Here is a 57,671-nt window from a genome sequence, read left to right on the forward strand (position 1 = left end):
CTACACCGGCACAGTGGATGGTGATGGCAACTTCAGTATCGACGTAGCAGGCGCTGATCTTGCGGCTGACACCAGTATTGCCGCTAGCGTCACGGCAACAGATGACGTCGGCAATGAAACTACTGCCACTGACACCGAAGGCTATGGTGTTGATACTACGCTCCCCACAGCAAATTCCGACACAGATGCTTCTATCACCACAGTTGCTCTGGGCTCATCCATGCAAACAAGCTGGAGGTCGGCAATTAGCGAGGGTATTGTCAGCGTGGAATCTGGGATTGATGGCTTGTCTGCCACGCCTTATTTCAGCGGCGCCTCATTGGGAGTTCAAACTGAAGGCGATAGCTATGGCAATAGTGGGAACGAAGGCCAGCTACAGCATCGAAGCTCAAACTTTGATGATGACAGTGAGGCAAATACGTCTGAGGCAATTGTCATTAAACTGGACGGGCTAACAACTGAGGCCAATTTCAGTTTTCTCCGATTGTATCCTCAAGATGATAACCAAAACTATGTCGAAACCGGCAAGTGGATTGCATTACGCGATGGCAAGGTTGTCGCAGAAGATACCTTCACAAGCGACAGGCATTATGGTTCTGAAACCATTGATACCAATGGCATTCTGTTTGATGAAGTTAGGTTTGAAGCGGCAGACTACTCCAATCGCCTGCTGGCCGATGGCTCTGACTCTTCCGATTATTACCTGCAACGCTTTGAGGCTGATGTCTACAAAGGAACCTTAGTGACGGGTGAAAATGATGTCCTAACTATTGATTCGGACTCGTTACTTGCCAATGACACGGATCCTGATGGAGATAACCTTTCGATCGTATCTGTAGAAGCGACCAGCAGCAGCGGTGCGACTCAAGGTAGTGTTTCGTTTGATCCTGCCACAGGCCAAGTCAGTTATGACCCGGCTGATGCCTTCGATGACCTCGACGCCGGGGAAACCGCAACAGATACGTTTACCTATACCATTACTGATGGCAACGGTAATGAGCACTCTGCTGAAGTGACCGTGACCATCGTTGGCCAAACTGGTGTTGAACCTCAGGTTAGAGCATCGTTGTTCAATGAGTTGTTAGAACAGCCCAATGAGTTGGATGATCTGCTACCTGCTGGAGATTCAAGTCCGGCTGGTGGTGCTGGAGACGGAGCGCCACAAGGTGAAATAAAGCAGCCAGAAGAAATTAAAGTAGACCTAGAACTGTAATTGATTTTTTGGGAATTTTTGGAGTTTTCAATGAAACTTGCCCGTTGTAGCGCGGTAGGTACGCTGCTAGTTGCAGCCCTGAGCCAAACAGTTGTGGCGCAAACATTGCCACAAGCAGTGCGCATTGCGGTAGAGACTCATCCGCAAATTGTCCAAAGTGAGCGTAAGGTTCGCGAAGGAGAGCAAACAGTCCGCCAAGCTGAAGGTGGCTATTTACCATCGGTGGATGTCACCGCAGACTGGGGATTTCAAGTTGTTGACAATCCGTCAACCCGGGCAAACGGCACTGATGATGAAACTTGGAACAATGGCCGCGTTGGTTTCGAAGCACGGCAAATGATATTTGATGGTTTCGCAACCACCAATGATATTGATCGAACCGAAGCATTTACTCTGGCTCGAGAACACGAGCTTAATGCCGTATCCGAGTCAATTGCATTGGCTGCGACCCGAGTCTATTTGGATGTGCAGCGCTACCGAACCCAGTATCAACTGGCTTTGGAGAATCTCGATAACCACAAACGTATCTATAAACAAATCAGTAGTCGGGTTGATCGTGGCGTCGGCACTATTGCTGATAAATCGCAAATCGAGAGCCGTCTGAATAATGCTGAATCCAATGTCATTGCAGCACAGAACAACTTGCTCGATGCGGAATCTGCATACATTCAAGTCATTGGTGAAAGTGCCAAGCAAGACTTGCAGCCTTTCAAGTTCCAAGAAAACTGGCTGCCACAGACTAAAGCAGAAGCTCAAGCTTTGGTTGGTAAGCACAACCCTGTGTTACTCGCTGCAAAGGCGGATATCGAAGAAGCTGAAAGCCGCTATCAGTACAGCAAGTCCACTAACTATCCAGAACTAGATTTGGTGTTGTTTGGCGACTATGGAGAAGAATTAGAAGGCACCGATGGCTCTGATACTAACTATGGTGCCATGTTGCAAGTTCGCTGGAACCTGTTCCGAGGCGGCTCCGATAAAGCCAATCAAAAAGCATCGGCTTACGTCGTAGAGCAAGCTCGTGCAATCAATATGAATGCCCACAGAGAGGCTAACCAACGGGTTAGTTTAGCTTGGGCTGCTTATGAGATGTTAGCTAAGCAGCAAGTGTTTCTGCAGCGCTATGTCACGGCCTCTGAGAAGACTCGAGATGCTTACAAGAAAGAGTTCAATCTCGGCAAGAGAACGCTATTGGATTTACTCGATTCTGAAAATGAACTATTCGGAGCACGCAATCAATTTGTCGATGCTCAAACTGAATATGAACAAGCGAAAGCCCGAGTATTGGAAGTGATTGGTAGCCTCAATCAATCTTTGCGCTAACAAAAAATAAAGGACTGACACAACATGAGCAAACCAGCCAAGCTACTAAGCTTTGTGGCCTTGTCGATTTCGGCTGTTTTAAATTCAACCTCTGCTCAAGCCGAAGAGGGTTACAAATACTATGTCGGCGGCCAAATCGGTCATGCCGAGATGGACTCTGGACATAAGCATTCTTCGGGAGCAGCGGTGCAACGAGGCCCCATGTTTGGTGGCCAGTTTGGTATTCAGCCATTCTCCAATGACCACTGGGAACTGCGTTTTCGAGCGGATTACTCTGAGCTGGATGTAGAAGATATCAGCGACGATGAATCCGCTTGGTGGTATGCACTGGATGCCTTGTACTTCTTTAATGGGGATTACAACTACATTTTTGCTGGTCCTCACTACGAGGACTTCGATAGTGACGAGCAAGCAGGGGCTCATATTGGTCTGGGTGCTCGTTATCACTTTAATGAAAATTGGGCATTAACAGGTGAAGTGCAAGGTTTGTACGGTTTTGAAGAAAGCACTACAGATTTTGTCGCTAGTATCGGTTTGTTGTATTTCTTTGGCCAACAAGCTGCGGCCGCAACGGTTGCCGATGATGACCGTGATGGCGTAAGCAACAATCTGGATAAGTGTCCTGACACGCCGCTTGGCCACAGTGTTGACGCAGAAGGTTGTACCCGCTTTTACGAGCAAGCCATTGTTAAACAAGTAACCATTCTTTTTGCTCATGACGATGCCACTGTGCCTGCTCGCTCCTATAACAACGTTGCTGAGATCGCAGATTTTATGGCTGCTCATCCACAATTAGATATTGTCATTGAAGGACATACCTCACTGGTGGGATCGGCAACCTATAATCAGAAGCTATCGGAACGTCGTGCCGATGCGGTCAAGCAGTTGCTTATTGAACGCTATCAAGTTGCTGAGCAGCGCATCAGCGCGCTGGGCTATGGTGAAACTCGCCCTGCTGTGGAGCCTGAGCAGACCGCTGATGATGCCGCCGCCAATCGTCGAATCATGGTTGAAATGAATGCCAGCAAACGCACTGCGATTACCAACGACGGTCAGTAAGGACCTCAAATGACAGCTAAGACAACGGGTTGGGGGTTGTTCTGATGCGAGCCTGGTGGGGCTGGCTCGGAGTGGCCTTGATGTCTTGGTTGCTGTGGGCCTCGCCTCAGCTTGATTTTAATAAGATGATCCAAGCGCTTCAGGCGCGCTATGGTGATGAAGCTGCTGAACGTGGCAAACAATGGCAGGCTTTAGTTGTTGCCCATGTCAATGCTGATGAGTTGACCCAGCTCAAGCAAGTTAATGACTACTTCAATGGTTTTTTGTTCGCCAACGATGATGTGGTGTGGAAGCAAGAAGACTATTGGGCAACGCCTGTTGAGTTTATTGGCAGAGCCGCAGGTGATTGCGAAGACTTCACCATTGCTAAATATTACACCTTGCTGGAAATGGGCTTTGATGCCAGTAAATTGCGCCTGATGTACGTCAAAGCCGTCGCATACAATCAGCACCATATGGTACTGACCTATTACAGCAAACGTGGTGCAATTCCACTCGTTCTGGACAATATCGACCCTGCGATTAAGCCCGCCACTGAGCGTGGCGATCTAATCCCTATTTACAGTTTCAATGCTGACTACTTGTGGCTAGCCAAAGCTCGAGGTGATGGCAAGTTAGTAGGCGAGTCGAGTCGTTTGAGCCTCTGGCGCGATCTGCGCGAACGTCAATCCGAATTTCAACATCAGCCCGAATCGAAGGATTTACCATGACCCTATATCGCCAAGTCTTATTGCTTCTATTGCTGTTGACTGTGGTTTCACTCTCGGCAGTGCTGATGCTGAACATTAAAAACAGCTCTGAATCGCTCAGGCTACAACAGCAAGTCTCGACGGAGAGTGCATTGACGTCATTGGGAATGCGACTAGCGCCGGTATTACAGCCTTATGATCGCGCGTTTGCTGAGTCGACTATCTTAGCGGCTTTCGATGGATCATTTTTTCGCAGTATCGAAGTCACGGTGTTCGCTAACGACGAAATAATTCGTAAAGACAATCAAGCACAACCTGCTGGTGTCCCTGCTTGGTTTACCAATCTATTTGAGATTGAACCTGTGGTTGCTGAAGCGCCGATCACTAATGGCTGGACCGAGGTAGCACTCGTGCGTGTCGAGGGGCACCCGGGGTTCGTTCAAGCTCAACTTTGGCGTTTGAGTACTGACTTGCTGACATTTTACGGTTCGTTGTTTGCGTTTTTTAGTCTATTGATGATGCTGGCATTGCGGATTGTCGTTAAGCGGCCACTTGAACAGATAGAAAACCAAGTCAATGCAATCGAGCAGCGAGAGTTTGGTTACCGAATTCCACTGCCCAGAACGAGAGAGCTACGCCAAGTTGTAAAAGCTCTCAATCATCTAACTGGAATCTTGAGCGAGCAATTCAAAGCTAATGCGTCGCAATTGCTCACTATGAAAACGCGATTACAACAAGATCCAGAAACGCAGGTCGCCAATCGACGTCACCTTATCAACGAGTTGCAATCACGCATGTCAGATCAGCAACCGCAGGCTGTAGTCATGTTATCTCTGCATGATCGCGATAAGATCCGCAAGCACTATGGCTACAAACAATGGTTGGATTTGATGCAGCAATCGGTTGAATCATTACGTCAGGTGTTCTCCGATCAACAAGTGATGATCGGCCGCCTGTCGGAAACCGATTTTGCTGTATTGATCCCGGTGTTGCCGGAACAAGATTTATCCGAGCCACTCGCTAAAGTCGCTGAGCACATGGATCAGTTGCATCAACAAGGCATTGCTCCGCTGCCTTCGTCTTGTGCGTTGGCTGGTGTCCCTATCGCCTCAGATGACAGTGTGACCGACGTGTTTACTCGTCTCGATCAAGCGTTACGCGACGCCGAGCAGCAAGGTCAAAATCCTTGGTTGTGGCGCAGCAACACCGAAGAACAGCCTCTGCGGTCGGGACAAGAGTGGGTCAATTTGCTGCGACAACGTATTGCCCGGCAAGAGCTACAGATTCGAACACAGCCGCTAGTTGCAGAGCTCGGTGGTCAGCCGGTTCATCAGGAAATTTATGCAGGTATTAAAGATGAAAATGGTACGCCATTAAATGCCGCCATATTTGTACCTGTACTTGAGCAATTTGATCTTGGTTGTGATTTAGACCGCGCGGTGTTGGCAATGCTGCAACAACAAGCACCGTTTGAAACACCACAAGTGGTCAACGTCTCATTGTCATCGATCCGAGATACTCAGTTTCTTCAAGCGCTGGCCGAAGTACCGGCCGCTGAGCGTAGCAATTTAGTTATTGAGTTGGCTGAGGTGTACCTGAGCCGGGATTATTCAGCGGTTCAAAGCTTTGTTGCTGTGCTTCGCTCTCTTGGTTATCACTTCGGAGTTGATAATTTGGGGGTTGGAACTGGCTTCGATGCAACCGACTTGAAGTATCTAAAAGAAATTCGTCCGGATTACCTAAAACTTGCTGCTGCTTTGTGTCGGCAAGTAGATGAGCAAAACTTAACTTTGGTTGCTGGCGTGGTCAATACCGCACGTAACTTAGATATTCCCGTCTATGCCACCGCAGTAGAACAGCAAGAGCAGCTAAAAGCGCTTCAAGAGTGTGGTATTCAAGGGTTCCAAGGTTACATTAATAACAGCCAGCAAGGTGGTTAAATCAGCGGGTCGTCTTCCGAGTTGGCGATGAGTGTGCTATCAGTACTCAGATCGCTTAGCCGCGTTCGGATTTCTTTTCGCTCTAACAGTTTTTGTTGAGCTGCTGTAGGTAGCTCGGTGAATTGAATCATGTTTTTCTTAATCAACAATTGGATTAAGTCTTCCAGAACCCGAATCAGCGGGGTATCCGAGCTTTGCAATAATGAAAGGATATCGGCGTCTTCGCCATGCTGTTTGAGGAACGTCAGCAGCTCGGGATTATCAGTCGTAATGGCTTCGGAAAATTGCTCATTCTGTTCACGAGCTATGGCGACAATATCACCGGAGGTGTTGCGACTCACAAAAAACATGTCTGCAAAGCTTTCATTCTGTTCACATTTTGTAAATCATAATGACGGTTACTGAAGGCGTCGGCAACTGCTAATTGGTTTTACAACCAATTCTAGTCTTCAGCTTGTGAAACTATTCAAAGGAATAATCATGTCAGACCCAGATCAACAGGGTTGGAAAATTAAAGATCAGGAAAAAGCATTTCTCGATCCCTTGCTTGATGCACTGACTTATTTGAGTAAGTGGCACGGCAACCCTATTGCCCGAGATGAGCTGGTTGCTGGCTTACCGCTGCCTGACAATAAACTAACGCCAGAGTTGTTTATTCGTGCCGCTAAGCGGGCCAATTTATCGGCTCGGTTGTTAAAAATGTCACTGACTGATATTCAACCTCAGTTGTTGCCAGCGGTGTTAATGCTGGAGCAAGGAAAAGCGGCCATATTAAGCAACATCAGCGGTAATGATGCGGCTTTAGTGATGCTGGAAAGTGGCGAAGGTGAAGTGGTTATGCCGATCGCTGAATTGGCTGAGCAGTTCACTGGCTATGTCCTGTTCGTCAAGCCTCAAGTTAAGTTTGATGAGCGCACACCGCAGTCCTTGGAGCACCAAGCCGAGCATTGGTTTTGGGGGACCCTGAAAGACAACTGGCGAATCTATCGCGATGTCTTGGTGGCATCTTTTCTGATTAGTTTATTTGCCCTCGCCAGCCCCTTGTTTGTCATGAATGTGTATGACCGAGTAGTACCCAATCATGCCGTCGACACCCTATGGGTACTAGCGATGGGTGTTTGCTTGGTATTTGTCTTCGACTTTGTCTTACGCCTGATGCGATCGCACTTTATCGATGTCGCTGGTAAGAAGTCAGAAATACTCATCTCTGCGCGTATTCTTGAACGCGTGATGGGAGTGAAGCTTGCCCAGCGACCCGCGTCCGTCGGTGCTTTTGCGCGTCACTTGCAGGAATTCGATTCAATTCGTGATTTTGTCACGTCGGCCACTATTACTGCTGTGATCGATGTGCCATTCACTTTGCTGTTTTTTGTCATCGTTGCCTACCTTGGCGGCTGGATGGTAGCCGTACCTTTGGTGATGGCTCTGGTAATCGTTGGTTATAGCAGTTGGATTCAAAAGCCAATGCGTCAAGCTGTTGATGAATCTGGTCGAATGTCGAGTCTAAAGAATGCCACCTTAGTTGAAGCTTTATCGGGCCTAGAGACAATTAAACTGACAGGCGCCGAAGGCCAAATGCAGCATCGCTGGGAGCAGGCCAATGGCCATATTGCCCAGTGGAGTGCAGAAAGTCGTCGTCATGCTGCTTCGGTATCGGGCGTTGCTACTTTGTCTGTGCAGTTGACCACGGTGTTTTTGATTATTGCTGGGGTGTACAAAATCACCCTTGGGGATTTATCCATGGGCGGTCTCATTGCCTGTGTCATGCTATCTGGCAGAGCGTTGCAGCCAATGGCTCAAGTGGCTCAGCTCGCCACGCGATACAATCAGAGTCGTGCGGCCTTTACCATGTTGAATGAGATCATGTCGTTGCCGGTTGAACGTCCCGACGATAAGCGCTTTCTCTATCGCGAAACTCTAGCTGGCAACATCGACTTAAAAGATGTCCGCTTTGCTTATCCTGAACAACAGAATCCAGCATTAACCGATGTTAATTTGTCCATTAAAGCCGGCGAGAAGGTCGGTATTATTGGCCGCATCGGCTCTGGCAAGTCGACCCTAGGTAAGCTCATTACCGCCATGTATGAACCACAGCATGGCAGCCTATTGCTTGATGATGTTGATAGTCGCCAGCTGAGCCCGAACCATATCCGTCATGTGATGGGCGTAGTGCCGCAAGATGTCACCATGTTTTATGGCACCCTGCGGGAAAACTTAACCTTGGGCGTCCCTTGGATCTCTGATGAGCAAGTTTTACGGGCCGCTGAATTGTCTGGCGTTGATGAGTTTGCTGCCCGTCATCCTCAGGGTTTAGATATGCGTATCGCCGAGCGGGGTAGCAACCTTTCGGGGGGCCAACGTCAGGCCGTCAGCCTCGCCCGGGCGTTGTTGCTCGATCCGCCGATCTTAGTGCTTGATGAGCCGACGGCTTCAATGGACAACACCAGCGAAGTGCGACTCAAAGCGAAACTACAACAATTGTTGGCCGACAAGACCTTGATTTTGATTACCCATAAAGCCTCAATGCTGGCTTTGGTTGATCGCTTAATTGTCATTGATCAGGGCCGTATAGTTGCCGATGGACCGAAACAAGCGGTGCAGGAAGCGCTTCGCTCTGGTCGACTGCAAGTGGATAGAGAATCATGAGTAAGCAGCCAGTTTGTTCCGAATCACTCAATATGATGCCTGATCGCGCCGCTGCTGCTTTACTGGCGACGCCTACCGGGGCGCGGCAAATGCTTTGGGCAATTGCAGCTTTTGTTGTTGTTGCAATTATTTGGGCGGCTCTCGCTGAGATTGATGAAGTTGCGGTTGGTACCGGCAAAGTCATTCCATCTCAACATTTGCAAGTGATTCAAAACCTCGAAGGGGGGATCGTCGCCGAAATTTTTATTACTGAAGGGCAGGCTGTCAGTGCTGGTGAACCTTTATTGCGACTCGATGACACTCAGTTTCGGGCCAACTTTCGAGAAAAGAACCAAGCCTATGACGACAACCGTGTAGTCATTGCGCGATTAAAAGATGAAATCGCATCGGCTGCGGTGATCGCTGATGGCTCTCTCGGTACCAGCGCGGCGACGCCGCTGACCGATCAACATCTCACTGAGTTAGCAACCGAGCTACCCGAGCTTGTCGAGCGGGAAAAAATTGTATTGGCGGGGCGCCTCAACGGCATGGTCAGTGCGCTAGAGGTGCTTGATGAGCAGTATGCGCAGTCTGAAAGTGACTTGTTGGCCCTAGAAGGCAAACTCGAGAGCCTCAAACTCAGCTATGAGTTGTCCCAGCAGGAAGTGGCGTTGATGCGACCATTGGTGGAAGAAGGGGTGGTGTCGCAAATCGAATTTCTGCAAAAACTGCGTGAAGAGAACAACCTCAAAGGCGACATGGATGCTGCCCGATTAGCTATTCCAAAGGCTCAAAAAGCGATGAACGAATCGCTAGAGAAGCGTCAGGAACTGGCATCGAAATTCCGTTCAGAATCGCTTCGAGAGTTAAGCAAAATTGAAGCCGAATTGCGCCAACTGCAGGAAAGTCGAGTGGGTTTGCAAGATAAAGTGGTCAGAACTCTGGTGCGTTCACCAGTTAACGGCACGATTCAAACACTCAACATTAATACTGTCGGTGGTGTTGTTCAGCCTGGTATGAACTTAGTTGAAATCGTACCGATGGATGGTCGTTTGTTGGTTGAGGCGCGAATTAAGCCTGAGGATATTGCTTTTATTCGCAATGGTTTAGATGCCATGGTCAAGTTCACGGCTTATGATTTCGCTATTTATGGTGGCTTAGCAGGCAAGGTGGTACACGTCAGCCCTGACACCATGGTCGATGAGGAAGGGATTAGTTACTACTTGGTGAGAGTGGAGACCGATCAGAGCTATCTTGGTCAAGAGCTACAACCACTGCCGATCATTACCGGTATGATGACATCGGTGGACATCATGACCGGTAAAAAATCGGTGCTCGATTACCTAATGAAGCCCATCACCAGAGCGCGCGAAAATGCCCTTAGGGAGAGGTAAATCGGCACTAACAAGCCCGCTTCGTTAGCGGGCTTTTTATTCGTATTTGCTAGTGGCAATTGCCACAACAGCCGGAATCGTCTGAATCTTTGTGATTGCTGCAACTGCCATGGCTGTGAACGTGACCATGGCTCAATTCTTCTGCTGTTGCGTCGCGGACTTCGAGGATTTCGACATCGAATGTCAAATCCATGCCTGCAAGTGGATGATTACCATCGACAATTACTTCGTCATCGGTGATATCTAAAACAATTACTGATTGCTCGCCGTCATCGGTGGTGGCCCGAAACTGCATGCCTGGTTTTACCTCAACATCACCAAACATATCTAACGGCACCGCTTGCATTAAATTTTCATGACGATGGCCGTATGCCTTATCAGCCTCTACTTCAACGCTAAAGGTATCACCTGCTTGATGGCCGATTAACGCCGTTTCCAGCCCTTCGATGAGTTGCTGATGGCCACAGATGATTCGCAACGGCTCGCCATCCAACGATGAGTCCAGCAGAGTGTCCTGAGCATGAACTGAATAGTGAATGACAACGACTTTATCTTGGGCCACTTGCATTGGCGGATCCTCAATGTTTTGATTGGTGCGGTAAGTTTTTCGGCTCTATTGGAGCTGCTAGTCTGTTTCCAGTCTACCCTTAACGGCAGCAATAATCACGGTTTGGCAGCCTTGATTTGTTGACGAATTTGTATCGTTCGTTTTGGAAAATCGGTGAATACGCCGTCAACTTTCACAACTGATACAAATACCTCGAGCCATTGTTGATAGGAATCAGCCCATTCTGGTAACTGGTCTGTTCTAAATGTGTAGGGGTGGATGATCAATTGCTGGTCGCGTGCATAGTTCACCAAAGAGCTTGGTTGTTGATGATTATCAAGTAGTTGTGGCCACCAAGGGCCGATGCCATCGGCGTAGCTGGCGATATCGCTAATACCTTGTGCGGACTTTAACCAGTCATAATTAGTTGTTGATTCTTGCCAGCTGTTTTCACCGATTAATTGCACCAGTTTGAGTTTACTGCCGAGCTTGTGACGAATCCGTTGCAGTTCATTGGCATCGAAGCACTGAAGGTAGACCGCGTGATGACGTTCGGTATAACCATAATGCGCTAATACTGCTAACACTTTAGCGCTGATATCTTGCCCCTGTGAGCGATGCCAATCCGGTGCTTTGATTTCCGGATAGATGCCGACGGCCATGCCTGTACTTTGATTCAACCCCTGAATGAGTTGAATTTCCTCCGCTAGTGTTGGGATCCGCAACCCCAGTTGCATCAACGGAAATCGTGTTGGATAAACACGCTGCTTGGTTTGATGATTAACACGCTCGTTTAGCTCTAGGGTTTTAAGTTCGGCCAAATCAAAATCAATGGCATAAAAACGACCATCTGCGCGAGCACGCTTGGGATACTTACTGGCAACGTCTGTGGTGGCATCCAAATGAATATCATGCAGCACAATGGGAATGCCATCACGGCTCAAGACCACATCTTGTTCAATATAATCGGAGCCGGTAGCGTGGGCATATGCGACAGCAACTAGTGAGTGTTCTGGCAATTGGCCCGAAGCGCCGCGATGAGCAATCACATCAAGGGCAAAACTAGTCGCGGGTAACAACAGCAGTGTTAGACGTAAACATTCGCTCAATAGTCGCATTCTTTGTCTCTCGTAAATCAAGTTGTGCTCTGCATGAGTTTATGACGGCAATATGACCGTTTAACGAACCAATAGGCCGGCAAAATTTCTGCTGCGCTGTCTCTCACTGTATGACACTGAAAGTTTGAATGTAAGCAAGAAATCAGACCTGATTGCTTTGAACTGAGATTCAAAGCTGATAAAAAGTAAGCGCTTACATTGATTCGTTTTGCAAGGATTTCTCCGATGGTGCTGTCTCACCGATACTGGCTTCGAACTAACTTGCTGACTACCTCGCTATTGTTGCCCTTAGTGAGCGTTGTTCTGCTCGGTTGCGGTGGAGGCTCTTCAAACCCAGATTCAAACGCGGATCCAACACCTGTTCCTGAACCACCAGTCGTTTCTAATGTGATTGACTGTGCCAGTTACGTAATGCCTTCAACTCCTGCATTATTGCCGAACTATGAGTTTGAAGTCACAGCAACAGAGCTGCGGATCAATCAACGGCCAGAGCCAATCAAAGGGGCCGTTTTTGAAATGTTCGCACCGGGGGAAGGCCCAGGCTATGCCGACAATGTGCCTGACGACATGCCCTACTTTTGTGTCTTATCGAAGGCTAAAGAAATGGGAGTAAATCTAATTTATGGCACCTTTGGCGGGCCAGAACAGATGCGAACTGAGTTTTTTGAAGCCATGGCTCACCTTGAACTGCCGGTTGCTATGGGGATTTGGTTTAGTGGCGAGGCAACCAATTATCAGGGAGTTGAAGGAGACTTCCAACACCCAGTGTTCAAAGCCCATGTTAGAGGGTTGATCGAAACCATGATTGACACCCTGCATCAAGGTTTAGGGCGAGACTACAATCAGCAGGTGCTTTACTTCAACTTAGGTAACGAGTTGTCGGATTGGGCCGTTCAAAATACTAATCAACTTCATCCTGAGATCACCGGTTATAACGGCGTTTACTTTTCAACGCCACCCAATAGCAATGCCACAGAAGCATTTTTGGCCGAGATGGCCGACTATACCAAGCAGTACGAAACGCAAACCTATGGCGTCTCTCGACCAGTGACTCACACTACTTGGCCTGTCGTGAGTCCTACTCTGGTCGATACCAGTTTCCTCGATTTTGTCAGTTATAACCTCTACAGCTATTGGCCGGAGTTTGTCTCGGAGCATTCGCCAGGTTCGGTGACCGGCACCGCTTATCAAGGTGCGCTGGAAGAGCTGGCCGCAGTTGCGGCCGATAAGCCGTTTTTGGTCTCTGAGTTTGGTTCATCGACTGCGCCATTGAGCACCATGTCGAATGTGCGTACGCCGCAGCAACAAGCTGAGTTATTCAGTCAGTACTGGCTCGATATATCGACAGGGCCAGATAATGTTGCCGGAGGTTTGGTATTTCAGCTGGTTGATCAATGGCATAAGAACGATTATTTGCACGCCAACGACAGTAGTTCGCCGTTCAGTCATGATGACAGTGATTCTGAAGAGTGGTTTGGAGTGATCTCAGTTAATGGTGATATTGGCAATCCAGAATACACCACCAAGCCGGTATATCAGGTGATTCAAAACACTTGGACCAACGAGGGTGACTAGAAACTTTGTTGTGAGAGCCGATTTTTTCGCCGCACTCTGTTACCATGCCACGCTTTAAAGAAATCAGTATCGGAGACATTATGGCTGAGTACAAAACTGACGAGCAGAAAGCTAGCTATGGCGTTGGTCGTCAAATGGGTGATCAACTTGCCCAACAAGCATTTGATGGTGTAGATATCGCCGCGGTTCAACAAGGTTTAGCAGATTCTTTGCGCGGTGAAGAGTTTGCCGTTCCTGCTGAAGAAATCAATGCAGCGTTCGCAGTTATTCAACAACGTATGCAAGAGCTAGAGAAAGCCAAATACGAGTCAGTGATCAAAGAAGGTGACGTATACCTGAAAGACAACTCGGCAAAAGACGGCGTTGAAGTCACAGACTCTGGTTTGCAATACGAAGTATTGGTTGCCGGTGACGGTGCTAAGCCAACTTCTGCTGACAAAGTGAAAGTTCACTATCACGGTTCTTTGATTGATGGCACAGTATTCGATAGCTCAGTTGAGCGTGGCGAGCCGATCTCTTTCCCAGTGACTGGTGTCATTCCAGGTTGGGTTGAAGCACTTCAGTTGATGACTGTTGGCTCGAAGTGGCGTTTGACCATTCCGCAGAATCTCGCCTACGGTGAGCGTGGTGCCGGCGCAGCGATTCCACCATATTCTGTATTGGTGTTTGAAGTAGAATTACTCGATATCGAGTAATTGCCAGCGCAGCGATTAAAAAACGGGGCCTCGATGGCCCTGTTTTTGTTTTAACTTCTAGCAAGTTGTGCAGCGATAATAGTTTGCAGTGGTATCAGGAGAATAACTGCGATGGAATTGAATTGTGTGGTGAGACAGACCGCAGATGACTTTGATGCGGTAGTTATTTGGCTTCATGGTTTGGGTGCCAGTGGCGATGATTTTGTGCCGGCACTACCTTATTTGGAATTGCCATCATCGGCCAAAATCCGCTTTGTTTTCCCCAATGCTCCGCGAATTCCTGTCACCATCAATGCTGGTTATGTGATGCCGGCTTGGTACGACATTATTAGCATGGGCGAACAACGCGAGTTTAGTGTGCCACAGCTACTGGCTTCGGCTGATATGCTGAAACAGTTAATCGACTTACACATTGAAGCTGGCATCGATTCTCGGCGAATTCTGATTGCTGGCTTTTCCCAGGGCGGAGCAGTGGCTTACGAGGCAGTGTTGAATTACCCCAAAACACTGGCCGGTTTACTTGCCTTATCGACCTATTTCCCAACTGCAGAGCGAGCGATGCTGGGAACGGCTAATCAATCGATCGAAGTGATGCTTCATCACGGTAGTCATGATGAAGTGGTGACGCCGCCGATGGCCCAAAGCGCGCACAATGATTTACTCCGCTTGGGAATAAATGTTAGTACTCACTATTACCCTATGGGGCATGAAGTTTGTTTGCCGCAGCTGAAAGATATTGGCGAGTTTATTAGTCGGCAACTGAAGCTGAGATAACAACTGACTTGGTTAACTAGAGAGGAGTAGGTATTGGGACCTGAGTCAGCTTGATACTGACAGCAGATCCCAAGAATGTTTAACGGTTAGTTCTTGCCTGCCCAGACGACAACAGCAGTATCACCACCTTTGCTTCGTTTAAAGGCGTATGGTGCATCGCTAATCTTGCTGTGTTGACCTGCGCCAATGGCGACATGGCGTTTGCGGAACTGAGCTACTTTCTGCCAGTGCGCCAACAAATCTGCCCGTTGACCGGTAATCCCACCCCAGTTCATGTCTGACCGAGTGCCTTGGTGCGGATCGGTGCCGGTTGGGCCGAATGGTCGAGCGGTCTCGTCACCATAGTAGACTTGAACAGCGCCTGGTAGCAGCAAGAATGGCGCAGCGATATCTCGTTGTTGATCAAGGGTACGGCTGTCTGTACCAAAGAAAAGTCGAGTATCGTGAGAGGAAATGTAACTCAGCACATTGAAGTTTGGATCCGAGTTTATGGCTTTAGCGTAATCGCTAAATAGCTTGTCAGCATCAGCCATACAATCCATCACTTTCTTGGCGTCATTCGCTTGGAAATCAAAGTTGATGACCGAATCAAAGCCTGCATCGAAGTAACCTGTGCGGGTCACGCCGTGTGCCCAAACCTCTCCGGTCATCCAGAATGGTTGGTCATCCAGTGCTTTGTCTGGGTTGTTTTTCTTCCAAGTGGCCAGAGCTTGTTCTGCGCGCTGTTTTAATGCCTGCCAAGATTCGAACTCAACGTGCTTTGCTGTGTCGGCTCGGAAACCATCAATACCATAGTCTTCGACCCATTGGGCAAGCCAATGAACAAGGTAATCGCGGACGGTGTAACCATCAATGGCGACAGCTTTAGTGTCCGGCTTATTGCGGTAGAAAATCGGCAAGTCGACCACTTCGTCAGATTCGGTCTTAAAATCAGGTAGGTATGCCAAAGACTTGGTGCGCTCGTTGTAACCTGGGTTGTCATACTCTGAGATATCGGTACGAATCCACTGTTTGCCCCACCAGTTCATCCAATTGCCATGGGTGAAGTCGATATTGTGGTTGAAGTCGTGCCAGCTCTGATGAGATTTAGGCTGCCAATTAGTCCATTGCTCAGAGCCCAGCAGTTCTTCGATACTTTGGTTTTTATCGTAAAAACCACCGAAGTCATATTGCTGCATGTCGGCTAATGTAGCGTAGCCGGTATGGTTCATCACCACGTCCAATACCACCCGGATGCCACGCTTATGAGCTTCGTCGACGAACGTCCGCATGTCATCTTCAGTGCCCATATTGGCATCAACTTTGGTGTAATCCATGACGTAGTAGCCGTGATAAGCGTAATGCTTGAAGTCGCCGCCGTTACCGCCGCCAACCCAGCCGTGGATTTGCTCATACGGGGCGGTAATCCAAATTGCGTTCATGCCCAGATCGGCAATGTAGTCGAGCTTCTCGGTTAGGCCTTTGAGATCGCCACCATGGAAAGTACCAATCTCTTTGTCGCCATCTTTCATTCGGCCGTAGCTGTTATCATTGCTTGGGTCGCCGTTATAAAAACGGTCGGTCATGACAAAATAAACCGAAGCGTTATCCCAGCTAAATTTGCTCGGTTGATGATCGGCTTTTTCTAGCAGTAACAAGCCGCCGCTTGACGGCGCTGGAGCCAAAGAGACCTTACCGTCTGTCACGGTAGTAAGCTGGCCTGAATAAAAATCTCGAATTTCAGTGCCATCGGCAAATGCGCTGCCGACATTCACTGTCACTTCGCCACCATCCCAGCTTGGACAGACTTTGGCGACGCCAGGTTTAGGAGCCGCTTTTTTCTTCGGAGTTAAACCAACGCGCAATTGTGCCGGTTGCTCGTTAGTATCCAATGAGATGCGATAGGATGTCTGACGGAACACTTTGAGGTCGAAAGCCGCGTCTTCAGCACACTCATTGGTCGCGTAATCGCGATTCAACTTCATTCTGTCTTTGCTGACAGCACCAAAGCGCAAGCCACAGGTGTTAGCTGAATCAGCGATTTGAAATTGGTGTTCGCCTTTGGGAAGGACCACATCCACTTGATAAACGCCGTCATCAAAGGAAAGTGGTTGACTGGTTCCCCAGTCATTCATAGAGCCTTTTAAGTAGAGCGCATCAGATGGTTGCGAAACGGAACAGGAAGCTGTCACCGTGGCTGCCAAAATGAGCCCTAGCAAACGTGAACTTTGCATGATGGTTCTCGTGATTTATGTGATTGATTTATGGTTGATCGCCTAGCCTTGCGACCTATAAAAATTAGCATAGGACTGCTGGATTAAGAGACTTTGTGGTTGGTTCTGTGAGCTGGTTTCAGAAGTAACCGGTCCCAGCAATTGTCGCTGCGTTGAGCTGGGGGGGATGAAGCGAATTGCACAACCGCAGAGCAGTGCTTAAGGTAAAGACAATTTAACTTGGCAGAGATGTTATTGTGATAAATGTTGCCTTTAAAATCTTTTATTGCGCGAGTTGAGTTGATTTGAACTGAAAGATTGGCACACTAGGTTAGTGTTAACGTGCAACAGCTTGCCTTTTGTTGTTCGACAAAGCCAAAAGGAGTGGCTTAATGTCTCAAATAGGGCTTCATTTTCGAAAGCTACTACTCGCTTTTATTGTGTTCTTGGGCTGCTCAGCGGTTACATACGCAGAGCAAGTCTTGAATATTCTCACTTGGGAAGAGTACCTGTCCCCAGAAGTTAAATCGGCGTTTGAACAGCAAACGGGGATTGAGCTCAGGATTGCCTACTTTGATTCAGATGAAATGAGGGACCAAATTTTGTCTTCTCAGGCCGGGCGCTACATCGACATTGCGTTGATGGACTCCCAGCAAATGAATCTATATACAGCGCAAAATCGTCTCGCCGAACTCAACCCTTCACTACTGCCAAATCTTCAGCATCTCGATCCGTCGATTCATCGAGCCTGCAATGCAACTGATCAGGTGTATGGAGTTGCTTATTCGTGGGGCACTTTAGGGGTCGTTTATCGAGCGGACTTGGTTAAACCAGAAGATATTGATTCGTGGTCAAAATTTCTTAATCCGCCAACTTATTTACGCGGCCATATTGCCGGTCATGTCGACTTGTTTGACTCTCTTATTCCTGCTCTGATTAGTCTTAATCACCCAATTAACACTAATAAAGTTGAGCATCTGCGAGAGGCTTTTGAGTTATCAAAACTGTGGCTGCCTAATGTTCGAACCTTGGAATACATTATTACCGCTGCCCAAAGCTACCCTGAATTCAATCAGCTATTCGCCGCTTTGGCTTACTCTGGTGATCAGAAAATTCTCAATGAATTGTCTGGCTCTGAGCAATGGCGATATCTGCTTCCTTCCGATGGTAGCCTATTGTGGACCGACTGCTTTACCGTCATTTCGCAATCGCAAAATCAAGCTGCGGCAGTGCAATTTTTGAATTTTATTCAGCAGCCAGAAAACGCCGCTCTCAATGCTGAATACACTCACACGGCAACACCAAACCTTGCTGCGCTGCCGTTAACTTCCGAGCAATATCGTCAAGATCCTTTGGTCCATATTTCCGAACCGCAACTCAAACAGCTGCAGCCGTATGCGCCGGTTACCATTGACGCGATCAACTTGAGAAGTCGAATTCTAAGCGCTTTGGAGAAAATTCATGCCACTCAATAGACGTGCTTTGTTGGCATTGTTTCCTCCTTTGCTGACTGCTTTTATCGGTATCGCTTACTTGTTTTATCAGCAGCGAACGGATGCCATTCAAAAGCTTGAACGGTCAAGGGCTGAATTTGCCCTGGCCAACGTCCACGCCAACATCCAACTATCTCGAGATTATTTAATGGGGGTGCAGCAAGCGCTATTGCAAGCGCCTGTTTTTGTCTCTTTTTTGCAGCAGAGCGGTGATCGTTTTTGGTCATTGGCGAGTCAGCGTTCAAGTGAGCAGATTGTTCGTTCGTTGTCGAATCATGCCGATCTTTACTACGCCTTGGTGGTGCTCGATAAAGAGCATAACTCAACGGTGATGGTAGAAACCTCACTGGATCCATTTGTTGAACACCTCAGTGAAGAGCGAATGCTGTTTAAACGCTTTGCCGACTCGCAATTAATTCGAGATGTGTTGCTCTATCGCACTGGCGACGAGTATCGAATGTTGCTGCTCAGTCGAGTCGACCCGCTATCTCTTCACCCGCCGTTGCCATCGCAATTGCAAGACAGCACTGTGATTGCGCAAGTGCTCTCCGGTTTTGCTTTGAATGACAGCATACAGAATGTGTTGGAGCGATACGGCGAAGGTTCGATCTCATTCAATCGTGAACCGAATTTGGCCAAACAAGAACCCGGACTGGTACTGAGTCAACCCGTCCTTGATGGTCACACCATTAACTTGCTAGTGCCTTTTTCTCTGCTTGATGGCGAGACCTTTAAAGTGCTGCAGCAAGTGTTGATTTTGTTTGTCACTGTCATGCTGTTGACCTTGGCGTTAATGGCGTTGTTAGTCCGATTGACGTTGGTCCGGCCGATACAAGACTTGGAAAAAGCAATTAAGACTAATGAATTGGAGCAAATCGTTCCTGATCCAAAACGTGATGTTCGGGAGCTCTATTCGTTAAAACAAGCGTTTCTAAAACTGTATCGTAAACTGAAGCTCGCGCGCGACGAGAGCCATAAGCTTGCTTTAACGGATAATCTGACAAGTCTTCCCAACCGTTTGGCATTTACTCAGCAGGTCAATAAAGGCATTGAATACTGTCGGCAAAAGCAACTTACTGCCAGTTTGTTATTCATCGATTTAGACAACTTTAAGTTCGTCAATGACAGCTTTGGCCACAAAGTAGGTGATGAGCTGCTCATCCATTTTGCCCAGCAACTGTCAATCAAGGCAGAGCATTATCAGCAGCAGATTAAAGCGCCAAGTAGTATTCAAGTAGCGCGGCTTGCCGGTGACGAGTTTGCGGTGTTGATCATCTCTGAGCATCGACATCAACAAAGCGAACAGGTTGCTGGTGAAATTATTGAGCTATTTCGATCTGGTTTCGAGCTTGGGCAGTTGTTATTGCCAGTTCGCGCTAGCATTGGTATCGCCAGCTATCCGCAAGACGCACTTGATTCAGGGGCTCTGTTGTCCAATGCTGATGCAGCCATGTATCAAGCAAAGCAACATGGTAAAAACCAGTATCGGTTATTCTCTCATGAGATGGCGGAACGACTTCAGCGGCGCAAAGAAATTGAAGAATCATTGCGCGGGGCCGATTTATCGAGCGAGCTTAGTTTGGCATACATGCCGATCTTTAGTGGTGCCGATTTAAGCCGAATTATTGGCGCTGAAGTGTTGCTGCGCTGGGATTCGCCGAAGCTGGGCCGAGTTGAGCCTGCTGATTTCATACCGATTGCTGAAGCTTGTGGCGTGTTTCGGGCCATTGACCATTGGGTGGTCGAAAAAGCCCTATCGGCGCTCCCTGAATTGGAAGCTCAGTTTGGCCAAGACTTTAAATTGAGTATTAACATTTCTGCTGCTGAGCTGAAAGACCATCAGTTCTCTGATTTTTTACGCCCGTTACTGGAACTACATCGACAATACCTAAGAAATATCGAGTTAGAGATCACCGAGACAGTGCAAATGGAGTGGAGTGAAATCTCTAGCCAAGTGATGCGCGAATGGGCTGACTTTGGTATTTCGTTGGCGATTGATGACTTTGGTACCGGCTATACCTCAATTAAGCAGCTCAGTTCATTCCCGATTAACACCCTGAAAGTCGATAAAAGTTTTACTGATGAAGTGGAGCTGCCGACTGTGCGAATATTAATGGAAAGCTTGATTCGAGCAGCTGAAGCATTGAATTTGCAGGTGACCATTGAAGGCGTTGAAACAGAGCGGCAACTTGAGATAGTGCAACAATTTGGCAAGCATGCTCTGCAGGGCCACTTATTTTGTGCACCGATTTCACTCGAGCAGCTATTGTTAAGTTATCATCGCTCAATGGTAGGGCAAGATGCGTCGGCCGAAGATAGCAACAGCCAGTGATTAAGATCGAGGAGTGAATGAACGACTGCCAATGTTATGGAGGCGACCGCTTTGGTCATCAGTACAATGATGTTAGCTAGAGGGGAACTTTAGCAATGCTCGCCATTCGGAGGATCTGGATTGTGGTGGTGGCGGCGGTTTTGACCGCTTTGCTATACACCCTGTTGTTACTCATCCCCAATAGTCAGTCCGATAATGACAAACTCTCTCAGCAGCTTGATTTGATCAGTCAGCTTTTGGCGCGCGACATCGAGCTTGTTCGAGCCGGTTTGGTCTCCGACTTCAATGCGGCACCAGAGCGCCTTGATGAGAACTGGCTGAATCAACAAGTAGAGCTATCAAACGGCAGTGAATTGAAACTCAATGGTTTAGTACACCGAGTGACTGGCAAGTTGTGGAATGTTTCCGCAGGTTTCGATAGGCCCGATCAAATCCCCCGTAAACTAGAGCCGAAACATTGGTTGTGCCAGCCTTCGTGTCGCTTACTCCTATCTGTTTCGCGCGGTAATGACGAACTCATCGCTGATATTGATTTGCAGCGCTGGCTGCTGATCCAAGGAAACAAGCTGGGGTTGTCGTTGAATCTCGCCGGAGCGACCCGCGCTTCGCTTGAGAAACTTGAAGCGAGCACGATAGAGCAGAATACCGGTTTGTATTTTTCTAGTCGCCAAAGCGATGATTGGGATAATGCCTCTGACACTGTGCTTGAGGGGGTACCCATGACCCTCAGTGGTCAATTCAGTAACCCTCCTACCATCGCCATTCATTGGTACGTGTTATTGTCGTTGTTAATCTTGTCGCTGTTGGCAATGGCACTTTTGGCCCACTTATATGGCCGGCGCCAACTGCGCTGGAAACAACTGTTTCGGCAGCTTGAAAAAACCCTCAGTGCGATCGAATCGGGCAACTTTGATGTGGTCAACAAACGACTGGTTGGTAGCATGCAACATGCCCCAGAATTAGCGCGAAACTTTGTTCGAAAGTTGGCGATTTATGGACTCCAAGATGAGGCGACTAAGGCTACCTTAGCGCAGATTAGCAATGACAAAGATTGGCTTGCCCAGCATGATGGAATGACTGGTTTGGCCAACCGAGAGAGTTTTCATCAGCTTTTGCAGCAAACCATTCATGATGCTGATACATCCGCGCTTTTGCTTATCGATATTGATGACTTTAAGGAAATCAATGACGCAAGCGGCCACCAAATCGGCAATGACATGCTGATCAAATTAGCATCAATACTGGCCGAACATGTGGCACTACCTTATCGATCTGCGCGTATTGCTGGCGATGAGTTTGCCGTATGGATGCCGGGGGCGAGCCTCGAGGAAGGCGAGCAAATGGCCAACAAATTGTTGGAAGCGAGTCGGCAAATCATGTTAGCCGGTGACAACATGCTGCATCGTTTAAGCTTGTCCATTGGCGTTGTGGTTGCTCCAGAACATGGCAACGAATTTGATGTGTTGATGACGCGGGCTGATATTGCGCTGAACTATTCCAAGGCTCAAGGCAAGGGCCGTTATGCGTCGTTAAGAGACCCTGATTTGGAGGGGTATCTATTAAAACAGCGGTTTATGTACTCAAGAGTGCATTCGGCGATTCGTGATCAGCGTTTAGCCCTAGCTTATCAACCTATTGTTCGGGTCAACGATGGCAGTGTTTCCCACTACGAGGTACTGCTTCGTATCGAGGATGAAGTCGGTAATTATGTGTCAGCCTACCCCTTAATTCAGGCCGCAGAGCGTCAGCGCGATGTTGGTGTACTCGATAAATGGGTGCTCAACCAAGTGCTGACATTACTGATGCAAATGCGCCGCAATAATCAGAATCATCGATTGGCTGTAAATATTTCTGGTCAGTCTATGTCTGATGCACAGCTGACCGAAACGCTGCTGCAACGAATTGAATTCAGTGGTTGCGGGCCCGATTTGGTGGTTGAAATCACCGAGAGCGCAGCGCTTGAGAATATCGGCTTGACGCAACGTAATATTGAACGATTACAAGCCTTAGGTTGTCAGGTGGCACTGGATGATTTTGGTGTCGGTTACTCATCGGTGAATAACTTGCTCAGCCTGCCGTTCGACTACGTTAAAGTAGATGGATGCTTTATCCGCAAACTGAGCTCTGACGATGCTGTGATTCCATTGCTAGAATTCTTGGTCACAATTTCCAAGCTTCGCGGCTTTCAGTTGGTCGCAGAGTTCGTTGAAAATGAAAAGGTTGCCCAGCAACTTGAGCAAATTGGTGTTCAGTTCGCCCAAGGGTATCATTATGGCAAACCTGAGTTAGGTCGCTTGAGTCTTGACGTCTCAGACGATGTGCAGGCCCAACCAGGACAACTACAGCAATAGCGACTCGAGTATCGAGTTGCTGCTCATACAGGTTTACCAATGAAAGTGAAGACTAACTATCAAGCACTACTAAGTTGCTGCGCTATGGTTTTTGTGGTCACAGCTTGTCAATCTCAGCCGCAGGAAATCCAATTACCTAAAGGCTTCGTTAAATGTCCTGAACCTCGTCCAGAAATTTGTACCATGCAATACGAGCCAGCCGACGGTTTGCTTGCCGATGGCACGACAAAATCATATGGCAATGCCTGCAGTGCTTGTGGCGATCCGCAAGTCATCGCAGTCAAGAAAGTGAATCCAACAGAATGAAATCGTTGACCTGCTTAATCGCTGTTGCTGCAACTTTGCTGCTCACTGGTTGTGGTAGTGATTTGTTGGTTGTCCAACGATTGCAATCGTTGAAGCCTGAGCCGCAACAAGCTGCTGATGCACCTGCTCCTGATGTTGATGACTGGCAGGGACAGTTTGAATTTGCCGAATCAATGCTTGAGCAGGGAAAGCCGTTAGCGGCCGTACACTGGTACTCGAAGTGTGCAAACGGCGGTCATTTACCTTGTATACGGCAACTGGGCTACGCCTACATGCAAGGTGGTGCAGCAGGGCATGATCCTTACTTGGGTTTGGAGTTACTGACCCAGAGTTTGGATCCAGAAGATGCGGGGATGTTAAATGACCTGGCTTGGTTTTTGGCAACCAGCAAGATATCTGCTTTGAGGGACCCTGAGCAGGCCAATGAGTACATTCAGCAACTTCAAGCCATGGCCACGCTAGATGCCATGTCAACCGATACCTTGGCAGCAGTTGCTGCCGCGCTTGGCAATTTCGCTGAGGCGGCAAAAGTTCAACAGCAAGCTATCACCATGTTACTGAAAGAAGGTGAAATAGGTGAAGACATGCTAACTGACTACCGAAAGCGTCTGCAGCTTTATCGCAACAATAGGATGTACACTGAATGACAACAATCTCAGCACCTTCTCGTTGGCGTGTTATCGCTTGGGTTGTTGCTACCATTCTGGTGATCTGGGGTATTGCGCTATCGATGCTGATGCGCCAACCGGAGTTATCGGAACAAAGCCAGCAGTGGCTAGCTAAAGCAAACCAAAGCACACCATCAGAGCAAGAGAGCATGGCTTTCTACTTGATGCTGGGCTTTGATGCGCCAAGTGAAGCGTCTCCCCAAGCCTATGGCGAGCAACGTTGGCGTATGCATGTTGACTTGGCTGAAGAAGGCATGAAATTGGCTAAAGCGTCAACATGGCGTTTTGGCTTGCCTTGCTATGTGTCGATGCAAGAATGCTTGCCGGTTATAGATGCCAATATTGACCGCATTAATGACGTGCTGACTGAAAAAAATGCGTGGTTAGTCAGACTACAGCTGTTGCTAACGGCTGAGCCGCCAAAAGCCCCAGAACAACACATCATGGACAATGTTCCATTCCCGAAACAACAATTGTCATCGGCCTTTGAGCTTCATTTGGCATCAGTGATAAGCGCAGCGGAAAAAGATCCAGAGCAAGCATTTGCTGACTTGAACGAACACTTAGAGCATCTGTTGGTTCACCTTCGGGGCACTAATGTCACCGCTTATCGATCGTTGTTGCAACGTGTACTGACAGTCGAAATGGGTTGGCTGGTGGCTTATGTCCAACAGCGACCAGAAATGTTGCATGCTGCGACTACAAACTTGACTGTCTTGCAACAGCAACCAGAGCTGGCAGCATCTCTTGAACCGGTCCTTGATCGCAATTTTGCCTTGGCGGTAGCGACTTTTGACCGGATTGATAGCGAGGGCGTCAGCACCGCTTTGGATTGGGATCTGACTGTTTCTGAGCTATTGCAGCGGATCATTTGGCAGCGCCATGCAACAGTTAATTCGTTGGCCCAAGGTTATTCCGATGCTCTGCAGTTGATGTCTGGTTCGCAGGGCTTGGTCCCTATCGTCAATGCGGCAACGAGCTGGCCTGGATTGTCATCAACTTGGTCAGATCGAAATTTGATTGGCTCGGCGTTGGTTCAAGAGAAGCTTGAACAGCTGTCAAGGTTGTTGAAAAAGTCGCTAATGACCGAAGCTTACTACCGCATTGCTGCTGCTTGGCTGCAAGCTAAGGGAAATCAAAGCCAATTGCCAGAAAAGCTCAGCCTGTTTGGCATTGACGTTCCTGTCTTGCAACGAGAGTTAGAACAGCGCTTGTGTCTCGATGTGCCATTGCTGGAATCACTCGATGACTTTTGCTTGCGCTTGTATCAACCGGGCCAGATTCCGGAAATGGCAATCCCAGATGACCCACCGGTGGCGCTTTGATGTGCTGTTGGTACGTCTAGTCACTGGCTAGACGTGCATCGCGCATTAACCCCTCTTGGGCAGTTGATGCAACGAGCTCGCCTTGTTGATTAAAAAACTGCCCTTGGACATAGCCCCTAGCACCAGAAGCACTGGTACTGTTGACCACATACAACAGCCAATCATCAGCCTTGAAAGGACGGTGGAACCACATTGAGTGGTCGATGGTCGCCATTTTTATTTTACGATCAAACAGCGTGATAGCGTGGGGCTGCCCTGCGGTCGGCAAGAAATTGAAGTCCGAAGCGTATGCTAATAAGTAGCGGTGTACTCGCGGATCATTGGGCAATTGACCGTTAGCGCGAAACCAGGTCAAGCGTTGAGGTGACGTGGGAGATGGTTGCAATGGGTTGTAAAACGACACCGGACGCATTTCGATGGCGGTTTCACAAGTGAATACTTCGCGGATACCGCTCGGTATTTGTTCGGCGTGAGCACGAGCAAACTCGAGCTCTGATACTAAGCCGTCTGGCCCTGGCACATCAGGCATGGTTGCTTGATGTTGGTGACCTGATTCTTCGACCTGAAATGAACCTGTCAGATAAAAAATAACTTCGCCATGTTGCTTAGCGCTGACTCTGCGAGTGGAAAAGCTGCGTCCATCTCTAATCACTTCGACTTCGTAAACGATGGGATTTTTAGCATCGCCCGGACGTAAAAAATAGCTGTGGAATGAGTGTACTGCTCGCTCCTTGTCGACGGTCAATTTGGCCGCCGAGAGGGCTTGACCAATTACTTGGCCACCAAACACTTGAGGGAAGCCCAAATCCTGACTCTGACCACGATAAATACCCTGCTCAATTGTTTCCAAGGATAAAAGATCCAACAATTCTGCTAACACTGCACTCATTGTTAATCCTCTTAGCTTTCTGAATCGAGAAGACCAGTCACTGCGTCCACTAGGCCTGTGCTTAATCCCAAATGTTGGGTTAACTCAATGTCAACATCGGGATATTTTTGCTTGGCTTGCGCGATAATTGCCGGAACATCGTCTTTAACATGACGACCTGCGGCGAGGAAGTAAGGTACCACGGTGATTTGTTGATGACCGGCGGCCACGCAGTTATCAATAGCATCCTCAATGGACGGCGGACTTAGCTCGAGGAAGGCTGGCTCCACCTGCGCAAATCGTTGCTTAAGTTGTTGGCTGAGCTTTGCCGCCAATTGTGCCACTTCTTCATTCGAACTTTTTAGCCGGCTGCCATGGGCTGCCAATATCATCGCATTGGATTTCATCGGGTTATTCTGTTTAATCAATTTGTAATTCCAATACGGCTTGCTCAGGAGTTAGATCATGACCTTCAGCGACTAACTGCTTAATGACAAGGCCGTTGGCTGGGGCGAACAGTGGAATTGAACATGTGGCATTTTGAAGCTCCGCGATCGGTTGCTCGGCAGTCACTTGCTCGCCGGTTTGAACAAGCCACTTGGAAAGCGCCAGCGGCTCATCTGTAGTGACGACCGGTGCATGGACCAGGGTCAGGGGCAAGTCAGCATTGGCGGCATCTTGCAATAGATTAAGCCCTCGCAGCTGACAGGCTTCTGATGGGCTAAAGTAAATATCTTCAGGATTTTGAGATTGTTTCAATACTAGTTGAGTCGGTGGTTGCTCAATATCGTTTGCCAGTTGCGCGACAAGTGCTTCAGTAAGTTGTGGCTTAACTGTTTGTTGACGTCGAAATTTACTTTGCTTGCCTGCAAATCGTTTGCCGATAAAAGCGCCGCCAAGCTGCTCAAAAGCTTGCTCGGCAAAGCTAGTTTGGAGCCGCATAAATTGACTGATGCGTGGTTGCAACATGGCTCGTAATGCTGCAGCTTTATCCTGTAATAGCCGTTCACGTTCTTGGTGTTTGTCGCGTCGCACGGTGAGTCGATCAAACCAACCTTCTATGGTTCTTGGTTCTGGTAAATCATCATCGCTCAGAGCATATTGACTATCGAGCTCTCGACAACGTTGCTGAATGTGGGCCAGCATCGACTGCTGGCGAGATAGCAAATAAATCAGCAACAAAAATGCTGCTAATGCTGCTGCGAGCAAAATCGAAATAGTCACCGTCGTGAGCGGTAGCCACCAAAATCCTGAAATAAGCACAACACATAAAGCTGCCGCCACAGAGCTACCGGTTATGCTCAGTTTTTTGCCGCTCAAGGTGTCTTTAAAGCGGTGTTGCTGTTTGTTGATATCCTGACTTATGCGTTGTTGCTGAAGTGCTTGCTCACTCGCTTGCAACTCCAATTGCTGAGCGTCATCGTCAAGCCGATTCAATTGACCGGCAAGCAATTGCATGAGTGTGACTTGTTGACTAATGCTATCTTGCCCAATGGCGATCAAGTTCCAAATCGACTTCGCCATGATGTCATGCGGCGCTGTGTCATCAAGCTGTGTGGTGACAATTAACTCACATTCCGCGCATTGATCCAAAAGTTGCTGGTGGTGTTGTCTGATTTGCTTTAAAGCGGCAAGCACAACCTGCTTGACACCTAGGATGACCATTTCCAGCTTCTCTTTCGAGGTCTTCAGCAGTAGCTGACGGAACGACAACTGAAATCCCTCTAGACTCTCAGTCAGCATGGCGAGGAAACAGTTTTTTGCTGTTAGTAAGGTTGGGTCGAGGCGCTCTGGAGCGACTTCTTGCTGGGACAGCAGTTGCAATGCACGTAACGCGGCTTGATGTTGCCAAGCGATGCTTTGGCGGAACAGCAGTGCTGCCTGCATTGACTCCAAAGCTTCCTCATAGCGTTTTTGACCGACGTGGCCGAGAGCCTGAAAATAGTGGCATTGCGCTTGTAGTTCTTCAGCGCCTTCATCTTGCTGTTGAAAATGTTTTAGCAGCAATTGGCCTCTGCGGATCAGCTCGTTGAACTCAGCTTCTTTGGTCGCGTCCTCGGCAAGCAGTCGGCAACGCCAATAGTTAGCCATCAAGTCGCTGTCATTTAGTGCCAGACAATGTTGGAAGCTTTGTCCAGCGCCGACGGCATTGCCAAGCTGTAAACTGGCAACGCCCCAGTGTCGATGTTGTTGTAAGTCGGCTAATGCTGGGCTGCCATTAGCGGGCTCTGGTGCTTGGCCATATAGCTGGGCCAATAGCTCGTGGTGCTGGTGTTGCTGCCAGCTATCTTTATCGAGGTTGGTGCCATCAATACCGTAGTCTTGTGCCAGTATGCTCAGCGTCAGAGGAGTCTCTATACCGAGTAACGCTGTTTCTAACTGGGCAAAAATTGCTTCGGTCAATTCGCCTTGACCAAGGATCTGAACCGAAAGGTCGTTTTGTTCAAGTTGACGGCCCATTTGCGCGGGTAGTTCAGGTTGTTGTTCACTGAGTAGCACCACGTGCGTGCCCGCTTCGGGGATAGCGTAACTGAGCTCGGTATTGAGCATATGTTGACGTGAGCCATGACCGGGCTGTTGTTCGAGTAAAGCGACAAAAAGGCTAGCTTGTTGGCATTGTTGGGTAACTGTTAGGCCATCGGGGACACCAAAATCCACCACTGTGCGAGGAGAGAACTGCACTTTAAAGCCAAGCTCACTTAATCGGGATTGATTAAATGCTCGCAACAGATCTTGTTTTAGTTGGCGGCGCTGAAAGCCGTCAAAAGAAAAATAAATGGTGGGGAACAGTTGGCCCATGCTTCTACCCGCATCCAATGCTCGGAATAACAAACCTTAAATGTAACGATAAAGTAGCAATGCGAGCAATAGTTGGTAGGGCTTTGACATCATTTATCTGTCGACTTCATGAGCTGCCAACATCAGCATTGGGGTTGTTGATGCTGATTGTCCGAATGAGCAGACGGTCATGGCGATTGTGCTCGAAAAAATTCTTGTGTCAGGTCAATTTGTCAATAGGTAGTAGGCAAATTGATTGCTGGCAGCTGTAAAAATCAGTTGACTTTTGCCCCCTTAAACCTTGAAGATAGGCGCTCATTTTTTACTGAACGATTTGTAGTTTCATGGCAGCGAACCAGCATAACAACATGATTACCGAGACCATTATTACCCGCACCGAGAGGTTGCAGGGCTAAAGTCGCGCGTCATTTCGTCAGTAACTTAGCCCGGAACCAGAAGGTCCGGGTTTTTTCGTATATAGGGCTCAGATTTAGAGCAAAACAGAACGAGGTCAACGGATGCGAGTACTGAAGTTTGGAGGCTCATCACTGGCCGATGCAGAACGCTTTAACAGAGCGGCCAGCATCATCATTAACAAGGCGTCTGTTGGACGCATAGCTGTGGTTTTATCAGCCCCTGGCGGTGTCACCAATAGCTTGGTCAGTGCGATTGAGAAAACTGTAAATGGCGTTGATGCGCTGCCAGCTGTTTCGAACATTGAGAACACCTTTCGAAACATGACTAGCAGCCTCAAGGCTGATTACCCAAGTCTTGACGATGAGCGCCTGACTCAATTGCTCGACACTGAGCTTAGTGATCTTCGACAACTACTCCATGGCGTGACGTTACTCCGCCAGTGTCCTGCTGATATTCAAGCGCGACTACTGGTCAAAGGTGAGCGGATCAACATTGCCCTCATGTCAGCATTACTTGATGCCCGCGGCCATCACACTAATGTGCTTGACCCTGTTGCTTTATTCTCTGGCTATGGCGACTACCTTGAGTCGTTGGTTGATATCTCTGCCAGTAAACCTCGCTTCGCCGCGTTGCAGCTCAGTGCTGATGATATTCAACTGATGCCTGGCTTTACCGCTGGCAACGAACAAGGAGAAATCGTCACGCTAGGCCGCAATGGTTCCGATTATTCTGCTGCCGTGTTAGCTGCTTGTTTGGATGCTGAATGTTGCGAGATTTGGACCGATGTAGATGGTGTATACAACTGTGACCCGCGGTTAGTTGAAGATGCGCATCTGGTTGATGAATTGAGCTACAAAGAAGCAATGGAGCTATCATATTTTGGTGCCAAGGTACTGCATCCAAAAACTGTCTCGCCTATTGCTCAATTCCACATTCCATGCTTGATCAAAAACAGCTTTAACCCTGATGGCGCAGGTACCTTGGTGTCGGGCCACACCAATACCAAAGATGCGGTAAAAGGCATCAGCTCGCTCGAAGGCATGAGCATGATGAGCGTTTCAGGCCCAGGTATGAAAGGCATGGTTGGCATGGCCAGCCGAATTTTCGAATGTATCTCGCGTGCCGGTATCTCTGTTGCCTTAATCACCCAATCGAGCAGTGAATATTCCATCAGCTTCTGCTTGAGCAGCAAAGATGCAAGTGCCGCTCGCTTGGCGCTCAGTGATGAATTTGAACTCGAGTTAGCGAATCAACTACTCGATCCAATTGAAGTTTTGGGTCAGCTTTCAATCGTTACTCTTGTCGGCGATGGTATGCGCGAGAATCGCGGCGTGTCTGCTCGCTTTTTCCAAGCGTTAGCGCAAGCTGATGTTAACGTCGTGGCCATTGCCCAAGGCTCGTCAGAACGTTCGGTGTCGGCTGTTGTACCAGAACACCGAGTGCGCTACGCCATCGGCGCTTGTCATGCTTCTTTCTTTAGCCACATGCAACGCATCGATGCATTTATTGTCGGCGTTGGCGTTGTTGGTGGTGAGTTGCTGGGCCAAATCAAGCGTCAGCAACAAGCGCTGAAAGAGCAGCATATCGATTTGCGAGTGTGCGGCATTGCTAACTCTAAAGGCATGGAACTGGCTGCCAATGGTATCGACTTAGATAATTTTGAAGAGGCCGAACTTGCCCAGTGTAAGCAAAAATTCTCACTGGAAGTGGTCAGCGACTTTGCCCGTGTCCATGCCCATATCAATCCAGTGCTAGTGGACAACACTTCATCGGACTGGATGGCAAAACAGTACCTGGATTTCCTCAATGCAGGCTTCCACATTGTCACTCCAAACAAGAAAGCGAATACCGAATCTTACGACTACTACCAAGCATTGCGCGAAACAGCGCTTCGCAAGCGTCGTCAATTCCTCTATGACACTAACGTTGGTGCCGGCCTACCGGTCATCGATAACTTACAGTCATTGCTTAATGCTGGTGACCAACTGAAGTCTTTCTCGGGTATTTTGTCGGGCTCACTGTCGTACATTTTTGGCAAGTTAGACGACGGCATGGCGTTTTCGGAAGTTACCGCTCAAGCGCGAGCGAATGGTTTTACCGAACCCGATCCGCGCGATGACTTGTCGGGCATGGATGTTGCTCGTAAGCTGCTCATTTTGGCCCGCGAAGCGGGCATGAAACTAGAGTTAGACGACGTTGAAGTTGAACCGGCGTTGCCACCAGGGTTTGACTCTTCTGGCTCAGTCGACGAGTTTATGGAACGCTTGCCACAGGCCGACGCCTTCTTTGCTGAGTGGCTCGATAAACTCAAAGCAGATGGCAAAGTGTTGCGCTACACAGGCGCGATTGTTGATGGCAAATGCAAAGTGTCGATCGAAGCTGTGGGTCCTGATCATCCGTTATTCGCGGTGAAAGATGGTGAGAACGCCTTGGCCTTCCACTCGCGCTATTATGATCCAATTCCATATGTACTGCGCGGTTATGGCGCTGGTGCCGCGGTAACCGCAGCCGGTGTGTTTGCCGACATACTTCGGACCTTGCCATGGAAGCAGGAGGTTTAACATGGCTGTTGCAGTATATGCGCCCGCATCGATCGGTAATCTCGGCGTTGGATTTGATATTCTAGGTGCGGCATTGAAACCCATAGATGGGTCGCTGTTGGGTGATGTTGTTGAGGTGGATGATAGTGCCTCAGGTGAATTTGAACTCACAGCGTCAGGGCGATTCAGCCACAAGCTACCCGATGACCCCAAGCAAAATATCTTGTTTGATTGCTACCTCGGAGTGAAAAAGCACCTAGCTGAGCTTGGTATCCAAGTGGGCCCTGTAAGAATGCACTTGCACAAAAACTTGCCGATTGGTTCTGGTTTAGGTTCCAGTGCGTCAAGTATTGTTGCAGCCGTCGCTGCCTTGAATCAGTTTTTCGGCTCGCCACTTAATGACGATCAGCAACTGCGTTTGATGGGGGAGCTCGAAGGCCAAATCTCAGGTTCAATTCACTACGATAACGTTGCGCCATGTTTTGTCGGCGGCATCCAGTTAATGACTGAACAAGACGATTTATTGTGCTCGACGCTGCCTTCGCCAGAAAGCTGGTATTGGTGTTCGGCTTATCCGGGGATCACGGTTTCAACGGCCCAAGCACGGGCGATTCTGCCTGAACACTACAGCAAAGCAGATATCATCAACCATGGCCGCTTACTGGCTAATTTCGTTCATGCCTTGTATGCCGGTAACGACAAGTTGGCGGCTAGTGTCATGATTGATGTGATTGCCGAGCCATACCGCAAAGTACTATTGCCAGGTTTTGAAGCTGCTCGTGAAGAATTGCTGAAGCTGGGCGCTTATGCCGTCGGGATCAGTGGTTCTGGGCCAACCTTATTTGCAGTATGTGATGATCTGAATGTTGCCAAACAATGCGATGCGTATTTGGCTAAACACTATTTACAAAACGATGAGGGCTTCAGTCATGTCTGCCGTATTGATGAGCAAGGCGTGGCAAATGTGGCCCTGGTCGAACTGAACTGAGTGGAGAGAACTCAAACATGAAGTTGTACAACATCAAAGAACATGAGCAACAGGTCAATTTTGAAGAGGCCGTTCGCACTGGTTTAGGACGCAATCAGGGGTTGTTCTTTCCTCAAGAGTTGCCGCGTTTTGATGATATTGATGCCTTGCTGGATATGGATTTGGTATCGCGCTCCACGGAAATCCTGTCGGCTTTGATTGGTGATGAGATTGCTAAACCTCGCCTTCATGAAATGGTCGCATCGGCGTTTGATTTCACTGCTCCTGTTGTTGCCGTCAATGACAAAATCTCTGCACTGGAATTGTTTCACGGTCCAACGCTAGCGTTTAAAGACTTTGGTGGCCGTTTTATGGCTCAATGCCTGAAAGAGCTGTCCGATGGCGAGAAAATTACCATCCTGACGGCAACGTCTGGCGATACCGGCGCTGCGGTAGCCCATGCATTTGCTGGCATTGACAACATCGATGTCGTCGTGATGTATCCAAAAGGCAAAATCAGTCACTTGCAGGAACAATTGTTCTGCACCTTGGGCGGCAATATTCACACCCTAGCGGTTGAAGGCACCTTTGATGACTGTCAGGCCATGGTGAAACATGCATTTGACCAGCCAGAGCTGCGTAAAACCGTTGGTTTGAACTCCGCCAATTCGATCAACATCAGTCGCTTGATGGCACAAATTTGCTACTACTTTGAAGCCGTAGCGCAGTTACCAAAAGACCAGCGTGATCAACTGGTGGTGAGTGTACCAAGTGGTAATTTCGGCAACTTAACCGCAGGTTTGCTGGCCCGTTCAATGGGCTTGCCAATCAAACGCTTTGTCGCGGCTACCAATGCTAACGACACCGTGCCGCGTTATTTAGAGAGTGGTGATTGGGCGCCAAACCCAACCATTGCGACTATCTCCAATGCCATGGACGTGAGTGCGCCAAACAACTGGCCACGTGTTGAAGAACTGGTGCGTCGTGAAGAATTTAGTTGGGATTTGTTGAGCTCTGATCGAGTGACAGATGAACAAACGGCTGAGACACTAAAAGCCATGCATGAGCAAGGGTATGTCTGTGAGCCTCATGGCGCTATCGCATACCGTGTATTGGAGCAAACTCTGCAGCCGGGCGAACATGGTTTATTCCTGTGCACAGCACATCCTGCGAAGTTTATCGAAAGTGTCGAGGACATTTTGTCGGTTAAGTTGGAGCTGCCAAAGGCGCTGGCAGATGTTGCTGACAAAGAAAATCTTAGCGAACTGATTGCCGCAGATTTTGCTCAAGTGGAAGCTAAACTCCGCAGCTTATAGAGCTAGCAACAATGGCCATTAATGGCCATAAAGCCGGACTCTAGTAAATAAGTCCCTCGATAACAATCGAGGGATTTTTTTGATTAGCGTGTTGTCGTCATATCCTTGCATCAAATCTTTAAGCTATATCTCCAACGCAACGTTTTGTAACGTTTATTTATAGTCCGCTTCAGGTCTATTTATTCCCTTCACGATCTCAGTAGCCTTTTGTCCATTTCTCAATAGCATTTGGTCAAGAGGTATATCCAATGGAGATGTTGTTAAACAAACGATGTGAGTGGCTAAGCGTATTTGTTGTCATTGCCCTAGTGGCGATAACTCTTCCTAGTTTGGCAGCTAGTTCTAACTCTCAGCTCAGTTACATTGAGAACGGCAAGCCGGTTAAGCCTTGGCACATAACTGTCGGCAATGTGTTGAAACAAAACATCAAGATGGAAAGTGGTGAAGCAAGAACCCTCAACGGCAACACTATCGTAACCGAGACTAGTGATGGAACATTGCATGGAAAGTGGCGAGGCAAGTCAGTAAAGACGCCTTGGGGAACTGATGCTGAGTCTATGATGACGTTGACAGGTCGAAAGCTCGACCTCTCAAGTATCGTTGAACAGGCGGCAATCGCGGTTAAAATCAAAATAAAACGGGCGCCAAATCAGAATACGACAGTGAGTATGTTGTGCAACTGGGGAATGGACAAGTGTGAGGGCAAATTTCCCGTAAAGCATATTCTGAAGAAATTCCCTAAAAACCAATGGAGTAATCTAACCATCCCGCTGAATTGTTTTGCTAATAACGGCAAATTTGATTACTCGCAGATAACCAATGTGCTGAAGATTTCGACCAAAGGAAAGCTTGAGTTGGAAGTCGAAAGCGTTGGCTTGGTGGGATTGCCGGCTGGCAACACGGGGTGCAAAAAGTAATCAGGTCAAAACTAATCAGTGCCTGTATTTATCAACGACACTATTTGACCAACAGAACATCTGTCGGTTGAATCAAAAGGTGGATGCAGATTGATGGATGGTCTGGCAGAGAGGTGGTGGCAAGGATGGCTTAAACTAAAGCCATCCTTGAACGGGATTCGTTAGCCAAGTCTCTTTAATTTTAAGATGAGCCCAAGAGACAGGCTAAAACAGTTTTGTACTACTGAGTAATTACAGACGCTGAGTGAACGTACGAGCAATAACGTCACGCTGCTGTTCTGCAGTCAGTGAGTTGAAGCGAACCGCGTAACCAGAAACGCGAATGGTTAGCTGAGGGTATTTTTCTGGGTTCTCAACTGCATCTTCTAAGGTTTCGCGAGTGAGTACGTTGACGTTCAAGTGCTGGCCACCTTCACGAATCGCTGGCGCTTCAACCGGTACTTCGCGGTATTCGAATTGACCAAGTTTAGCAACGTCAACGACTTCATCTTCAGCGTAATCGGCTTTGGCGCACAGGCAACGAGCTTCTTTGTTGGCTTCATCTAGTAACCAGAAAGAGTTAACCAAGTTTGCTTGGGCGGCTTCTGTGATTTGGATACCAATCATCTGCTATCTCCAGTTGTTGTATTTGGAAAGTAATTTCAATTCTGAGGCAAATTTAATAGCAATAATTGATTTAAGTCAATAGTCTTTGTGGGGTTATTGGTGGTTTTTGTAATTAATTTACAGAATGTGCGTGGATATTAATCACTTAGTGCAATTGTGGTATTAACATTACTTCATCTTGTTCTTGTTAATTTTTTGTTGTTTTAGTGGCGAAGTCAAAGCATCAAGGTTAAATGCAATCTGTAATAAAATTACAGATTATGCGTGTAATTCGTATTTACACTTGCTTGCGGTGCAACTCACACTAATAGGCTAGATTTATTTGCTATTTTCTAGCAACCAGTCAAGCGTTACTCGACGGTTTATCGGCCGTTGAATGTGGAAGCCCTGCAAATAATCGCAGCCTAACTCTTCGAGCAAGACCATGGTTTCCTCATCTTCGATGCCTTCAGCAACGAGCTTGAGCTGTAGATTGTCTGCCAGAGCCTTAACGGTTCGAACAATCGCCATGTGCTCGTCTTGATGGCGCATGTTGGTGACAAAGCTGCGGTCAATCTTGACGCCATGGATTGGAAATCGATGTAGGTAGGCCAGTGACGAGTAGCCGGTGCCGAAATCATCCATCAGTAGCTGTACGCCGAGTTCGTTGAGTTGGCTAAGTACGGTTTGTACTTTGTCCTGATCTTCCAACAGAGCATGCTCAGTAATCTCTAGGCGTAACGCGCTGGCTGGCAGTTCGGTGACCTCTAAAACATTGGCGATTTGACTTGGCAGTGATGCTTGTGAGAAGTGCTGGCTAGCTAAGTTGACAGTAACCGACAGATCGTTCAGCTCTGGGTGATTCTGACGCCACTCTGCCAGTTGGTAGCAAGCTCGATTGAGCACATACCAATCGATTTCCTTGATAAAGCCAATTTCGGTAGCGAGTTCAATAAACTGGCCAGGCATCACCAAACCGTCAACCGGGTGGCGCCAGCGAACCAAGGCTTCAATTGCCGTTGGTTTGCGATCGACGCCCGATAGAATTGGTTGGTAGTACACTTCAAACTGGTTGCGATCGATGGCAATCCGCAGCTTGTTTTCCAGTTTTAGAGCGCGAGTAGCCTCTTCATGCATACTGGCGTCGAATAGTACATAGCGTCTACGACCTTGGGCTTTGGCACGATACATGGCAGCGTCAGCATCTCGCAGGAGCTCCTCAGGTTCGACATAGCGATCATGACCAAGCGCAATACCAACGCTAGTGCCGGTAAAGATACGCTCTCCATTGACGAAGAAGGGCTGATCGAATGATGCGCTTATTCGTTGTGCTAGGCCGATCGCATCCTGTTCAGATTTCATTGGCTCGAGCAAAATGGCGAACTCGTCGCCGCCCAAACGCGCGATCAAATCGCGACCACGTAAACAACGGCGTATGCGAGAGGACGCTTTTTTAAGCAGTTCATCGCCGGACATATGACCTAGGCTGTCATTGACTAGCTTGAAGCGATCTAAATCGAGAAACAATACGGCAAAATCGTAATGGCGATAGTTTTCCGCTCGCACAAAGGCTTCTCTAAGCCGTTGTAAGAATACAATTCGGTTGGGCAAACCTGTCAAACTATCATGGCTGGCATCATGCTTTAACTGACGTTCAATACGGCGCCGTTCGGTGATTTCCGACTCGAGTTCTTTGGTCCGCAAACGCACTTGGTTTTCGAGTTTGTCTTGGGCTTGTTTTCGCATCAGTGCACTAGCGACATGACGTGATACGAAGTTGATCAGCTCCAAGTCTGATTGGCTGTATTGATGCGATAAATCATAACTTTGTAGAACAATGGCACCAATCACGTGGGCACCATCTTTCAGTGGCACGCCAAGCCAAGAGTGAGCTGGTGTACCCATTTTCTCGATAACTTTTGCTTGTTCCAAAGCGCGAATATCTGATTGCGACAATAGCATGCCGTGGGCTTTGGTCATCAAATATTCGGTCATCCCACGTCCTAGTTTCCTAGGCTTGGGAGGGGCATCAAATTGGTCGACTCGATATGGGAATAATAGTGTCTCGCCATCTTGGTCCAAGATCGCAACGTAAAAGTTATTACAAATAATCAGTTTGGATATGACTTGGTGCAGGGCACTGTAGAAGTCATCCATGTGTTCGGCGTTGTGCGCCATTTCACTGATGTCGAACAAGGCGCGCTGAAGTTGCTCTGAGCGTTGACGCTCCTGCACTTCTTTGTGCAATTCATCGTTTGTTTGCGTCAGCTCGGCAGTTCGAAGTTCGACCTGCTTCTCCAAGCTATCACGATAGTGGGCTCGTTCGATACTTTGCGCTAAGTGGTGGGCAACAAACTCAAGTACCTGCATGTCTTGGGTATCATAGGCTTTGCTGTCGTCATAACTTTGTACAACCACAACCCCCATACATTCGGTGTCTGACATCATTGGCGCACCGAGCAAAAAGCTTGGGACCGAACCCATTTGCATTATTTCGCCGCTCTCGACCAACTCGGTGAACTGACTACGGCTAGCCAACACCGGCTCTTGTCGGCGCATTAGATAGCCTGTCATGCTTAATTCAAGCTGCTTGGAGCTAATGGCGAGGTGCTTGCCATCGTCGTACCGGTCAGCCAAGTAAACAATGCTGAGGTTGCCGTCGCTGTCTTTCAAGCCGATGTAGAAGTTTTCGGCGTACAGCAAGTTGGCCATGATGTTATGGAGGCCACGATAAAAATCGTTGAGTTCAAGATTGCGCCCAGATAATTCAGCAATCGTGAAAAGGGCTTCTTGTAGGCGATTTAGGTTTTGATACTTGGTTGACAGCTCCTCGACTTCTGGCACCAATGAACGCAGGGTGTTGAGTTCATCCAGAATGGTATCTGAGGTCACCAATTGTTCATCGGCTATTAACGCTTGTTCATCGAGGTTGTTGTACATAATGCATCAATTAGTTAGTCGGTCTCGTACGTTTGGCTTCAGTCACGAAAAACGCTCGCCTGGTTTGGCTGCAAGTAACCAGCGATGGTATTGCCCAACGTTTTCGTCCGCCTCTTTCGGGGCCCACGGAGCGAAGAGCTTATCACGGCTCGCGCAGTAGGGGCCTCGTTTCACTTCAAAAAATACACTATTTGTTTGTAAAGCAATCACACTGTGCCATTGCCCGCTGGCCAGTTCCAAACTGAAATTTGAATGGCCGGCAGACAGCTCCAAGCGTTCACAGATAGTGCCATCATCATCAAAAATAAAAAAGCTGAAGGCGCCACGAATGACTGTAAAGAGTTCCCACTTATCGGGCTCCGAGTGATAATGCGGGCAGACATAACTGTCGGGTTGCATGGCAATCAGAAAGCGTTGTACCGGGTCGTGGTGTGACTGATGGAGGTTCAAGTGAGCACGTTTCCGCTCAGCCCGCCGTGATTGTGCCAACAGCGCTTCGACAACTTGATCGTTCAGCATCCGATACTTATTCATCACACTTGGCGCTCATTGTTGCCAACTGACAGGCCGATGATTTGGCTTAATTGCGTCATTGGCAAGCCGACTTGTTGCTGCCACGTGTTGAATGCTTGCTGAACATGCTTAAGTGCTGTTTGCGATGTTGCTGGCTTATCGATCACGCCTTGGGCGATGAGGTGCGCAGTGACATCTCGGCTCAACACGAAAGTGTCTTTACCCATGCGGCGAAGGACAAATGACGCACTGTTGCCACCCAGTCTTGAGCCGTGCTTTTTTAGGTATAACCATAGTCCGGTAATGTCTTCTACTGGCCATTGACTGACGAATTGAGCAAATGAGCCATGTGCTTTGGCTGTGTCTAGAATAAATTGGGCATTGAGTGGCACGGTTTTAATCTTCTGGCCATTGCGAACGATGCGGGTGTCGTTCATCAGTCGTTCAATATGACTATCGTCAAGTAGTACCAATTTGTTGGGATCGAATTGCCAAAATGCTTGCTCAAATCCCGGCCATTTTTGGTCAATAACTCGCCAAGCAAAACCAGACTGAAAAACAATCTTGGTCGTAATAGCCAAGCAACGATCATCAGGTTGCGCCAGCAAATCTTGCTCTGAGGCTGGTGCACTCACCATGCTGAACAGGTTTTGTTCGCCACCTTTGCGCTCGGCCGCTCGAGCCAAAGTTTGGGAAAAATGTTCCATTGAGTTGCGCATTTTGAGATTTGATTATGAAATTAGTATGCGAAACGGCGTTCGCCATGTCTAGTGGCTTGACCAGTAGCTAAAACTGCCGCTACGCTGTGGTTAATATTTTCTTGCCTCGCTGAACATCCTCACGCGATTGCAACCAGATGATGCATCGGCAAATTATTGGCGGTGGGTCAAACATGCAGAATTTTTATGCGAACAAAACCTAAATCGATTGTGACCATTGGCGGTGGTAGTGGGCAATACACATTGCTGTCTGGTCTTCGCGATCTACCTGGCATCAATTTAACCGCTATTGTTTCCATGGCGGATTCAGGTGGCAGTACCGGTATTTTACGGGGTGAGTTGGGCGCACTACCTGCCGGCGATGTGCTGAAGTGTATTTTGGCCATGTCGCCAATGCGAGATGTAGCCCACGAGCTGTTGTTGAAACGTTTTTCCAAGAGCGAACGTTTACGCAATCACAATGCCGGCAATATGCTGCTCACTATGCTCAGTGAATACGCCGGTTCTTTCCCCGAGGGCATTCAGGCATTAGCAGAGATCCTCAATGTCCGAGGAGCCATCTTACCAGTGACGACCGACAAGGTAACTCTTGTGGCAGAGCTGGCTAATGGTCAGCGAGTATTTGGTGAGGCAGCTATTGATGTGCCGCGGCATTTAGAGCGGGCAAATATTTCATCGGTATTTTTGGTCCCCCATCATGGCGAAGATGTCACCGTTCACTTGCCGGTTATTGATGCCATTATCAATGCCGATATTATTTTGCTCGGTCCCGGCGATTTATACACCAGTATTATTCCTAACCTATTGGTGGAAGGCTTAGCTGAAGCGTTGAATTTTGCCAAGGCCAAAAAGTATTTTGTCAGCAATATTATGACTAAGTTTGGTGAGACACAGGGGTACATGCTCGAAGGCTATGTGAATTCGGTAGAGCGCTATATGGGCTCTAAGTTAGATGGCATTCTCTACAACAACACTAGGCCAAGCGACGAGGCATTAAAGCGCTACGCAGCGCAGCATGCTGAATTTGTTGATGTTGCTAATATGGCCCTGCTACAGCAACGTTTAGACGTACGCAATGTGCCATTGCTGGATGAAACTGGCGGTGTGGTTCGCCACTCGGGGGCTGCATTAGCTGACGCCATTCAGCAACTGGTTGCCGAACTCGACACTAAAATGGCGGGCTGATGCCGCCATTCTGATTGACAGATTATGTCATTGTAACAAGCAGTTAACTTGTTCTCCTATAGAACTTCAAACTCCGCAGCCGTTAGGGGCTTGGCAGCCAGAGGTTCCTGACACTGCTCTGAGGGTGAACTCAGGCTTTCTTGCCCTTGTTCCCACTGAGTGGTAATTCGGTCCATCTGGTGCATCATTTGATCTAACAGCGCGTCCATTTCACGCTTGCTCATAACTCAAACCTATTCGCTGTGGTGGTCGGTAGCCACCGATAGGAATTGAGATTAGACCAGTCAGTCAATACAGCCGTGATCTGAGTACCAAACTGGTGCAGCACCTCGCTATTGATTGGTTGTTATTTGACCATTGTCACACATTGTGCACGGTGCTGGCGCTGTTAGTTGCTAATGAGTGCTTTAATTTCTTCAGCTGAATCAAGGATATGGGTCTTTAGTAGGGCGCATGCTTGAGCGACTTGCTGTTGTTGGCATAGTTCCAACAATTGTCGGTGTTCCAGCTCAGAGCGAGGCTTAGCGCCGGTCAATAACAGATTCATTCGAACATAGCGACCGGAGTTATGATTGAGTGTCCGGACTAAATCGAGTGCATGAGGGCGATTGGCTGCACGATAGAGGCTTAAATGAAAGTCCATGTTCATATCGCTCCATATGGCAATGGCATCTTCACGCTGCCAAGCGCGTTCCATGGTATCTAGGCTTTGTGCCGCTAGTTCAAAATCTTGCTCGGTCATTTGTGGTATCGAGCGGCTCAACAAATCACATTCAATTAGTGCCCGAAGTTCGAATAAATCATCGACCATGGCTTTTGACATGCAAGCCACGGTTGCGCCTTTGTGAGGTTCGAATTCGACTAAACCTTCCGCTTCAAGTTGCAAGAGTGCTTCACGTATTGGAATCCGGCTGACACCGACTTGAGCTGCTAAGGCTGCTTGGCGTAATGCGGAACCAGCTTTTAGCTCACCGGAGAGGATTCGCTCTCGAAGCATGGATACCACATATTCCGTTCGAGTTTTAGGTACGTTCATTTGCAAAGCCACTGGGGCTAATCCTTGCATTTTTTGTTCGTAGCTCCATTCGACGTTAAAAAAATGTGAAAGGCAAGTCCGAGCAGATTCATAGATGAATCAAATTAGGTCAAATTAGTGCATTTCGGGAGGTGGTGTTTTGTTTTAACTTAATGAATTTAATAGAAAAGGGTCGCTTGATTACGCTCTGGGTAAACCAAGCGACCTATTTGTTACAGGCTATTTAAAATACTAACGAACTGACACATTTCTGCCGGCTCGAACGTTACTGCTTTTGCGGCAACTTATGGGCGATTCCTGCATGACAGTTAATACAGGTATCCGATCCGTCCAATACTTTTTGGTGATTGACTCGGATTCGAGTGGGCGCAGCCGCTAAGTCCCAACGTGTTGGCTCGTGACAACTGCGGCATTCTCTGGAGTCATTTGCCTGCATTTCATCCCACACATGCTGGGCCAAGCGCAACCGCTCCTGCTCAAAATTGTCCATGTTAATGGTGCCAATAAGCTGATAGTAAATATCAGCAATGGCCTTAATTTTGGTTTCCATTTTGGGCATGAACTCTTTCGAGATATGGCAGTCAGCACAGTCGGCTTTCACACCATGCCGATTAGTGAAATGCGATGATGCTTCATATTCTTCGACGATGGTGTCCATGCCAACATGGCAGGAATAGCAGAAAGCATTGGTGCTACTTGCTTCCATGGTGACGTGGAAGGCCACCATGGCTGCAGCGCCGAGTAATGCGAAGACGAACCCCCCGATGGGGATCCCCAGCAACCATTTTGATTTGCTGGGGGTCCAGAACCGGCTTTTTTTGTCAGACATAAGCTGTCCTCAACCGGTTGCGTTATTTACTTTCGCTGGCGTAGCGAGCCTTGAACTCTTTCTGGGCTTTCAATCGCGCGGCCTTCACGGAGTCTGGCTCACTGCCGGAGAACCAAGCATGCTCAGGGCGGCTGAGAATTTCTTCCAATACCTTGTTGGCATCAGCGGCCGCTTCGGTCTTGCCTTCATGCTCAGCATGTTCAACGATTTCGCGGAACTACGGAACCATCTCGATGTAGAACCTTTCTGCAACTTCATACATGCCGTGCCACTGGACATAATCCGGCGCCATCATTGCAGCGCCGTGTCGAGCGCGACGGCCTTCGTGGTGCCATAAGTAGAACCAAGTCCATTCAATTTCTTCATCAAAGCCTGTTGGGGTAATGAGTTGGTGTTTTTTCAGTACATCCATTATTGCTTTACCTGGGCGGGCAAACTTGTCGTTGTACAAGTTAACCAAGGCGTCAAACTGCTGATAGAAGTTCTCAACCCACTGGCTTGTGTGACAGGCAACGCAGACGTTCTTCATATCATCGCGGCGTTCTTGCCAAGGTTTGACCTTTTTGCCCGAAGCAATGGCTTTGGCATCGACTTTCTCGGAGATGGCAGGGCGCAAGGTCCAGCTGATGCGGTCGCCAATATCATGGGTAATTGGCAGGTCACGGGTGGCACTCATATGGCAGGTGGCACAGGTAGGAGCTGCATTGTAATCTTCGCCAACGACCCACTTCGGTGATGATAGATTCATTTCATTGACATGGGCATAGAAGTTAATGCCATGTTTGGATTCTTCATATATTTCTTTTTGTGGGTGGTCCGGACCTAAGTAACATTTACCACAAGCTTCTGGCCGGCGCGCCTGAACGAGAGAAAATTCATGGCGTTGGTGACAAGCACTACAAGCGCCGATGGAACCATCGGGGTTAATTCGGCCGATACCAGTATTGGGCCAAGTTGCTGGATCTAGATCGCCATTATCGAGCACTTTGATTTCTGAGCCGTGACACTGCCAGCAACCAGAAACGGCAGCAGGTGATTCGCCATTAAAGACCAGCGCACCTTCGACCACCTCGGCTAAGAAGTTATCAAGCGAACCAATAATTTGACCGGCTTTGGCGTGGTGACTTTTGGTAAACTCAGCCACTTCCTGCTGGTGGCAACCGGAGCAATCTTTTGGCGAGACAATGACTGAGATGCTGTAGCCTTCGTGTTTGATGGCGTCTTTGTCGCTCGGTGCTGCTTGGTGACATTCGTAACAACCAACATTGGCACCGTAGTGTTTTGACTTACCCCACTGCTGATATAAACCTAGGTTGATGTCTTTATGGCAGCCAACACATTGTTGGCTTTCTTCTGACAGCGAACTAAAGGTTTTGAGACTTTGGGCTTTGGGGGCTGCGGCGTATAGGGACATTGAAAACAGTAGGCAGAGTAAAGCACTGCCTAGTTGAATCAAGCGAGTCATGGTCTGGCTTCCTTGTGTTTTTATTTCCCCTCAAAGAAAGAGGGTATTTTTTAACCACAATAGTAGCGTGGATTTAAAAAATACACGGCGAGATCAAATAATTACATTCTTGATGTAATTATTTGCTCACTTTTTGACAACTGTTTGTTAACAATAAAGATATTGCTACTGCCGGTGGTTGGCAGTAGCAGTTTCATAACGCGTTTAGTCAATCCACTGATGCAGTTCAGGGGATTTTTTATCGATATTGTGAGTTGAGCGGATTTGGCGAATAGTGCGAGATTTACCACGGATCAGTAAGGTTTCGGTTTCGGCTAAGTTGCCTTTGCGAGCGACGCCATCAAGCAGATCGCCTTTGGTGATGCCGGTGGCGGAGAAAATCACCTGATCAGAGCGTGCCATGTCATTGAGGGTCAGTACCTGGTTCGGCGCGACTCCCATACTCTGGCACCGTTCTGCCTCCCAGCCAGCAAGAATACGATGTTCTTCGGTATCACCTTTGGCTTCGGTACGAAGCATTAAACGGCCTTGCATATCGCCATCCATTGCGCGGATCACCGCGGCAGATACCACGCCTTCTGGTGCCCCGCCAATGGTATACATGACATCGACTTCGCTCATCGGCATACAAGTTAGAATTGACAGTGCGACGTCGCCATCAGGGGCGGCAAATACACGAACGCCGAGAGCGTGTAACTCGGCAATAATTGGGTCATGACGCGGTTTGGCTAAAGTCGCGACTGTTAACTCAGACAGCGGTTTGTCGAGCGCTTCGGCAATGGCTTTGATGTTGTCAATCAGCGGTCTATTTAAATCGATGGCACCTTTGGCGCCGGGTCCGACCGCCAGTTTTTCCATATACATATCGGGCGCTTTGAGAAAGCTGCCTTTTTCACCAACGGCTAATACCGCGAGGGCATTGCTTTGACCCATAGCAGTCATCCGGGTGCCTTCGATAGGATCGACGGCAATATCAACGGCATCGCCCCCTTGGCCAACGTGTTCACCGATGTAGAGCATTGGTGCTTCATCGATTTCACCTTCACCAATGACGATCTCGCCGTCAATGTCGATTTGATTCATTACAATGCGCATGGCATTGACGGCAGCTTCGTCCGCTTTGTTTTTGTCTCCACGTCCCAGCCACTTGTAGCCGGCAAGGGCGGCGGCTTCGGTGACTCGGGAAAATTCGATGGCGAGTTCTCGTTTCATAATAGTTTTGCAGTGTGAGCGTTGAGTTTAGAAACCATAGTATGCCTGAGCTTGTGTCAACAAATACTAGAGCAGATCAGGAACATTGCGGAAAATAGATGAAAACAGCATGTAACCGGGGTTTGCCGATGTTTGATAAGGGCATGTATGCTATTGCTCCTTTTCGAGCAATCCAGAGCCAAACATGAAATCCAATTTCGCCAGCAAGTTCCTGCAACACTCCGCCATTACTGAACTAATGGATGATCTTAATGCGGGCGTCCAAGGTGAAGCGATGTTGATGCTTGGTGGTGGCAATCCAGCGCAAATCCCGCAGGTGGCCGAAGAACTTGAACAGCATCTGCAGCAAACCTTAAGCGATGGCTCGCTGGTACAGTCGTTGATGAACTATGATGGCCCGCAGGGCAAAGACAGTTTCAGAATCGCGCTGGCGGAGTTGCTCAGTTCTGAATTTGGTTGGGCCATTGGGGCAGAGCATATTGCACTGACCAATGGCTCGCAGAGTGCCTTCTTCTATTTGATGAACTTGTTCGCTGGTACCAGTGAGACCGGTGAGAAGAAAAAGGTTCTGTTGCCCGTTTGCCCCGAATACATAGGCTACAGCGACTTAGGGTTGGAAGATGAGCTGTTTGTGACGGTTAAGCCGACTATCGAACTGCTGCCTGAGCGTGAGTTTAAATATCACCCTGATTTTGACAGTTTGCTGCTGGATGACTCCATCGGCGTGGTTTGCTTGTCACGGCCAACTAACCCATCGGGTAATGTCATTACCGATGCAGAGCTGCAAAAACTCGATCAAATGTGTTGTCAAGCTGACGTGCCGCTATTACTCGATAACGCATACGGCGCACCATTTCCAAACATCCTATTTGAAGATGTCACCCCCATCTGGAATGACAACATTGTATTGTGCCTGAGCTTGTCCAAGCTTGGTTTACCAGGAGCTCGCTGTGGCATTGTGGTTGCTCGGCCTGAAATTATTCGAGCCATTAGTAATCTCAACGGTATCATGGGGTTAGCGCCAGGTAGTGTGGGCCCGATTGTGGCCCAACACTGGGCCCAATCTGGTCACTTGCTAGCGCTGAGTGAGGAGGTGGTGAAGCCGTATTATCAACAGCGGGCGCAACGCGTCGCCAATTGGCTCAAAGAAGCGATTCCCGATTCGAGATTTCGGGTTCACAAACCTGAAGGCGCTATTTTCTTGTGGTTGTGGTTTGATGAATTGCCGGTGACCAGTCGTGAACTCTACCAGTTGCTCAAAGAGCAAGGCCTCATACTCGTTGCCGGAGAGCATTTCTTCCCTGGCTTGGATGAACCATGGCCCCATCGTTATCAATGTATTCGATTGTCATATGCAGGGCCTGAAGTTGATGTAAAACAGGGGATCACCATTCTCGCTAGCACGGTGAGTAAGCTCTATCAGCAAGCGGATGAGTCATAAGTGACTGCATAATTATGCGATTTTTTTGCAGAAAGATGCGCTGAATCAGTATTTTTGCGGCGCCAACCTCTTTATAATCGCCTTCTTTTTCGTCGATTAACTGTCATTCCGGGCGACCATGAGTCGCGGAGCTAAGCCATTATGACTAAACCAGAAGTGAAACCCGCTAACCCTAATTTTTCCTCAGGTCCCTGTGCCAAACGACCAGGCTATGATGCCGGTCAGTTGGACTTGAGCACTCTGGGGCGTTCGCATCGCTCGGCTGTAGGCAAAGCAGCCTTGCAGCAAGCGATTGAGCAAACCAAGAAAGTATTGCAGTTACCAGACGATTACCGCGTTGGTATTGTTCCTGCTTCGGACACTGGAGCAATGGAAATGGTGATGTGGTCGATGCTGGGTGAACGTCCAGTTGACGTATTTGCATGGGAGTCTTTTGGTAAAGAATGGCTAACAGATGTTACTAAGCAGCTAAAAATCGAATCCAATACCTACACCGCTGATTATGGCCAACTGCCGGACATGTCGCAAGCCAACCCTGCGAACGATGTCATCTTTACTTGGAACGGCACCACTTCGGGTGTTTGTGTGCCGAATGCCGACTTCATTAGCGATGAGCGCGAAGGTTTGACTATTTGCGATGCTACATCTGCAGTGTTCGCCATGGAAATGCCATGGGAAAAACTCGATGTAATTACCTTTAGCTGGCAGAAAGTCCTGGGCGGTGAAGGCGCCCACGGTGTGTTGATTCTGAGCCCGAAAGCCGTGGCTCGCTTGGAGAGCTACACGCCATCATGGCCATTGCCGAAGATTTTCCGTTTGGCCAAAGGTGGCAAACTGATCGAAGGAATCTTCCAAGGCGCCACTATTAACACTCCGTCGATGCTATGCGTGGCTGACGCCATTGACGCCATGACTTGGGTTGAGTCAATTGGTGGTGCCGCAGGCTCGATCGCTAAATCGCAGCAGAATTTGGCAGTCATTGAACAATTCGTTGCTGATAATGCTTGGATTGATTTTCTTGCCGAAAGTAAAGAAACCCGCTCAAACACTTCGGTTTGTTTGAAGCTTGATGCTACCGCTGAGCAAGTGAAAGCTCTGATCAAATTGTTGGCTGATGAAGGCGTTGCCTTTGACATTGGCGCATATCGTGATGCACCGGCAGGTCTGCGAATTTGGTGTGGTGCCACTGTGGAAGCATCGGATCTGGAAGCCATGCTGCCATGGTTGGCTTGGGGCTATCAGCAAGTGACTGCTGCTTAATTAACTGAAAGGAATCAAATCATGCGTTCGATTCGAACCTATAACGCGATTAGCCAGAAAGGTTTAGTGCTGTTTCCTGAAGCACAGTACAAAGTAGATAGTGTGGTTGGTGAGCCCGATGCCATTATGTTGCGCTCGCACAACCTTCATCAAGAAACCTTTACTGATAGTGTCAAAGCCATTGCCCGTTGTGGCGCTGGCGTCAATAACATTCCGGTTGAGGAATGCACCAAGCAAGGCATAGTGGTGTTTAACACGCCAGGTGCAAACGCCAATGCGGTAAAAGAACTGGTGTTGGGTGGTATGTTGTTGGCGTCGCGTAACCTGCTTGATGCGGCAAGCTTTTCGCAACTATTAGACACCAACTTGGAATCCGGCGAATTCAACAAGAAAGTTGAGGGCGGTAAAAAGAAATTTGTTGGTTCCGAATTAGCTGGCAAAACCCTCGGAGTTATTGGTCTTGGTGCCATCGGTGCCAACATCGCTCACGCTGCGCTTGCGTTGGGGATGAAAGTGGTTGGTTATGATCCTGTGCTGTCGGTGGAAGCTGCATGGCGCTTGTCATCTGATGTTGAGCGAGCGGATAACCTGCCGTCTTTGTTGGCGCGTTGTGACTACGTGACTTTGCACGTGCCTGCCAATGAACATACCAAGAACATGTTGAATGCCGAGAATTTAGAGCAAGCAAAACGCGGCTTGGTACTGCTCAACTTTGCTCGTGGTTCAGTGGTAGAAGAAGCTGCAGTACTGGCTGAATTGGAAAGCGATCGGATCGCCAAGTATGTCTGTGACTTCCCATCGCCAGCGCTGATGGACCGTGATGATGTGATTTTGCTGCCGCACTTAGGGGCTAGCACCGGCGAAGCGGAAGATAACTGTGCCGAAATGGCTGCCCGTCAGCTGATGGATTTCCTTGAAAACGGCAATATTCAAAATTCGGTCAATTTCCCGAATTTGCGTTTAGAGCGCAGTGAAGGCTATCGCATCACCTTCGCCAACGACAATGTCCCTGCCGTATTGAGTGGCGTATTGGCATTGTTATCAGAGATGAACATCAACGTCATTGATATGCTGAACAAGAGTCGAGGTGAAGTGGCCTACACCATTTTGGACGTCGCCGATCAGCCTACCGACGAGCTGCTAGCAGCGATTGAAGCGTTCGAACACGTTTCTCACGTTAATACCTTCTAGGTTGTATTGAACGAGTGAAAAAGAGGAGCCTTGGCTCCTCTTTTTTATGATTAGCAGAAACGAGTTAATCAAATTTAAACTGCTGACCGCCGCCGCCATGGCAAGCGTATTGCTGAATGTTGGCGCCGTTCTCGGCTGAAGGGCCGGCCACATCGACGCATTTGTTGCTATGACTGGCTTTTAGACTAAAAAAACCATTGCCCTGATCTTGCAGCCAGAACTTCTGCTTGGCTGAGTAATCACAGGTCGCTTGATTGATGTTGGCACCATTGCTGGTTGAACCGCCGCTTACGGTCATACAACGATTGCTATGGTTCGACTTCAGTGCATGACTGCCATCTGGTTGGCTAAGCAATGTCCATTGTTGCTGTTGACCACTCCAGCAACTCCACTGCTGGACATTGGCGCCATTGCTGGTGCCGGCAGCATCGAGACATTTATTGGAGTAGCTGTTGCGCAGCCGGGTTGACGCTGGTGGTGTTGATGGTGTGCCACCGCCGTTATCGGAGCTGGTGTAGAACTTAAAATTACCTGTCACTTGCAGCATGGCTAGCATATAGAGCGAGCCATTGTAGTAGCGCCAGTCGCCGGTTGGTTGTGGCATCGTCCAGAAGTCATTGAAAAACTCATCTGCCATACTTGGTACGGTCGAGGCTAGCAACGCAACTGCGTTAGCCGCGCGTTGGCCTTCACCAGCGCAACCCTCATTTTGGTCGGCACCATAGGCATAAACCTGTTTGTAGCAACCATCGCCGTTGTTTGCCTTGTCCCAACTGAAAAAACCTAGCGCGCTATTTATTGCATTACTATGCCAGCTTTCTGCTCCCATCAAGTGAGCATCCATGGCTACGTTCATCACGACCCGCCAGGCATCTCGCTCGTACCAATCGCCCGGCGTTGGTTGTCCGGAAAAAATATTGCCGATCACCGGACTGCCATCAAGGCGTGCCAGGTAGGTTGGTAAATCCCAATGAGGACTGCCAGAAACTTTGTCAAAGTGATTTTGCAAGAAAGTACGGCTAGTGCTCGCCACATTACTCCAATAGCTTTTCTCGCTTGGACTGGTCAGGCGGTCAGCAAAATAATCATAAAAGGCCGGAATGTGGTAGGACGGATCGGTGAGGTTATCGATGTACGGTGTGAAGCGGATAATGCTGTTTTCCATCAGTTTGTTTTTGATGGTTTGGAGCATCTCCTGAGCATCTTGATAGTAGTTAAACTCGCCATTGCTACCCCATCTGGCATCTGCATTAAGTAGTGCAAAGGCAAAGTATTCCTCGCCATCTGGCGCTGAGCCCTCATCAAACTTATAAACCTTACCGCTAGCATCAAATTTTAACTGCCAAGCGTAAACTCCTTGCTTAGCTGGATCTGAATGATCATCAGGGTTTTTCATGTAGTTTTTGGCAAATCGCCAGAGGTTATCAAAGGCTTGTTGATCATCCATCATTACAGCAATGGTCATGCCCCAAGATTGGCCTTCTGAGCGGATATCATCGCCGATGATTGGGTTAATTGCGCGGATGTAATGGGCCTTGTAACTACCGTTCTCTGAATAGGCGTAGTAGAGCTGCTGTTGACCATTGGTGCCAAACATTTTGTTGTAGCCGTTGGTCAGCTTTGAGCCTCCATTGGTTTTACCCATCTCGGCAGCGAGATCTCGATATTGGCCTGTTTCATAGGCACCCTGTGTGGGCGGGGTGGCGTTGAATGCGGCTTGAGCACTGCACGCTGCGGCCACTAAGCCAACAGTTAGCGCTTTTGCTAAAGACTGCTTGTTTCTGATTTTTATCATTTTGTTTATCTCTTTATGGATTTGATTACGCCTCTACACGTTCCCCCCTGAGCGGCGTTATACCGCCCGACTTCTTCATAACGCTCGAGACGCTTTTTATTATGGTCAAAATGACTTTATGTCAAAGTGGCTGGATCTCAGTTGTTAAATTTTTGTGTCTTTTGAGATTGATAGCGCTTTCATTTTTTATCTGAATGACTATTGAAATATGCGTGATCGTTTGCTCGTCGGTGCAGTGATTTTGATGCGGTTCACAGAGTCCATGAGTTGACCAGTTTTGATAATAGAAAAATGAAAATTCGTTATATCTGAGCTTAGGTGGTACCCCTAGTCTCGATGGGCGTGTTGATGGCTTATTAATCAGTAATGCTTGCTGTAACAAAGGGAACTAGGACATGAAATTTCTTCTTTCAATAGCAGTAACTTGTTTGGCGCTGGTAGCAAACCCTGTGCTGGCTAAAGTAAAAATTGGCATGGCGATTGACGATTTAAGATTGGAGCGATGGCAAAAAGACCGCGACTACTTTGTTGCCAAAGCTGAATCTCTGGGCGCCAAAGTTTATGTTCAGTCGGCCAATGGCAATGAGACGACCCAAATCGCGCAAATTGAAAACATGATTGCTCGGGGAGTCGATGTGCTCGTTATCATCCCTTACAACGGCGAAGTGCTTGGTAATGTTGTACGTGAAGCAAAGCGCGATGGCATTAAGGTACTTTCCTACGATCGCCTGATTAAGAACGCAGACATCGATTTATACGTTTCTTTCGATAATGAAAAAGTGGGTGAAATCCAAGCAACAGCCCTAACTCAGCTGCGCGATAACGGCAACTTCTTCATGATGGGCGGCTCGCCTGTCGACAATAACGCCCACTTATTTCGCAAAGGCCAGATGAATGTCATTCAGCCTTTGGTTGATGCCGGTAAAGTGAAGATTGTCGGTGATCAGTGGGTCGATTCCTGGCTGGCAGAAAACGCGCTGAAAATCATGGAAAATGCGCTCACTGCTAATGACAATCAAATTGACGTGGTTGTCGCCTCAAATGACTCCACTGCTGGTGGCGCAATCCAAGCGCTACAAGCCCAAGGTTTGGCAGGCAAGGTACTGATTTCCGGACAAGATGCAGACTTAGCTGCAGTTCGCAGAGTGGTAGCGGGTACCCAAACGATGACGGTATACAAGCCGATCAGCAAGTTAGCAGAGACTTCTGCAGAGCTGGCGGTGGCGCTCGCCAAAGGAGACAGCGTTAGTACCAACGCTGAACTAGACAATGGCGTGAAACAGGTGCCTTCGTTTTTGCTTGAGCCTATTGCTGTCGATAAAAGTAACCTCGATGCCACTGTGATTGCTGATGGTTACCACAGTAAAGAAGCGGTTTATCAGAAGTAATATCTAATCCTGATGTCCAGCGGTGATCATCACCGCTGTTTTGGAGTCCACTATGGCGAGTGCCATTCTCGAAATGCGTGACATCATTAAAGAGTTTAGTGGTGTCCGCGCTTTGAACGGAGTCGACCTTTGCTTGCGCGAAGGCGAAGTGATGTCCCTTTGTGGCGAAAACGGCTCCGGTAAATCGACCTTAATGAAGGTGTTATCAGGGATTTATCCCACAGGCGAATATCAGGGCGAAATCCGCCTTGATGGGCAGCCTTACCAAGTCAAGAACATCAAGCAAGCTGAGCATCTCGGCATCGCTATTATTCACCAAGAGCTAGCTCTGGTGAAAGAACTCACCATTCTTGAAAATCTGTTCTTAGGCGACGAGATTAGTCAGTTTGGCGTGCTCAATCACGCCGCTATGTATAAGCAGGCTAAAGAAATGCTGGCTCGGGTCGGCCTGACCATGTCTCCCGATACGCCCATTATTGAACTGGGAGTTGGCCAGCAGCAGTTGGTGGAGATCGCCAAAGCACTTGGCAAGAACGCCCGTATTTTGATTCTCGATGAACCGACCTCGTCTTTGACAGAGCGTGAAACCGAAGTCCTACTGAATATCGTTAAGCAACTGCGTGAGGAGAAAGTTGCCTGCGTTTATATCTCGCACAAGCTCAACGAAGTATTAGAAATATCAGATTCAGTCTGTGTCATTCGCGACGGTGATCATATCGGCACGCGCCCAGCTAAAGATATGACTCAGGACGACATCATTACCATGATGGTCGGTCGTGAACTCACCGAACTGTTTCCGCGAGAAGACCACGACATTGGCGAAGTAGTGCTGTCGGTTAGCAATGCAAATGCATGGCATGCCAGTAATCGTCATATCAAGTTAGTGAATGATGTCTCATTCAATATTCGAGCAGGTGAGATCTTAGGGATTTCAGGCTTGGTGGGAGCAGGCCGAACGGAGCTAATGCAGTGTATCTATGGCAGTTATCCAGCCAAGCACCAAGTCGATGTAGCGCTTAACGGCGAGCACTTTCAAGCGAGCTCGCCTGCCGATGCGTTGGCACACGGCATAGCCATGGTGCCAGAAGACCGTAAACGTCACGGCATAGTGCCGATCATGTCTGTTGGCTCAAATATTACCTTGGCGGGACTCTCTGAATTTGGCAATTGGTTTGGTCATCTCAATGAAGCCAAAGAGCACGCTGAAATCGATAAAGCCATTGCCAAGCTGACAGTGAAAACTGCATCGCCCGACCTTCCGATTAAATCACTCAGTGGTGGTAATCAGCAAAAAGCAATTTTGGCCAAATGCCTGCTGCTGAATCCGAAAGTGCTGATTTTGGATGAACCGACTCGCGGCATTGATGTCGGCGCCAAATATGAGATCTACAAGCTCATGTTTGAGCTAGTAAAACAAGGCGTTGCCATCATTATGGTGTCCTCCGAGCTACCTGAAGTCTTAGGGATCAGTGACCGAGTCTTAGTGATGCATGAAGGCAAGCTCAAAGGCAATTTAGCGAATGATGGCCTTACTCAAGAGCAAGTCATGGACTGCGCGCTTTCCGAATAAAGGTGTAATAAATGGAAAACAATCAATCGCTGATGGCGCGCGTCAAGTCCATCAATTTACAAACGCTGGTGATGGTTGGCGCTATTATCGTCATTGCTATCTTCTTTAGTATTGCTACCGAAGGGGATTACCTAACTACCCGTAACGTATCGAACTTACTTCGCCAGACCGCTATCACCGGCATTTTGGCTATTGGTATGGTGTTCGTGATTGTCTCGGCGGAAATTGATCTGTCGGTCGGCTCGATGATGGGCTTGCTCGGTGGCGTTGCTGCCATTCTCGATGTTTGGTACGGCTGGCCATTGCCACTGACAATCATCGTGACCTTAATTGCTGGTTTATTACTGGGCGCTTGGAACGGCTGGTGGGTGGCTTACCGTAAGGTGCCATCGTTCATCGTGACACTCGCTGGTATGTTGGCGTTTCGCGGCATCTTGATCGGTATGACGGGCGGTACCACAGTTGCGCCTACCTCGGAAGAAATGGGCATTATCGGCCAAAGCTATTTGCCAAATAGCTTGAGTTGGCTCATTGGCGCAGGTTGCATGGCGTTGTTTGTTGGTTGGTCGATTCGGGGCAGAAAGCAGCGTCAAGCTCACGAGCTCGATGTCAAGCCGATGTCACATACCCTAGGGGCGCTTGTTGTCGCAGCGCTTGGTTTACTCATTTTGCTGTATGTTTTGAATGATTACCGAGGCGTACCGACTCCTGTTTTGATTCTGGCATCACTGATGGTGGTGCTGGGCTTTATTGCCAAGAAGACCTCGTTTGGTCGCCGCGTTTACGCTGTAGGTGGCAACCTTGAAGCCAGCCGTTTGTCAGGGCTAAATGTTGAGCGCATCAAGCTATCGGTATTTGCTTTGAATGGTTTGATGGTCGCTGTAGCGGCATTGATTCTGAGCTCTCGCTTAAGCGCAGGGTCGCCATCGGCAGGTACCATTGCTGAGCTCGATGCCATCGCCGCTTGTGTGATCGGTGGCACTAGCTTAGCCGGTGGTGTAGGCACTGTCTTTGGCGCCGTATTAGGGGCTTTGATTATGACCAGCCTTGATAATGGCATGAGCATGATGGATGTACCGACCTATTGGCAATACATCGTTAAGGGATCAATTTTGTTGTTGGCAGTGTGGATGGATGTCGCCAGTAAAGCCAAGCGTTAGCGCTTGGCGGCTATCCTATCGGGCTTGCTCGTTTTAACCGAACTGGCTCAGGTGACGCGGACAGCAAGCCCGGTTCAGCCAGGTAGAAGCCTTGTAGGTAGTCGACCCCGAGATCTTCGACCATTTCGCAAACCGTTTCGTTGTGAACAAATTCGGCAACTGTTTCAATTTTCATATCGGTAAATAATTTCACCATATTGGAAACAATGAGACGTTGCCGCTCATTGCGATCAATATGGCGAATAAGGCTGCCATCAAATTTAATCACATCCGGTGAGAGCGCCAGAATTTCATCAATATTTGAATAGCCCGAGCCAAAGTCATCAATGATTAGCCGGGCGCCGTGGCGACGTATCGCCGAACATATATTTTTCAGATGCAGGTAGTCTTCAATTTCCTCAGTTTCAACGATTTCAATGCCGAGCAAGTGTGGCGTTTTTAGTCGCGAAATGCGGTTCAACAACAACTGCATGGTATGGTCATTTTGCAAGTCTTGTGGCGCTAAGTTAATCGAATAACGTTTGTCACCTCCGTCCATCAAGGTCAGTGCTTGCTCGATAATATGCCGACTTAAGCGACTGTATACGTGAGTGTCTTGAATCGGCACCAAAAATTCGCTGGGCAATATGAATTGGTCATGCTGGTGAATGCGCACTAAGCACTCGGTTGATACTTGCTGACGATCGCCGGCTGAAAATATCGGATGACCAAACAAGAATACTCGCTGTTCCGCCAGTGCCGTGTTGACCTGATACAGGGCATTAATATGATGCTGAACTTGGCTGGTTGAGCCTGATAATTCATTGGCAGAACAGACCAAACTATTTTTCTGTCGAGCTCGACGTCGAGCTTCATGAGCTTTTAGGACTAGCTCATTGGTTTTGCAGTTATCGTTTGCTAAGTCAGAATAGTCGGCGATCCCGGCCGTCAATACCACATTGAGATAAGCGCCGTTGAGGTGGCCTGTTAAGTCAATGGGTTGAGCTTCTAGTTCTTCAATGAACTGCTCAATGGTGTGACCCAGAATCGGTGTCATATCGCCACTAACGCGCTGTAGCGTCAATACCCACTCACTCGGGCCGGTGTAATACACATGGCAGTTGGCTTCCAGTTCACAAGCCCACAGCTGAATTTTTTTAGCGACATAACGAAGCGCAACGTCACCAATATGATGACCATAGAATTCATTAATTGCCGCCAGATTGTTAAGTCGAACGGCCACCGCATGGGTAATGTGGACGCTATTACTGCACGCCTCCTGCAGTGCCATGTAGTTTGGCAAGCCCGTTAACGAATCTGTTTTTAAGGATTGAACCAATTGCTGGTTTTTGTGGGCCACCTCTGTTTCTAAGTCTTCCGTCATCACTTCCAAATCAGCTAGCGAGCGCCGAATAACATGAAACAAGTGAGATAGTGAATTATGAGCATCATGAGGCATTACCCCCGGGGGCTGTGATGTCGGGCTCTCTGATAGCGCCAGATAAGTCAGCGTGTGGTGTAACGACTGTGGCTGTTTTACCCCCGAGAACTCGCCGTAACAGTAAAAACCAGCTGTTTGCGCAAGTTCAGCAAAAGGTTCCAGTTCGTTGGCGCCGGGTTGATGAACAAGATTGGCACGTGAGCAACAGTTGTAGATGAAGATCGATTCGGGCTGAAATTCTTCAAGCTGGGCCAGGCTATCTTGTTTGTGCTGTGCGGTTAGAGATGGATGACTATAGACAAACCAGACTTCCTCGCCTTCGGTGAGGCCGTGATCGAACTCAATGCTGCCATCTTGGTGGATGCGCGTTGGTGTCAGTACCGTGTACTCTCGCTGATCGCCGGTCATCAATGGGAAGTCAGCAATCGCCTCCAGCGACACTTTTTGGCCGTTGTTCAAGTATCGGCAGTATTGGTCGTAGGCGGTTCTGCCACCTATTTTATAAACCCGATTACCTGCCGAAAACCCGACTTGATGAGCTCG

General features: G+C 48.4%; 45 protein-coding genes (1 of these 45 running past the window's edge). 27 read left to right on the forward strand and 18 right to left on the reverse strand.

Translation table 11 applies throughout. The features are described from left to right. The 5 genes from CBE68_RS01890 to CBE68_RS01910 all read left to right on the forward strand — a co-directional run. Positions 1–1,213 (forward strand): Ig-like domain-containing protein (locus tag CBE68_RS01890; protein ID WP_198959874.1); only part of this gene is annotated, 1,213 nt, incomplete at its 5' end. 30 nt (positions 1,214–1,243) lie between these two features. After that, positions 1,244–2,533, forward strand: coding sequence for a TolC family outer membrane protein (locus tag CBE68_RS01895; RefSeq protein WP_087504389.1), 1,290 nt, complete (start codon positions 1,244–1,246; stop codon positions 2,531–2,533). A gap of 24 nt (positions 2,534–2,557) precedes the next feature. Next, a complete protein-coding gene (locus CBE68_RS01900) occupies positions 2,558–3,592 on the forward strand; it encodes an OmpA family protein (protein WP_087504390.1) in 1,035 nt (344 codons plus the stop codon). Between the two features lie 44 nt (positions 3,593–3,636). Continuing rightward, positions 3,637–4,302, forward strand: coding sequence for a transglutaminase-like cysteine peptidase (locus CBE68_RS01905; RefSeq protein WP_087504391.1), 666 nt, complete (start codon positions 3,637–3,639; stop codon positions 4,300–4,302). Beyond that, positions 4,299–6,221, forward strand: a complete 1,923-nt coding sequence (locus CBE68_RS01910; protein WP_087504392.1) for a bifunctional diguanylate cyclase/phosphodiesterase — start codon at positions 4,299–4,301, stop codon at positions 6,219–6,221. Before CBE68_RS01905 ends, CBE68_RS01910 begins: the two co-directional genes overlap by 4 nt. Here the strand turns inward: CBE68_RS01910 and CBE68_RS01915 are convergent. After that, positions 6,218–6,571: a hypothetical protein gene (locus tag CBE68_RS01915; RefSeq protein ID WP_087504393.1), complete on the reverse strand. Its 354-nt coding sequence runs from the start codon at positions 6,569–6,571 to the stop codon at positions 6,218–6,220. The two genes, CBE68_RS01910 and CBE68_RS01915, sit on opposite strands and share 4 nt — an antisense overlap. A 130-nt stretch (positions 6,572–6,701) precedes the next feature. On the opposite strand from CBE68_RS01915, the gene CBE68_RS01920 reads away from it, so the two are divergent. After that, on the forward strand, positions 6,702–8,867 hold the full coding sequence (locus tag CBE68_RS01920) for a type I secretion system permease/ATPase (RefSeq protein WP_087504394.1): 2,166 nt from the start codon (positions 6,702–6,704) through the stop codon (positions 8,865–8,867). Beyond that, positions 8,864–10,240: an HlyD family type I secretion periplasmic adaptor subunit gene (locus CBE68_RS01925; RefSeq protein WP_087504395.1), complete on the forward strand. Its 1,377-nt coding sequence runs from the start codon at positions 8,864–8,866 to the stop codon at positions 10,238–10,240. The genes CBE68_RS01920 and CBE68_RS01925 overlap by 4 nt, the downstream gene beginning before the upstream one ends. 49 nt (positions 10,241–10,289) lie before the next feature. On the opposite strand, the gene CBE68_RS01930 is transcribed toward CBE68_RS01925, so the two are convergent. Together CBE68_RS01930 and glpQ are read right to left on the reverse strand one after the other, a co-directional pair. After that, positions 10,290–10,808: an FKBP-type peptidyl-prolyl cis-trans isomerase gene (locus CBE68_RS01930; RefSeq protein WP_087504396.1), complete on the reverse strand. Its 519-nt coding sequence runs from the start codon at positions 10,806–10,808 to the stop codon at positions 10,290–10,292. Positions 10,809–10,903: 95 nt separating this feature from the next. After that, entirely contained in the window at positions 10,904–11,905 is a 1,002-nt protein-coding gene (gene glpQ / locus CBE68_RS01935) for a glycerophosphodiester phosphodiesterase (RefSeq protein WP_087504397.1), read from the reverse strand. 225 nt (positions 11,906–12,130) lie between these two features. Between glpQ and CBE68_RS01940 the strand changes: the two genes are divergently transcribed. From CBE68_RS01940 to CBE68_RS01950, 3 genes are all read left to right on the forward strand, one after another. Continuing rightward, a complete protein-coding gene (locus CBE68_RS01940; RefSeq protein ID WP_087504398.1) occupies positions 12,131–13,480 on the forward strand; it encodes a hypothetical protein in 1,350 nt (449 codons plus the stop codon). 80 nt (positions 13,481–13,560) lie between these two features. Next, positions 13,561–14,175 carry an FKBP-type peptidyl-prolyl cis-trans isomerase gene (locus CBE68_RS01945; RefSeq protein WP_087504642.1) on the forward strand — a complete coding sequence of 205 codons (615 nt, stop codon included), beginning with the start codon at positions 13,561–13,563 and terminating at the stop codon, positions 14,173–14,175. Between the two features lie 111 nt (positions 14,176–14,286). Then, positions 14,287–14,949, forward strand: a complete 663-nt coding sequence (locus CBE68_RS01950; protein ID WP_087504399.1) for an alpha/beta hydrolase — start codon at positions 14,287–14,289, stop codon at positions 14,947–14,949. An 86-nt stretch (positions 14,950–15,035) separates the two neighbouring features. On the opposite strand, the gene CBE68_RS01955 is transcribed toward CBE68_RS01950, so the two are convergent. Then, positions 15,036–17,162: an alpha-amylase gene (locus tag CBE68_RS01955; protein ID WP_087504400.1), complete on the reverse strand. Its 2,127-nt coding sequence runs from the start codon at positions 17,160–17,162 to the stop codon at positions 15,036–15,038. Between the two features lie 371 nt (positions 17,163–17,533). Here CBE68_RS01955 and CBE68_RS01960 point away from each other — a divergent pair, with 371 nt between their 5' ends. From CBE68_RS01960 to CBE68_RS01985, 6 genes are all read left to right on the forward strand, one after another. Next, the gene (locus tag CBE68_RS01960; RefSeq protein ID WP_087504401.1) at positions 17,534–18,616 is read left to right on the forward strand and encodes a polyamine ABC transporter substrate-binding protein; all 1,083 of its coding nucleotides are present in this window, start codon (positions 17,534–17,536) and stop codon (positions 18,614–18,616) included. Beyond that, complete coding sequence (locus CBE68_RS01965) at positions 18,603–20,966, forward strand: putative bifunctional diguanylate cyclase/phosphodiesterase (protein ID WP_087504402.1); 2,364 nt, start codon at positions 18,603–18,605, stop codon at positions 20,964–20,966. The genes CBE68_RS01960 and CBE68_RS01965 overlap by 14 nt, the downstream gene beginning before the upstream one ends. 95 nt (positions 20,967–21,061) lie before the next feature. Continuing rightward, positions 21,062–23,317 (forward strand): putative bifunctional diguanylate cyclase/phosphodiesterase, encoded by a 2,256-nt coding sequence (locus CBE68_RS01970; protein WP_087504403.1) that lies wholly within the window; start codon positions 21,062–21,064, stop codon positions 23,315–23,317. A 39-nt stretch (positions 23,318–23,356) separates the two neighbouring features. After that, positions 23,357–23,623, forward strand: a complete 267-nt coding sequence (locus CBE68_RS01975) for a hypothetical protein (protein WP_087504404.1) — start codon at positions 23,357–23,359, stop codon at positions 23,621–23,623. Then, on the forward strand, positions 23,620–24,270 hold the full coding sequence (locus CBE68_RS01980) for an SEL1-like repeat protein (protein ID WP_087504405.1): 651 nt from the start codon (positions 23,620–23,622) through the stop codon (positions 24,268–24,270). Before CBE68_RS01975 ends, CBE68_RS01980 begins: the two co-directional genes overlap by 4 nt. Next, the gene (locus CBE68_RS01985; RefSeq protein ID WP_087504406.1) at positions 24,267–25,616 is read left to right on the forward strand and encodes a hypothetical protein; all 1,350 of its coding nucleotides are present in this window, start codon (positions 24,267–24,269) and stop codon (positions 25,614–25,616) included. The genes CBE68_RS01980 and CBE68_RS01985 overlap by 4 nt, the downstream gene beginning before the upstream one ends. Before the next feature lie 16 nt (positions 25,617–25,632). Here CBE68_RS01985 and tesB read toward each other — a convergent pair whose 3' ends face one another. Genes tesB through CBE68_RS02000 form a run of 3 tightly spaced genes read right to left on the reverse strand, consistent with a single transcriptional unit; the run spans position 25,633 to position 29,283 of the window. Next, the gene (tesB, locus tag CBE68_RS01990; protein WP_087504407.1) at positions 25,633–26,505 is read right to left on the reverse strand and encodes an acyl-CoA thioesterase II; all 873 of its coding nucleotides are present in this window, start codon (positions 26,503–26,505) and stop codon (positions 25,633–25,635) included. A gap of 11 nt (positions 26,506–26,516) precedes the next feature. Then, a complete protein-coding gene (locus CBE68_RS01995) occupies positions 26,517–26,891 on the reverse strand; it encodes a sirohydrochlorin chelatase (protein WP_087504408.1) in 375 nt (124 codons plus the stop codon). A 13-nt stretch (positions 26,892–26,904) separates the two neighbouring features. Beyond that, a complete protein-coding gene (locus CBE68_RS02000) occupies positions 26,905–29,283 on the reverse strand; it encodes a biotin/lipoyl-containing protein (protein WP_087504409.1) in 2,379 nt (792 codons plus the stop codon). 497 nt (positions 29,284–29,780) lie between these two features. On the opposite strand from CBE68_RS02000, the gene thrA reads away from it, so the two are divergent. The 4 genes from thrA to CBE68_RS02020 all read left to right on the forward strand — a co-directional run bounded on the left by thrA (position 29,781) and on the right by CBE68_RS02020 (position 35,419). Continuing rightward, positions 29,781–32,240: a bifunctional aspartate kinase/homoserine dehydrogenase I gene (gene thrA / locus CBE68_RS02005; RefSeq protein ID WP_087504410.1), complete on the forward strand. Its 2,460-nt coding sequence runs from the start codon at positions 29,781–29,783 to the stop codon at positions 32,238–32,240. A gap of 1 nt (position 32,241) precedes the next feature. Beyond that, a complete protein-coding gene (gene thrB / locus CBE68_RS02010; protein WP_087504411.1) occupies positions 32,242–33,207 on the forward strand; it encodes a homoserine kinase in 966 nt (321 codons plus the stop codon). Between the two features lie 17 nt (positions 33,208–33,224). After that, the gene (thrC, locus tag CBE68_RS02015) at positions 33,225–34,502 is read left to right on the forward strand and encodes a threonine synthase (protein ID WP_087504412.1); all 1,278 of its coding nucleotides are present in this window, start codon (positions 33,225–33,227) and stop codon (positions 34,500–34,502) included. Positions 34,503–34,756: 254 nt separating this feature from the next. Continuing rightward, positions 34,757–35,419, forward strand: coding sequence for a putative glycoside hydrolase (locus CBE68_RS02020; protein WP_268234464.1), 663 nt, complete (start codon positions 34,757–34,759; stop codon positions 35,417–35,419). Positions 35,420–35,650: 231 nt separating this feature from the next. Here CBE68_RS02020 and grcA read toward each other — a convergent pair whose 3' ends face one another. From grcA to CBE68_RS02040, 4 genes are all read right to left on the reverse strand, one after another. After that, positions 35,651–36,025 carry an autonomous glycyl radical cofactor GrcA gene (gene grcA, locus CBE68_RS02025; RefSeq protein ID WP_087504414.1) on the reverse strand — a complete coding sequence of 125 codons (375 nt, stop codon included), beginning with the start codon at positions 36,023–36,025 and terminating at the stop codon, positions 35,651–35,653. Between the two features lie 318 nt (positions 36,026–36,343). Beyond that, positions 36,344–38,944 carry a sensor domain-containing phosphodiesterase gene (locus CBE68_RS02030; RefSeq protein WP_087504415.1) on the reverse strand — a complete coding sequence of 867 codons (2,601 nt, stop codon included), beginning with the start codon at positions 38,942–38,944 and terminating at the stop codon, positions 36,344–36,346. 42 nt (positions 38,945–38,986) lie between these two features. Further along, complete coding sequence (locus CBE68_RS02035) at positions 38,987–39,478, reverse strand: WbuC family cupin fold metalloprotein (protein WP_087504416.1); 492 nt, start codon at positions 39,476–39,478, stop codon at positions 38,987–38,989. Continuing rightward, on the reverse strand, positions 39,478–40,164 hold the full coding sequence (locus CBE68_RS02040; protein ID WP_087504643.1) for a DNA-3-methyladenine glycosylase I: 687 nt from the start codon (positions 40,162–40,164) through the stop codon (positions 39,478–39,480). The genes CBE68_RS02035 and CBE68_RS02040 overlap by 1 nt, the downstream gene beginning before the upstream one ends. 198 nt (positions 40,165–40,362) lie before the next feature. Between CBE68_RS02040 and CBE68_RS02045 the strand changes: the two genes are divergently transcribed. Beyond that, positions 40,363–41,361: a gluconeogenesis factor YvcK family protein gene (locus CBE68_RS02045; RefSeq protein WP_087504417.1), complete on the forward strand. Its 999-nt coding sequence runs from the start codon at positions 40,363–40,365 to the stop codon at positions 41,359–41,361. Between the two features lie 56 nt (positions 41,362–41,417). On the opposite strand, the gene CBE68_RS18680 is transcribed toward CBE68_RS02045, so the two are convergent. From CBE68_RS18680 to glpX, 5 genes are all read right to left on the reverse strand, one after another. Next, positions 41,418–41,585 (reverse strand): hypothetical protein, encoded by a 168-nt coding sequence (locus CBE68_RS18680; protein WP_158100468.1) that lies wholly within the window; start codon positions 41,583–41,585, stop codon positions 41,418–41,420. Between the two features lie 164 nt (positions 41,586–41,749). Further along, positions 41,750–42,427: a GntR family transcriptional regulator gene (locus CBE68_RS02050; RefSeq protein WP_087504418.1), complete on the reverse strand. Its 678-nt coding sequence runs from the start codon at positions 42,425–42,427 to the stop codon at positions 41,750–41,752. A gap of 235 nt (positions 42,428–42,662) precedes the next feature. Beyond that, a complete protein-coding gene (locus tag CBE68_RS02055; protein ID WP_087504419.1) occupies positions 42,663–43,226 on the reverse strand; it encodes a NapC/NirT family cytochrome c in 564 nt (187 codons plus the stop codon). Positions 43,227–43,443: 217 nt separating this feature from the next. Continuing rightward, entirely contained in the window at positions 43,444–44,691 is a 1,248-nt protein-coding gene (locus CBE68_RS02060; protein WP_229744618.1) for a multiheme c-type cytochrome, read from the reverse strand. A 204-nt stretch (positions 44,692–44,895) separates the two neighbouring features. Further along, on the reverse strand, positions 44,896–45,903 hold the full coding sequence (glpX, locus tag CBE68_RS02065; protein ID WP_087504420.1) for a class II fructose-bisphosphatase: 1,008 nt from the start codon (positions 45,901–45,903) through the stop codon (positions 44,896–44,898). 184 nt (positions 45,904–46,087) lie between these two features. Between glpX and CBE68_RS02070 the strand changes: the two genes are divergently transcribed. The 3 genes from CBE68_RS02070 to CBE68_RS02080 all read left to right on the forward strand — a co-directional run bounded on the left by CBE68_RS02070 (position 46,088) and on the right by CBE68_RS02080 (position 49,795). After that, entirely contained in the window at positions 46,088–47,344 is a 1,257-nt protein-coding gene (locus tag CBE68_RS02070) for a valine--pyruvate transaminase (protein WP_087504421.1), read from the forward strand. A gap of 141 nt (positions 47,345–47,485) precedes the next feature. Continuing rightward, a complete protein-coding gene (locus CBE68_RS02075) occupies positions 47,486–48,604 on the forward strand; it encodes a phosphoserine transaminase (RefSeq protein ID WP_087504422.1) in 1,119 nt (372 codons plus the stop codon). Between the two features lie 21 nt (positions 48,605–48,625). Beyond that, on the forward strand, positions 48,626–49,795 hold the full coding sequence (locus tag CBE68_RS02080) for a 3-phosphoglycerate dehydrogenase family protein (protein WP_087504423.1): 1,170 nt from the start codon (positions 48,626–48,628) through the stop codon (positions 49,793–49,795). A 64-nt stretch (positions 49,796–49,859) separates the two neighbouring features. Here CBE68_RS02080 and CBE68_RS02085 read toward each other — a convergent pair whose 3' ends face one another. Continuing rightward, positions 49,860–51,590 carry a glycosyl hydrolase family 8 gene (locus CBE68_RS02085; protein ID WP_087504424.1) on the reverse strand — a complete coding sequence of 577 codons (1,731 nt, stop codon included), beginning with the start codon at positions 51,588–51,590 and terminating at the stop codon, positions 49,860–49,862. Positions 51,591–51,985: 395 nt separating this feature from the next. Here CBE68_RS02085 and xylF point away from each other — a divergent pair, with 395 nt between their 5' ends. Genes xylF through CBE68_RS02100 form a run of 3 tightly spaced genes read left to right on the forward strand, consistent with a single transcriptional unit; the run spans position 51,986 to position 55,708 of the window. Next, positions 51,986–52,978 (forward strand): D-xylose ABC transporter substrate-binding protein, encoded by a 993-nt coding sequence (xylF, locus tag CBE68_RS02090; protein ID WP_087504425.1) that lies wholly within the window; start codon positions 51,986–51,988, stop codon positions 52,976–52,978. 52 nt (positions 52,979–53,030) lie between these two features. Continuing rightward, positions 53,031–54,548, forward strand: a complete 1,518-nt coding sequence (locus CBE68_RS02095; protein WP_087504644.1) for a xylose ABC transporter ATP-binding protein — start codon at positions 53,031–53,033, stop codon at positions 54,546–54,548. A gap of 11 nt (positions 54,549–54,559) precedes the next feature. Next, positions 54,560–55,708: a sugar ABC transporter permease gene (locus CBE68_RS02100; protein ID WP_143824459.1), complete on the forward strand. Its 1,149-nt coding sequence runs from the start codon at positions 54,560–54,562 to the stop codon at positions 55,706–55,708. Between the two features lie 10 nt (positions 55,709–55,718). Here the strand turns inward: CBE68_RS02100 and CBE68_RS02105 are convergent, their stop codons facing one another. After that, positions 55,719–57,671 carry the 3' portion of a bifunctional diguanylate cyclase/phosphodiesterase gene (locus CBE68_RS02105; RefSeq protein WP_087504426.1) on the reverse strand. It continues 594 nt past the right edge of the window, so only the last 1,953 of its 2,547 coding nucleotides appear in the window; its start codon lies beyond the right edge, outside the window — the gene reads right to left on this strand; its stop codon occupies positions 55,719–55,721.

Source organism: Neiella marina, assembly GCF_002165625.1.
Taxonomy (GTDB): Bacteria; Pseudomonadota; Gammaproteobacteria; order Enterobacterales; family Neiellaceae; genus Neiella; species Neiella marina.

Coding starts and splice junctions, on each gene's coding strand:
- xylF (WP_087504425.1), top strand. CDS start 51,986: ATGAAATTTCTTCTTTCAATAGCAGTAACTTGTTTGGCGCTGGTAGCA.
- CBE68_RS01925 (WP_087504395.1), top strand. CDS start 8,864: ATGAGTAAGCAGCCAGTTTGTTCCGAATCACTCAATATGATGCCTGAT.
- CBE68_RS01920 (WP_087504394.1), top strand. CDS start 6,702: ATGTCAGACCCAGATCAACAGGGTTGGAAAATTAAAGATCAGGAAAAA.
- CBE68_RS01945 (WP_087504642.1), top strand. CDS start 13,561: ATGGCTGAGTACAAAACTGACGAGCAGAAAGCTAGCTATGGCGTTGGT.
- CBE68_RS02100 (WP_143824459.1), top strand. CDS start 54,560: ATGGAAAACAATCAATCGCTGATGGCGCGCGTCAAGTCCATCAATTTA.
- CBE68_RS01995 (WP_087504408.1), bottom strand. CDS start 26,891: ATGAAATCCAATGCGATGATATTGGCAGCCCATGGCAGCCGGCTAAAA.
- CBE68_RS01940 (WP_087504398.1), top strand. CDS start 12,131: ATGGTGCTGTCTCACCGATACTGGCTTCGAACTAACTTGCTGACTACC.
- CBE68_RS02080 (WP_087504423.1), top strand. CDS start 48,626: ATGCGTTCGATTCGAACCTATAACGCGATTAGCCAGAAAGGTTTAGTG.
- CBE68_RS01915 (WP_087504393.1), bottom strand. CDS start 6,571: ATGTTTTTTGTGAGTCGCAACACCTCCGGTGATATTGTCGCCATAGCT.
- CBE68_RS02060 (WP_229744618.1), bottom strand. CDS start 44,691: ATGACTCGCTTGATTCAACTAGGCAGTGCTTTACTCTGCCTACTGTTT.
- grcA (WP_087504414.1), bottom strand. CDS start 36,025: ATGATTGGTATCCAAATCACAGAAGCCGCCCAAGCAAACTTGGTTAAC.
- tesB (WP_087504407.1), bottom strand. CDS start 26,505: ATGAGTGCAGTGTTAGCAGAATTGTTGGATCTTTTATCCTTGGAAACA.
- CBE68_RS02095 (WP_087504644.1), top strand. CDS start 53,031: ATGGCGAGTGCCATTCTCGAAATGCGTGACATCATTAAAGAGTTTAGT.
- CBE68_RS02040 (WP_087504643.1), bottom strand. CDS start 40,164: ATGGAACATTTTTCCCAAACTTTGGCTCGAGCGGCCGAGCGCAAAGGT.
- thrA (WP_087504410.1), top strand. CDS start 29,781: ATGCGAGTACTGAAGTTTGGAGGCTCATCACTGGCCGATGCAGAACGC.
- CBE68_RS01975 (WP_087504404.1), top strand. CDS start 23,357: ATGAAAGTGAAGACTAACTATCAAGCACTACTAAGTTGCTGCGCTATG.
- CBE68_RS01980 (WP_087504405.1), top strand. CDS start 23,620: ATGAAATCGTTGACCTGCTTAATCGCTGTTGCTGCAACTTTGCTGCTC.
- glpQ (WP_087504397.1), bottom strand. CDS start 11,905: ATGCGACTATTGAGCGAATGTTTACGTCTAACACTGCTGTTGTTACCC.
- CBE68_RS01955 (WP_087504400.1), bottom strand. CDS start 17,162: ATGCAAAGTTCACGTTTGCTAGGGCTCATTTTGGCAGCCACGGTGACA.
- CBE68_RS01910 (WP_087504392.1), top strand. CDS start 4,299: ATGACCCTATATCGCCAAGTCTTATTGCTTCTATTGCTGTTGACTGTG.
- glpX (WP_087504420.1), bottom strand. CDS start 45,903: ATGAAACGAGAACTCGCCATCGAATTTTCCCGAGTCACCGAAGCCGCC.
- CBE68_RS01985 (WP_087504406.1), top strand. CDS start 24,267: ATGACAACAATCTCAGCACCTTCTCGTTGGCGTGTTATCGCTTGGGTT.
- CBE68_RS18680 (WP_158100468.1), bottom strand. CDS start 41,585: ATGAGCAAGCGTGAAATGGACGCGCTGTTAGATCAAATGATGCACCAG.
- CBE68_RS02045 (WP_087504417.1), top strand. CDS start 40,363: ATGCGAACAAAACCTAAATCGATTGTGACCATTGGCGGTGGTAGTGGG.
- CBE68_RS02020 (WP_268234464.1), top strand. CDS start 34,757: ATGTTGTTAAACAAACGATGTGAGTGGCTAAGCGTATTTGTTGTCATT.
- CBE68_RS02070 (WP_087504421.1), top strand. CDS start 46,088: ATGAAATCCAATTTCGCCAGCAAGTTCCTGCAACACTCCGCCATTACT.
- CBE68_RS01960 (WP_087504401.1), top strand. CDS start 17,534: ATGTCTCAAATAGGGCTTCATTTTCGAAAGCTACTACTCGCTTTTATT.
- CBE68_RS01900 (WP_087504390.1), top strand. CDS start 2,558: ATGAGCAAACCAGCCAAGCTACTAAGCTTTGTGGCCTTGTCGATTTCG.
- CBE68_RS01905 (WP_087504391.1), top strand. CDS start 3,637: ATGCGAGCCTGGTGGGGCTGGCTCGGAGTGGCCTTGATGTCTTGGTTG.
- thrB (WP_087504411.1), top strand. CDS start 32,242: ATGGCTGTTGCAGTATATGCGCCCGCATCGATCGGTAATCTCGGCGTT.
- CBE68_RS01930 (WP_087504396.1), bottom strand. CDS start 10,808: ATGCAAGTGGCCCAAGATAAAGTCGTTGTCATTCACTATTCAGTTCAT.
- thrC (WP_087504412.1), top strand. CDS start 33,225: ATGAAGTTGTACAACATCAAAGAACATGAGCAACAGGTCAATTTTGAA.
- CBE68_RS02055 (WP_087504419.1), bottom strand. CDS start 43,226: ATGTCTGACAAAAAAAGCCGGTTCTGGACCCCCAGCAAATCAAAATGG.
- CBE68_RS02075 (WP_087504422.1), top strand. CDS start 47,486: ATGACTAAACCAGAAGTGAAACCCGCTAACCCTAATTTTTCCTCAGGT.
- CBE68_RS01950 (WP_087504399.1), top strand. CDS start 14,287: ATGGAATTGAATTGTGTGGTGAGACAGACCGCAGATGACTTTGATGCG.
- CBE68_RS02085 (WP_087504424.1), bottom strand. CDS start 51,590: ATGATAAAAATCAGAAACAAGCAGTCTTTAGCAAAAGCGCTAACTGTT.
- CBE68_RS01895 (WP_087504389.1), top strand. CDS start 1,244: ATGAAACTTGCCCGTTGTAGCGCGGTAGGTACGCTGCTAGTTGCAGCC.
- CBE68_RS02030 (WP_087504415.1), bottom strand. CDS start 38,944: ATGTACAACAACCTCGATGAACAAGCGTTAATAGCCGATGAACAATTG.
- CBE68_RS01970 (WP_087504403.1), top strand. CDS start 21,062: ATGCTCGCCATTCGGAGGATCTGGATTGTGGTGGTGGCGGCGGTTTTG.
- CBE68_RS02000 (WP_087504409.1), bottom strand. CDS start 29,283: ATGGGCCAACTGTTCCCCACCATTTATTTTTCTTTTGACGGCTTTCAG.
- CBE68_RS01965 (WP_087504402.1), top strand. CDS start 18,603: ATGCCACTCAATAGACGTGCTTTGTTGGCATTGTTTCCTCCTTTGCTG.
- CBE68_RS02050 (WP_087504418.1), bottom strand. CDS start 42,427: ATGCAAGGATTAGCCCCAGTGGCTTTGCAAATGAACGTACCTAAAACT.
- CBE68_RS02035 (WP_087504416.1), bottom strand. CDS start 39,478: ATGAATAAGTATCGGATGCTGAACGATCAAGTTGTCGAAGCGCTGTTG.